Source organism: Kitasatospora mediocidica KCTC 9733, assembly GCF_000744225.1.
In the GTDB taxonomy this organism is placed as follows: Bacteria; Actinomycetota; Actinomycetes; order Streptomycetales; family Streptomycetaceae; genus Kitasatospora; species Kitasatospora mediocidica.
Genome location: NZ_JQLN01000005.1, coordinates 2,146,843 through 2,203,323, shown reverse-complemented (window position 1 = coordinate 2,203,323; position 56,481 = coordinate 2,146,843). Strand labels below are relative to the sequence as shown.

The 56,481-nt window shown below is 63.4% G+C and carries 58 protein-coding genes, 1 tRNA gene, 1 other RNA gene and 2 pseudogenes (1 of these 62 only partly in view); 27 read left to right on the top strand and 35 right to left on the bottom strand.

Features of this window, described 5'->3' with window-relative positions; translation table 11 throughout:
* The 3 genes from BS80_RS23805 to BS80_RS23795 form a co-directional block, all read right to left on the bottom strand.
* Positions 1-687, bottom strand: partial view of a DedA family protein gene (locus tag BS80_RS23805; protein WP_035800431.1) — the 5' portion only. Its footprint begins 66 nt before the window's first position; the window shows 687 of its 753 coding nt (coding positions 1-687); its start codon is at positions 685-687; its stop codon lies beyond the left edge, outside the window.
* A gap of 100 nt (positions 688-787) precedes the next feature.
* Entirely contained in the window at positions 788-3,181 is a 2,394-nt protein-coding gene (locus BS80_RS23800) for a tetratricopeptide repeat protein (RefSeq protein WP_035800428.1), read from the bottom strand.
* Positions 3,178-5,109 (bottom strand): ATP-binding protein, encoded by a 1,932-nt coding sequence (locus BS80_RS23795; RefSeq protein WP_051966976.1) that lies wholly within the window; start codon positions 5,107-5,109, stop codon positions 3,178-3,180. Before BS80_RS23795 ends, BS80_RS23800 begins: the two co-directional genes overlap by 4 nt.
* A 276-nt stretch (positions 5,110-5,385) precedes the next feature.
* Between BS80_RS23795 and BS80_RS23790 the strand changes: the two genes are divergently transcribed.
* Positions 5,386-5,703 (top strand): hypothetical protein, encoded by a 318-nt coding sequence (locus BS80_RS23790; protein WP_035800426.1) that lies wholly within the window; start codon positions 5,386-5,388, stop codon positions 5,701-5,703.
* Here the strand turns inward: BS80_RS23790 and BS80_RS23785 are convergent.
* Entirely contained in the window at positions 5,682-7,244 is a 1,563-nt protein-coding gene (locus BS80_RS23785; RefSeq protein ID WP_051966975.1) for an MFS transporter, read from the bottom strand. The two genes, BS80_RS23790 and BS80_RS23785, sit on opposite strands and share 22 nt — an antisense overlap.
* Before the next feature lie 121 nt (positions 7,245-7,365).
* On the opposite strand from BS80_RS23785, the gene BS80_RS23780 reads away from it, so the two are divergent.
* On the top strand, positions 7,366-8,379 hold the full coding sequence (locus BS80_RS23780) for an Lrp/AsnC family transcriptional regulator (RefSeq protein ID WP_232246587.1): 1,014 nt from the start codon (positions 7,366-7,368) through the stop codon (positions 8,377-8,379).
* 94 nt (positions 8,380-8,473) lie between these two features.
* Here the strand turns inward: BS80_RS23780 and BS80_RS23775 are convergent, their stop codons facing one another.
* On the bottom strand, positions 8,474-11,281 hold the full coding sequence (locus tag BS80_RS23775) for a right-handed parallel beta-helix repeat-containing protein (RefSeq protein ID WP_035800422.1): 2,808 nt from the start codon (positions 11,279-11,281) through the stop codon (positions 8,474-8,476).
* 78 nt (positions 11,282-11,359) lie between these two features.
* Entirely contained in the window at positions 11,360-12,559 is a 1,200-nt protein-coding gene (locus BS80_RS23770; protein WP_035800420.1) for a TetR/AcrR family transcriptional regulator, read from the bottom strand.
* Positions 12,560-12,803: 244 nt separating this feature from the next.
* On the opposite strand from BS80_RS23770, the gene BS80_RS23765 reads away from it, so the two are divergent.
* Both BS80_RS23765 and BS80_RS23760 read left to right on the top strand, forming a co-directional pair.
* Complete coding sequence (locus BS80_RS23765; protein WP_035800419.1) at positions 12,804-13,961, top strand: acyl-CoA dehydrogenase family protein; 1,158 nt, start codon at positions 12,804-12,806, stop codon at positions 13,959-13,961.
* Between the two features lie 144 nt (positions 13,962-14,105).
* Positions 14,106-15,809, top strand: a complete 1,704-nt coding sequence (locus BS80_RS23760; RefSeq protein WP_035800416.1) for a class I adenylate-forming enzyme family protein — start codon at positions 14,106-14,108, stop codon at positions 15,807-15,809.
* A 45-nt stretch (positions 15,810-15,854) separates the two neighbouring features.
* Here the strand turns inward: BS80_RS23760 and BS80_RS23755 are convergent, their stop codons facing one another.
* On the bottom strand, positions 15,855-16,118 hold the full coding sequence (locus tag BS80_RS23755; RefSeq protein WP_035800407.1) for a hypothetical protein: 264 nt from the start codon (positions 16,116-16,118) through the stop codon (positions 15,855-15,857).
* A gap of 60 nt (positions 16,119-16,178) precedes the next feature.
* Positions 16,179-16,763, bottom strand: a complete 585-nt coding sequence (locus BS80_RS23750; RefSeq protein ID WP_035800405.1) for a TetR/AcrR family transcriptional regulator — start codon at positions 16,761-16,763, stop codon at positions 16,179-16,181.
* A gap of 83 nt (positions 16,764-16,846) precedes the next feature.
* Here BS80_RS23750 and BS80_RS23745 point away from each other — a divergent pair.
* Positions 16,847-17,671 (top strand): annotated as a pseudogene (locus BS80_RS23745) (MFS transporter); the annotation flags it as partial.
* On the opposite strand, the gene BS80_RS39670 reads toward BS80_RS23745, so the two are convergent.
* The 12 genes from BS80_RS39670 to BS80_RS38665 all read right to left on the bottom strand — a co-directional run bounded on the left by BS80_RS39670 (position 17,667) and on the right by BS80_RS38665 (position 26,093).
* Positions 17,667-19,610, bottom strand: coding sequence for a recombinase family protein (locus tag BS80_RS39670; protein ID WP_083975124.1), 1,944 nt, complete (start codon positions 19,608-19,610; stop codon positions 17,667-17,669). The pseudogene BS80_RS23745 and the gene BS80_RS39670 sit on opposite strands and share 5 nt — an antisense overlap.
* A gap of 202 nt (positions 19,611-19,812) precedes the next feature.
* Positions 19,813-20,175, bottom strand: coding sequence for a DUF6197 family protein (locus BS80_RS23740; protein ID WP_035800403.1), 363 nt, complete (start codon positions 20,173-20,175; stop codon positions 19,813-19,815).
* A complete protein-coding gene (locus BS80_RS41080; protein WP_157536546.1) occupies positions 20,172-20,525 on the bottom strand; it encodes a hypothetical protein in 354 nt (117 codons plus the stop codon). The genes BS80_RS23740 and BS80_RS41080 overlap by 4 nt, the downstream gene beginning before the upstream one ends.
* A gap of 64 nt (positions 20,526-20,589) precedes the next feature.
* The gene (locus BS80_RS23730; RefSeq protein WP_035800400.1) at positions 20,590-21,243 is read right to left on the bottom strand and encodes a hypothetical protein; all 654 of its coding nucleotides are present in this window, start codon (positions 21,241-21,243) and stop codon (positions 20,590-20,592) included.
* Positions 21,215-21,643 carry a hypothetical protein gene (locus BS80_RS41075; RefSeq protein ID WP_157536545.1) on the bottom strand — a complete coding sequence of 143 codons (429 nt, stop codon included), beginning with the start codon at positions 21,641-21,643 and terminating at the stop codon, positions 21,215-21,217. The genes BS80_RS23730 and BS80_RS41075 overlap by 29 nt, the downstream gene beginning before the upstream one ends.
* Positions 21,643-21,837, bottom strand: coding sequence for a hypothetical protein (locus BS80_RS23725; RefSeq protein WP_035800399.1), 195 nt, complete (start codon positions 21,835-21,837; stop codon positions 21,643-21,645). Before BS80_RS23725 ends, BS80_RS41075 begins: the two co-directional genes overlap by 1 nt.
* Before the next feature lie 14 nt (positions 21,838-21,851).
* A complete protein-coding gene (locus tag BS80_RS41070; RefSeq protein ID WP_157536544.1) occupies positions 21,852-21,989 on the bottom strand; it encodes a hypothetical protein in 138 nt (45 codons plus the stop codon).
* Between the two features lie 162 nt (positions 21,990-22,151).
* Positions 22,152-24,980, bottom strand: a complete 2,829-nt coding sequence (gene dnaE / locus BS80_RS23720) for a DNA polymerase III subunit alpha (RefSeq protein ID WP_198045598.1) — start codon at positions 24,978-24,980, stop codon at positions 22,152-22,154.
* 4 nt (positions 24,981-24,984) lie between these two features.
* Complete coding sequence (locus BS80_RS41065) at positions 24,985-25,314, bottom strand: hypothetical protein (protein WP_157536543.1); 330 nt, start codon at positions 25,312-25,314, stop codon at positions 24,985-24,987.
* Between the two features lie 208 nt (positions 25,315-25,522).
* The gene (locus BS80_RS23715; RefSeq protein ID WP_035800397.1) at positions 25,523-25,720 is read right to left on the bottom strand and encodes a hypothetical protein; all 198 of its coding nucleotides are present in this window, start codon (positions 25,718-25,720) and stop codon (positions 25,523-25,525) included.
* Between the two features lies 1 nt (position 25,721).
* Complete coding sequence (locus BS80_RS23710; protein WP_157536542.1) at positions 25,722-26,012, bottom strand: hypothetical protein; 291 nt, start codon at positions 26,010-26,012, stop codon at positions 25,722-25,724.
* A 17-nt stretch (positions 26,013-26,029) separates the two neighbouring features.
* Positions 26,030-26,093: hammerhead ribozyme type II (locus tag BS80_RS38665), an RNA gene on the bottom strand.
* A gap of 930 nt (positions 26,094-27,023) precedes the next feature.
* On the opposite strand from BS80_RS38665, the gene BS80_RS23705 reads away from it, so the two are divergent.
* From BS80_RS23705 to BS80_RS23635, 21 genes are all read left to right on the top strand, one after another.
* Positions 27,024-27,097 (top strand) — tRNA-Ser (locus BS80_RS23705).
* 551 nt (positions 27,098-27,648) lie between these two features.
* Positions 27,649-27,858, top strand: a complete 210-nt coding sequence (locus tag BS80_RS41060) for a hypothetical protein (RefSeq protein ID WP_157536541.1) — start codon at positions 27,649-27,651, stop codon at positions 27,856-27,858.
* 190 nt (positions 27,859-28,048) lie between these two features.
* Positions 28,049-28,528: a phage terminase small subunit gene (locus BS80_RS44275; RefSeq protein WP_456298579.1), complete on the top strand. Its 480-nt coding sequence runs from the start codon at positions 28,049-28,051 to the stop codon at positions 28,526-28,528.
* A gap of 147 nt (positions 28,529-28,675) precedes the next feature.
* Entirely contained in the window at positions 28,676-30,280 is a 1,605-nt protein-coding gene (locus BS80_RS23690; protein ID WP_035800387.1) for a hypothetical protein, read from the top strand.
* 11 nt (positions 30,281-30,291) lie between these two features.
* Positions 30,292-31,755, top strand: coding sequence for a phage portal protein (locus BS80_RS38020; RefSeq protein ID WP_083975122.1), 1,464 nt, complete (start codon positions 30,292-30,294; stop codon positions 31,753-31,755).
* A 143-nt stretch (positions 31,756-31,898) separates the two neighbouring features.
* The gene (locus BS80_RS41055; RefSeq protein WP_157536540.1) at positions 31,899-32,570 is read left to right on the top strand and encodes a hypothetical protein; all 672 of its coding nucleotides are present in this window, start codon (positions 31,899-31,901) and stop codon (positions 32,568-32,570) included.
* Between the two features lie 20 nt (positions 32,571-32,590).
* Entirely contained in the window at positions 32,591-33,058 is a 468-nt protein-coding gene (locus BS80_RS41050) for a hypothetical protein (protein WP_157536539.1), read from the top strand.
* Positions 33,059-33,116: 58 nt separating this feature from the next.
* On the top strand, positions 33,117-34,136 hold the full coding sequence (locus tag BS80_RS23675; protein WP_035800381.1) for a phage major capsid protein: 1,020 nt from the start codon (positions 33,117-33,119) through the stop codon (positions 34,134-34,136).
* A 29-nt stretch (positions 34,137-34,165) separates the two neighbouring features.
* Positions 34,166-35,122 carry a glycosyltransferase family 4 protein gene (locus tag BS80_RS23670; RefSeq protein WP_063772039.1) on the top strand — a complete coding sequence of 319 codons (957 nt, stop codon included), beginning with the start codon at positions 34,166-34,168 and terminating at the stop codon, positions 35,120-35,122.
* 140 nt (positions 35,123-35,262) lie between these two features.
* Positions 35,263-35,742 (top strand): hypothetical protein, encoded by a 480-nt coding sequence (locus BS80_RS23665; RefSeq protein WP_157536538.1) that lies wholly within the window; start codon positions 35,263-35,265, stop codon positions 35,740-35,742.
* A gap of 344 nt (positions 35,743-36,086) precedes the next feature.
* Positions 36,087-36,395, top strand: a complete 309-nt coding sequence (locus BS80_RS41045; protein ID WP_157536537.1) for a DUF5403 family protein — start codon at positions 36,087-36,089, stop codon at positions 36,393-36,395.
* A complete protein-coding gene (locus BS80_RS41040) occupies positions 36,388-36,798 on the top strand; it encodes a phage tail termination protein (RefSeq protein WP_157536536.1) in 411 nt (136 codons plus the stop codon). The genes BS80_RS41045 and BS80_RS41040 overlap by 8 nt, the downstream gene beginning before the upstream one ends.
* 11 nt (positions 36,799-36,809) lie before the next feature.
* Positions 36,810-37,394: a phage tail tube protein gene (locus BS80_RS23660; RefSeq protein WP_063772038.1), complete on the top strand. Its 585-nt coding sequence runs from the start codon at positions 36,810-36,812 to the stop codon at positions 37,392-37,394.
* Between the two features lie 98 nt (positions 37,395-37,492).
* Positions 37,493-37,798, top strand: a complete 306-nt coding sequence (locus BS80_RS23655) for a hypothetical protein (RefSeq protein WP_035800375.1) — start codon at positions 37,493-37,495, stop codon at positions 37,796-37,798.
* A 383-nt stretch (positions 37,799-38,181) separates the two neighbouring features.
* Positions 38,182-42,654 carry a tape measure protein gene (locus BS80_RS23650; protein ID WP_198045597.1) on the top strand — a complete coding sequence of 1,491 codons (4,473 nt, stop codon included), beginning with the start codon at positions 38,182-38,184 and terminating at the stop codon, positions 42,652-42,654.
* Positions 42,651-43,469 (top strand): hypothetical protein, encoded by an 819-nt coding sequence (locus BS80_RS42005; RefSeq protein WP_198045596.1) that lies wholly within the window; start codon positions 42,651-42,653, stop codon positions 43,467-43,469. The genes BS80_RS23650 and BS80_RS42005 overlap by 4 nt, the downstream gene beginning before the upstream one ends.
* Entirely contained in the window at positions 43,469-44,659 is a 1,191-nt protein-coding gene (locus BS80_RS39655) for a DUF5047 domain-containing protein (RefSeq protein ID WP_198045595.1), read from the top strand. Before BS80_RS42005 ends, BS80_RS39655 begins: the two co-directional genes overlap by 1 nt.
* 712 nt (positions 44,660-45,371) lie before the next feature.
* Positions 45,372-46,022, top strand: a complete 651-nt coding sequence (locus BS80_RS41035) for a hypothetical protein (RefSeq protein WP_157536535.1) — start codon at positions 45,372-45,374, stop codon at positions 46,020-46,022.
* Between the two features lie 25 nt (positions 46,023-46,047).
* Positions 46,048-47,040 (top strand): glycoside hydrolase domain-containing protein, encoded by a 993-nt coding sequence (locus BS80_RS39650; protein ID WP_083975118.1) that lies wholly within the window; start codon positions 46,048-46,050, stop codon positions 47,038-47,040.
* A gap of 2 nt (positions 47,041-47,042) precedes the next feature.
* Positions 47,043-47,438, top strand: coding sequence for a hypothetical protein (locus tag BS80_RS23640; protein ID WP_035800369.1), 396 nt, complete (start codon positions 47,043-47,045; stop codon positions 47,436-47,438).
* Positions 47,439-47,441: 3 nt separating this feature from the next.
* Complete coding sequence (locus tag BS80_RS23635; protein WP_035800367.1) at positions 47,442-47,723, top strand: hypothetical protein; 282 nt, start codon at positions 47,442-47,444, stop codon at positions 47,721-47,723.
* Positions 47,724-48,336: 613 nt separating this feature from the next.
* Here the strand turns inward: BS80_RS23635 and BS80_RS39645 are convergent.
* Positions 48,337-48,534: a DUF397 domain-containing protein gene (locus BS80_RS39645; protein ID WP_083975116.1), complete on the bottom strand. Its 198-nt coding sequence runs from the start codon at positions 48,532-48,534 to the stop codon at positions 48,337-48,339.
* 10 nt (positions 48,535-48,544) lie between these two features.
* Positions 48,545-49,426, bottom strand: a complete 882-nt coding sequence (locus tag BS80_RS23630) for a helix-turn-helix domain-containing protein (protein ID WP_198045594.1) — start codon at positions 49,424-49,426, stop codon at positions 48,545-48,547.
* 193 nt (positions 49,427-49,619) lie between these two features.
* Here BS80_RS23630 and BS80_RS39640 point away from each other — a divergent pair, with 193 nt between their 5' ends.
* Positions 49,620-50,051: an ATP-binding protein gene (locus BS80_RS39640; RefSeq protein WP_083975112.1), complete on the top strand. Its 432-nt coding sequence runs from the start codon at positions 49,620-49,622 to the stop codon at positions 50,049-50,051.
* 313 nt (positions 50,052-50,364) lie between these two features.
* Here BS80_RS39640 and BS80_RS23625 read toward each other — a convergent pair whose 3' ends face one another.
* The 13 genes and pseudogenes from BS80_RS23625 to BS80_RS39625 all read right to left on the bottom strand — a co-directional run bounded on the left by BS80_RS23625 (position 50,365) and on the right by BS80_RS39625 (position 56,336).
* Positions 50,365-50,559 carry a hypothetical protein gene (locus BS80_RS23625; protein WP_035800364.1) on the bottom strand — a complete coding sequence of 65 codons (195 nt, stop codon included), beginning with the start codon at positions 50,557-50,559 and terminating at the stop codon, positions 50,365-50,367.
* Positions 50,549-51,121, bottom strand: coding sequence for a DUF4406 domain-containing protein (locus BS80_RS38015; RefSeq protein ID WP_157536533.1), 573 nt, complete (start codon positions 51,119-51,121; stop codon positions 50,549-50,551). The genes BS80_RS23625 and BS80_RS38015 overlap by 11 nt, the downstream gene beginning before the upstream one ends.
* On the bottom strand, positions 51,118-51,510 hold the full coding sequence (locus tag BS80_RS41030) for a hypothetical protein (protein ID WP_157536531.1): 393 nt from the start codon (positions 51,508-51,510) through the stop codon (positions 51,118-51,120). The genes BS80_RS38015 and BS80_RS41030 overlap by 4 nt, the downstream gene beginning before the upstream one ends.
* A gap of 354 nt (positions 51,511-51,864) precedes the next feature.
* On the bottom strand, positions 51,865-52,053 hold the full coding sequence (locus BS80_RS23610; protein ID WP_035800362.1) for a hypothetical protein: 189 nt from the start codon (positions 52,051-52,053) through the stop codon (positions 51,865-51,867).
* An 11-nt stretch (positions 52,054-52,064) separates the two neighbouring features.
* On the bottom strand, positions 52,065-52,673 hold the full coding sequence (locus tag BS80_RS23605; RefSeq protein WP_035800359.1) for a hypothetical protein: 609 nt from the start codon (positions 52,671-52,673) through the stop codon (positions 52,065-52,067).
* Positions 52,670-53,017: a hypothetical protein gene (locus tag BS80_RS23600; protein ID WP_035800358.1), complete on the bottom strand. Its 348-nt coding sequence runs from the start codon at positions 53,015-53,017 to the stop codon at positions 52,670-52,672. Before BS80_RS23600 ends, BS80_RS23605 begins: the two co-directional genes overlap by 4 nt.
* Positions 53,014-53,775 (bottom strand): hypothetical protein, encoded by a 762-nt coding sequence (locus BS80_RS23595; RefSeq protein ID WP_035800355.1) that lies wholly within the window; start codon positions 53,773-53,775, stop codon positions 53,014-53,016. Before BS80_RS23595 ends, BS80_RS23600 begins: the two co-directional genes overlap by 4 nt.
* The gene (locus BS80_RS23590; RefSeq protein ID WP_035800354.1) at positions 53,765-54,094 is read right to left on the bottom strand and encodes a hypothetical protein; all 330 of its coding nucleotides are present in this window, start codon (positions 54,092-54,094) and stop codon (positions 53,765-53,767) included. The genes BS80_RS23595 and BS80_RS23590 overlap by 11 nt, the downstream gene beginning before the upstream one ends.
* A 30-nt stretch (positions 54,095-54,124) precedes the next feature.
* Positions 54,125-54,739: a toprim domain-containing protein gene (locus tag BS80_RS43015; protein ID WP_051966968.1), complete on the bottom strand. Its 615-nt coding sequence runs from the start codon at positions 54,737-54,739 to the stop codon at positions 54,125-54,127.
* A gap of 37 nt (positions 54,740-54,776) precedes the next feature.
* Positions 54,777-54,944: pseudogene (locus BS80_RS44140) on the bottom strand (CHC2 zinc finger domain-containing protein); the annotation flags it as partial.
* 49 nt (positions 54,945-54,993) lie between these two features.
* Positions 54,994-55,452: a hypothetical protein gene (locus BS80_RS23575; RefSeq protein WP_035800352.1), complete on the bottom strand. Its 459-nt coding sequence runs from the start codon at positions 55,450-55,452 to the stop codon at positions 54,994-54,996.
* Between the two features lie 163 nt (positions 55,453-55,615).
* Positions 55,616-56,056, bottom strand: coding sequence for a DUF6197 family protein (locus BS80_RS23570; RefSeq protein WP_035800350.1), 441 nt, complete (start codon positions 56,054-56,056; stop codon positions 55,616-55,618).
* Entirely contained in the window at positions 56,049-56,336 is a 288-nt protein-coding gene (locus BS80_RS39625; RefSeq protein ID WP_083975106.1) for an endonuclease VII domain-containing protein, read from the bottom strand. Before BS80_RS39625 ends, BS80_RS23570 begins: the two co-directional genes overlap by 8 nt.
* Positions 56,337-56,481: the final 145 nt, after the last annotated feature.

Here is a 56,481-nt window from a genome sequence, read left to right as displayed (position 1 = left end):
CGGGTCGGCGACCGGTTCGGCGACCTGCCCGGGGCCCGGCCCGGCCGCTCCCCGCAGGGCCTTCGCCGCCGCCCTACGGCCGCGCAGCAGCTCGAATCCGACCGGCACCACCGAGACCAGCACGATGGCCACCAGGATCAGGTCGATGTGGTCCCGGACGAACGCCACCTGGCCGAGGAAGTACCCGAGCAACGTCACCCCGCCGCCCCAGAGCACGCCGCCGACCGCGTTGAAGATCACGAAGGTCCGGTAGTCCATCCTCCCGACCCCGGCGACGATCGGCACGAACGTCCGCACGATCGGCACGAAACGGGCCAGCACGATGGCCTTCGGCCCGTGCCGCTCGAAGAAGGCACTCGCCTTCTCGACGTTCTCCTGCCGGAAGAGCCGGGAGTTGCCGCGCCGCAGCAGGCTCGGCCCGACCCGCCGTCCGAAGAGGTAGCCGACCTGGTCCCCCGCGATCGCGGCGGCGACCACCAGCAGACAGACCAGCCAGAGCGGCTGGGTGAGGTACTGGCCGTGGGCCACCAGCAGGCCGGTGGTGAAGAGCAGCGAGTCGCCGGGCAGGAAGAACCCGATCAGCAGGCCCGACTCCGCGAACACCACGGCCAGGATGCCGATCAGCTGGAAACTGGAGATCAGCGACGTCGGATCGAGCCAGGACGGGCCGAGGGCGAGGGTGGTCACGGTGGGCGCACTCCGGGGTGGTCTCGGGCCTCGCGGCAGCACCTCGCACGCCAAGGCTTGACCATTCGATGGTAAAGCACTGGCAAAGTGAGCGAGGTGCTCAGAGCCCGTAGCGCTCGATGACCTCCTCGTGCGGGGCCGGGTCCGCCCCGGCCGCCTTGGCCAGGTCGAGCCAGGAGAGCGGGTGCGCCCAGCTGCCCGTCAGCTCGTGCAGCAGCGCGTCCGCCTCGGCGGCGGAGGCCGTCGGCGGCACCCCGAGCGCCGCGTAGATCCCGGGCAGCTCGCCGCCGTCCGCCTCGCCCGAACCGTCCGGGTCGGTGATCAGGTACTGGCTGCCGCTGTACGCCCAGACGCCGTAGCCGGCCTCGCCCAGCGCGGAGCGGAACTCGCCCCAGGCCTCCGGTCCGGGCCAGCCGCCGTCCAGCCAGTACGTCGTGTACCCGGCCGGGTCGAGCAGGGTGAGCAGCTCGAAGGTCGGCCGCCAGCGCTCCCGCTCCTCCTGCGAGGCGTCCTCGGCCGGCGGGCTCTCCAGCAGGGCGGGGCCGAAGACCACCACGTCCCGGTGGTTGAGCGGGACGTCCTCGCCCAGCACCGGCAGGATCCGCGCGGTGGCCGGGCCGGTGCGGACGGCCGGCAGGTCGGTGGTCGCGCCGTTGGTGCGCCGCGAGCGGACGGTGACGAGCTGCCACTCCTCCTCGACCGGGCCCTCCGACTGGTCGAACTCGATGCCCAGCCGGGCACCGGCGGCACGCACCGCGGGCCAGTCGCGGTTGGCGGTGGCGGCGGTCAGCAGATGCCAGAGGTCGGACTCCTGGACGGTCCGGTACAGCTCCTCGGGCGGGGTGCCCTCGACCGGCAGGGCGTACTCCAGCAGCGCCTCGAAGAACCGCTGGGCCGCGGCGTGGTCGCCGAGCTCGGTGGCGGCGGCCGCGGCCAGCCGGCGCGGATTGATCCGGTCGGGCTCCAGGACGAGCAGCGCCTCGCAGCTCTCGACGGCCTGGGCCCAGCGGCTCTCGGCGATCGCCCAGCGGGCCCGGACCCAGTGCGCGTCGCCCGGGCTGCGCTCGGCCAACAGGTCGGCCAGCCGGCGGATGCCGTCGTCGTCGCGGGCCTCGATCAGCACCGAGCCGAGCATGCCGGTCAGCTGCTGGTGGCCCGGGTCCTGCTCCAGGCGGGCCCAGAGCAGCTCGGCGGAGGCGTGCTCGTGGCCGAGCGAGGCGAGCAGCCCGGCCAGCCGCAGCAGCAGGTCGGTGGCCGGGGCCGGGTCGGCGGCGGCCTGCCCGCCGACCAGCGCCCAGGCGGCGGTCAGCAGGTCGGCGTCACCCTCCGGGTCCTGGTCGCCGGTTTCGGGGCGGGCGTCCAGCCAGTCCAGCAACTCGTCGGCCGGCACCGGCAGTTCGGGGGAACCCAGGGCCAGCGCATCGGCCCGCAGGGCGGCCAGGCGCTCGGCCACCCCGTCCGTCCGGCGCAGGCCGGACAGCTTGCGCTCACCGGTGGCGACCAGCGCGAGGGCCACCGTACCGGCCCCCCGGCGGACCGCCAACCGGCCGGCCACCAGGGCCAGTTCCAGGCACGGGCGGTGCGAACCGGCGGCGTCCAGGTAGGAGACCCAGCCGGCCAGCCGGACGCCCAGGCGGACGTCGTCGGGGTACTGGCCGGCCGCGACCAGGAGTTCCACCGCGTCGGCCCAGCGGTGCCGGACGTCCGCAAACGCGTCGGCCTCCTCGGCCGGCGGCAGCTGCTCAAGCGCCTGCTCCCAGCGGCCGAGCGCGGCCAGCGCCCGGGCCCGGTGGACGGCGAGTTTGCGGCGGTCGTCGTCGTCCAGGACGTTGCGGGCGGCGACGTAGGCCTGCTCGGCGGTGTCCAGCGTGCTCAGCACGTCCTCGTAGCGGCCGAGCCGGTAGAGGGCGGAGGCACGGGCGTGCCCGAAGGCCAGCGAGACGCGCTCGCCGGCCGCCTGGATCCGGCTCTGCGCGCGGTCCAGGTGGGCGAGTGCGGCCTCGGCGCGGCCGTCGTCCTCCAGCGTGTCGGCGTACTCGCGGGAGAGGCAGTCGAAGCAGGCCCGGGCCGGCTCCACGCGCTCCAGCGCCTCCTCCAGCACCGCGAGCCGCTCGGGGACGTAGCCCGGGCCGTCGATGTTGGCGTGGCAGATCGTGAAGTCCTGCACCGCGCAGACCGACTGCGGGCAGCCGGCGGTCTCCTCGCGGTGCGCGAACTCCAGCAGTGAGACCGCCTCGGCCATCGCCTCCTCGCCCTGGTGACGCTTGTTCAGCAGGTTCTGCAGCCGCCAGTGCCGCAGGAAGACCTCGGCCCAGGGCAGGCCGAGCGCGCGGGCCGAGGCCAGCGCCTCGGGGAACATCGCGTCGAGCTGGTCGTTGCGCCCGTCGACGGCGTGGCCGGCGATCTCGGCCAGTGCGGTGGCCAGCCGGTGCTGGCCGTCCTCGACCAGCCGGGCGTGCGTGTCGTGGACCCAGCCCCAGACGTCCGTGGTCATCGGGCGTCCTCCCCTCGTTCGTCGTTCCCGAGCAGTGTGCCGAGCTCCACTGACAGCGCCTCGGTCGGCGCGGTGAGTGCCGCGACCGCCGTGCCCACTCCGGCCAGCGCGGCCGTGAGGTCGCCGGCCGCGGATCCGGCCGCCGCGGCCATGATCACCTTGAGCGAGCGCAGCAGGCCCGCCGCCGTGGCGCTGCCGGTGTGGCCCGAGCGGTAGGCCGCCAGCAGGTCGCGAACGGCCGGCGAGGCGGTGTTGAGGTAGAGCCGGGCCTTGACCGTGCCGTCGGTACGGGCGGTGAAGGCGCGGGCCAGCCGCAGGGCGGCCGACGGGATCCGGGCGTCGGCCGCGTCGTCCTCGATCCTGGCCTTCAGCTCGGCCTCGCGGTCGGGCACCAGCACCAGCGGCAGGCCGGGCGGGTCGAACCTGGCCGGCACCAGCTGCTCGCCCGGGTCGGCCAGCGCGGCGGCCAGCCAGGCCGTCTCCTCGGCGGGCAGCGGGGTCTGCGGGTCGCGGAACAGCTCGCGGTTGCCGCTCTCGGCGCCCAGTTCGATGATCCGGCAGTCCCGCAACTGGGCGTAGCGGCGCAGGAAGGGCAGCACCGCGTAGCGGTCGCCGCGCGCGATCGGGACCTGCATGGCCCGGTAGAGCATCTCCTCGAACCCGCCGCCCGAGCCGAGCGCGACGTGCACGGCGCCGTTGCCCGCGGCGCGCAGCGCACCCGCCGTCAGGTCGCCCTGCGAGGTGGGAACCGGGACGTCGTCGGCGAGGAGGGTGAAGAGCCGGTCGTCGCAGAGCGCCGCGCCCAGCAGGTCCTGCCCGTGCCGGGCCAGGATCCGGCGCCAGGCGCTCGGGTACAACCTGGCCGTCTCGTACAGGCCGTTGACGATCGCGTCGGTCAACTCCTGTTGCAGCGCCCGGTAGTGCTCGTCGCGCTGGAGGTCCTCGCGGCTGGCGGTCGGGGTGAGCCGGGCGGACTCGACCACGCCGCCGATGAAACCGGCCCAACTGGGCAGCAGGTCACGGGCGTCGTCGGCCAGGAGCATGCCGCGCAGGTAGACGGCCAGGTCGCGGTTGTCGCTGCTGCCGTAGGTGCCGCCGTCCTGCACCCAGAGCAGGCCGACGCTGTCGGCGCCCTCGTCGGCCGGGTTGAGCGGGAAGGCGGTGAGCGGCTCGAAGCGGCGGCCGAAGGCGGCCGCGAAGTCCATCCGGGCCGCGTACAGACCGGTCGACGGGACGGGCTCGCGCCACGGCACCGGGATCGCGTTGACCGGCTTCTCGTCGTCGCCGACGTAGACCGGCACGCTCAGCAGGACGCAGTAGCGGCCCAGGACCTCGCGCAGCGCGTGCTCGTCGGCGAGCTGCGCGTGCTCGGCCTTCAGGGCCAACTCGACGACGGTGCCCGGGGTGCGGCGCGGCGCGACCGGCTCGACGCTGTACTGCTCGCCGCCGCGGCTGCGGTAGCGGTGGCCCTGCCCGGGCTCGCGGTGCGAGGTGGTGGTGACGGTGACCTCGTCGGCCACCGAGAAGGCGGAGAGGAAGCCGAGGCCGAAGGCCCCGATCAGCTCCTCGTTGCCGGTCACCTCGCGCAGCAGCCGGGTGTAGCCGGTGCCGACGGTGGCCAGGTAGGCGTGGATCTCCGGCTCGGTCAGGCCGGCCCCGGTGTCCTCGATCGACACCGTCCGGGCGCCGGCGCGCACCCGGATCTCGGGGGTGTGGGCGGCCGCGCCGTCCGGGTCCTCCAGCCGCCTGCGGGTGTGCGAGTCGTGCGCGTTCTGCACGAGTTCGCGCAGGGCGACCAGCGGGGTGGAGTAGAGGTGCGTGGCGAGGACGCTGACCAGGCCGCCGAGGTCGACCTCGGTGGTGCGCAGGTTCTGCGGCGCGCCCGGTGTGCCGCCCGGGGTGCGGTCTGGCTCGTGACCATCAGACATGAGGCCCCAGTCTGCCAGTACGACAAACCTGGGACCAGCGCTTTCCCCAGGCGCCCACCGACCGGGTCACGGGCTTCCCTGGGCGGGGTCGCGCAAACCTCGCCGGCGGGCGTTCTCACCCATTTGACACCATTGAGCGAATCGCCCTGGAATCCATGGAGTTCGGCCGATCCGCTGGGGGATGCTGCTGGTGCGACGTCAGACAACGGCGCGGCCGGGGCGGCCACCCCGGGAGCGCCACACTCGCAGCCTTTCGGCAGAACTAGGGAGACCATCGTGTCCCGTACCCGTGCACTCACCGCCCTCACCGCCCTCGGTGCCTTCCTCGTCATCGGCATCGGCAGCGCCCAGGCCGACAACGGCGCCGGATCCGACAACGGATCCAACAGCAGCGTCGTCAGCAACTGGGGCTCCGGCAATGTGGTCGGCAGCGTGACCGGCAACGGCAACGCCTCGCAGCAGACCGCCACCGGCTCCGGCGGCAGCAACCAGAACAACACCACCGCCGTCGCCGGCAACTCCGGCGGCGTGGGCGCCCTGCAGGGCAACCTCAACTTCCGCCACACGGTGCACTACCCGCTGATCGCCTCCTGAGCCGACGCCGGCTTCACCGAGGGGCGGGCCTGACCAGGTCCGCCCTTCGGCGCGCCCGCGGGGGTGGCGGACCGACGGACCAGCAGCAGCACGATCACCCCGCCCACCAGACCCATCGCACCGGCCACCAGGAAGGTCTGCCGCAGCCCGGCGGCGAACACCTCGTGCACCAGCTGCGACACCGCGGCCCGGTGCTCGGGAGCCGTGCGGGCGATCACGGCTGCCGCCCGGCCGCCGGTGAGCGCGTCCGCGGTGGTCTTCGGGTCCGTCAGCGCGCCGGCCGAGGCGCGCAGCTCGGCCAGCACCTTGTCCTGGAAGACCGCGCCCAGCACCGCGATGCCCAGCGCGTTGCCCAGCTGGCGCGCCGTGTTGACGGCACCGGCCGCCATCCCGCCGCGCTCGACCGGTACCGCGGCCATCGCGGCGGCGGCCAACGACGGCGTCGCCAGACCCACCCCGACACCGGTCAGCGCCAGGCCGGGCAGCAGGGCCGTCCAACTCGACCCCGCACCGACGGTGGACTGCAACAGCGCGCCCGCGCCGATCAGCAGCATGCCGATCCCGATGGTCAGCCGGGGCGAGGCCCCGTGCAGCAGCCGGCCGGCCGCCGCCGAGACCACGAAGGCCGCGATGCTCATCGGCAGGAAGGCCAGACCGGCGGTCACCGGCCCCATCCCGCGCACCGACTGCAGCCAGAGCGAGGCGTAGACCAGGTAGGAGAAGGCAGCGCCGGAGAGCAGCAGACCGCCGAGCATGATGCCGACGAAGGACGAGCTGCGGAAGAGCGCCAGGTCCAGCATCGGACGGCTGCTGCGCCGCTCCACCAGCACGAACGCCAGCAGGGCGAGCGCCCCGAGTGCGAACAGGCCCAGCGTGGTGGCGGAGGTCCAGCCGTTGTCGCCGACCCGGATCAGCGCGTAGGTGACCGCGCCGGCCGCCAGCGTGAAGGTGGCCATGCCGGGCAGGTCGACGCCCTTGGCGTGCGGGTTGCGCGACTCGGCGACGTACCGCACGGTCACGAACACGGCCAGCGCGCTGACCGGCAGGTTGACGTAGAAGATCCAGCGCCAGTCGAGGTGCTGGGTGAGCAGGCCGCCCAGCACCGGGCCGGCCGCCGCCGCCGCGCCGTTCACCGCGCCCCAGACGCCGAACGCGATCCCGCGGTCCCTGCCCTGGTAGGAGCTGCTCAGCAGGGCCATCGTGGTGGCGTACATGGCCGCGCCGCCGATGCCCTGCAGACCGCGGCAGGCGATCAGCACGGCCGGGCCGGTCGCCAGCCCGCAGGCCAGCGAGGCGACGGCGAACAGCACCAGTCCGGCCAGGTAGACCTTGCGCCGCCCGGCCAGGTCGGCCAGCGACCCGGCACCGAGCAGCAGGGCCGCCAGCGCGAGGGCGTAGATGTCCATCACCCACTGCAGGTCGGCGAAGGACGTGTGCAGGCTCCTGGCCATGTCCGGCAGGGCGACGGTCACGATGGTGACGTCCACCAGCAGCATGAACGCCCCCAGGCACACCGCGGTCAGCGGCAGCCATTTGCGCATCGGACTTCTCCTTCTCGTTCGTCATGGCTCTTTGTCGTCCCCTCGAAGATCGCACCGGACCGGTTGACTTCTCCATCCACACCACCACTGATGCCGGATTCCGACATACGATGGGAAGGAGATGACTGAAACCACGCAGAGTATGCAGAGCCCGCAGCTCGACGACCTCGACCACCAGCTGGTGCAGTCCCTGCTGATCGACGGCCGGGCCGCCTTCAGCAAGATCGCCGCCGTCCTCGACGTCTCGGACCAGACGGTGATCCGCCGCTACCGCCGGCTGCGCACCGCCGGGCTGATCCGGGTGGTCGGCCTGCCGGTCGGCCACCGGGTCGGACTGCTGGAGTCCTGGCTTCGCGTGCAGTGCACCCCGGACGCCGCCGTGGCCGTCGCGGACGCGCTGGCCCGCCGCCCGGACATCGCCTGGGTCACCCTCAACTCCGGTGGCACCGAGGTCAACTGCGTCACCCGGGCGCGCACCCGGGAGGACCGCGACGCCCTGCTGCTGCACAAGCTCCCGCGCACCCGGCGGGTCACCGCGGTGACCGCGCACACCGTGCTGCGGACCTTCGTCGGCGGCCCCTCGCGCTGGCTGGGCCTGAACCAGCTGACCCCGCTCCAGGTGGCCGCCCTGGAACGTCCCGTCCAGCCCGGCCACGGCCAGGTCCAGCTGGACGGGACCGACCTCGCGCTCTTCGCGGCGCTGGCCCGCGACGGCCGGCTCGGCTACCCGGAACTGGCCCGCGCCACCGGACTCTCGGAGTCCACCGCCCGCCGCCGGGTGGAGCACCTCCACGACGCCGGTGCGCTCTTCTTCGACGTCGAGATCGATCCGGCGCTGCTCGGCTTCCCCACCCAGGCCACCCTGTGGGCCACGGTCGCCCCCGCCGGCCTCGCCGCCGCGGGCGCCGCGCTGGCCGCCCACCCGGGCGTGCCGTTCGCCGCCGCCGTGACCGGCTCGGCCAACCTGGTGGCCGTCGTGCTGTGCCGCGACACCGACGAACTCTACGAGTTCCTCACCAACAAACTCGGTTCGCTGCCCGCGATCCAGCACGTCGAGCTCACGCCGGTGATCCGCACGGTCAAGCGGGCCGGCCTGCTGACCGACGGACACCGGCTGGTCGATCCGGTGGAGTAGGCCGGGCAGCGGACAGACCTGGGCCCCGTCCGGTCAGGTGCCGACCGGACGGGGCCCAGGGGTTCGCGGGGTGGTGGCCCAGTGGCCCAGTGGCCTAGTTGTCGGTGAAGTAGCCGAACAGGTCGGTGATCACGTGGGTGTGCCCGGCCAGGTTGTAGACGGAGTAGGCGCCGTTGGCGTCGAGCCCGGTGAAGACGTGGTTGGCGACCGTCACCCCCGGCACCAGGTTGAGGTTGCTGGTCCCCGGGGTGCCCGTGCCATCGGCCCGGACCGCCAGGTAGCTCGCCGTGTCGGGCTCGGTGGCGGTCACGTTGAGCACTACCGCCGTCGCGTTCGCCGGGACGCCGCCCGGGACGGCCGCGCCGACCTTGAGCCAGGCGCCCGGCCCGAGCTTGGTCCCGGCACCGGTGCGGGTATCCGCCAGCCGGATCGGGGCGACGGGGGTGAAGAGCCCCTTACCCTCCGGGCTGTAGTAGCCGAAGAGGTCGGCGATCACCTGGGTGTGGCCGGCGAAGTTGTAGACCGCCACCTTGCCGTCGGCGCCGATCGGCACGATGGCCTGGTTCGGCACGGTCTGGCCCCGGCTGAAGTTGACATTGCTCGTGCCCGGACGGGCCGTGCCGTCCGCGTAGGCGGAGAGGAAGCCGTCGCTGTCGGGCGCGGTGGCGGTCAGGTTGAGGACGGCCGCCGTCGCGTCGACCGGCACCCCGTTCACCCCGGCCACCTGCACGGTGGTGACGGCGCCCGGCCCGAGCGCCGCGCCGGAGCCCGTACGGGTGTCGAGCAGGCGGGTGGGGGCCGTGGTGGTGAACTTGTCGGCGGTGGCGGGCGCGTAGTAGCCGAAGAGGTCGACGACGACGTCCACCGAGCCGCTGTTGTTGCGGACCCAGACGTAGTCGCCCGGGCTGACGGCCACGGTGGCCAGGTTGGCGACCGTCTGCCCCGGGAGGAGGTTCAGCGTCGAGGTGCCGGAGTTGTCGGTTGGCGCCACGTCGATGTGCGTCGAATCGGTCGCGCCGGTCGCGGTGACGTTCAGCACCACCGCGGTGGCGGAGGCGGGCACCGGAAGCGCGACCAGGGTCGCGCTGCCCGCCCCGAGGCGGGCGGTGGCGGTGGTGCGGGTGTCCAGCAACCGGGTGGGCGCGACCGGGACGTAGCCCGCGGGCCGCAGCGCGACCTGGACGTCCTGCTGGACGGTCACCGTGTGGCCGCCCTCGTCGGAGGCGGTCAGGGTGGCCGTGTAGCCGCCGGCCCTCTGGTAGGTGTGGTCGACGCCGGCGCCGGTGCCCGTGGTGCCGTCACCGAAGGTCCACTGGTAGCTGTTGACGATCCAGGGACTCGTGGCGTTCGCCGCGAAGTGGTAGCCGAGCGGTGCCGCTCCGGGAGTCACGGCCACGGTCGCTGCCAGCGATCCCGGATCGGTCACCCGGACCGGGGAGGGCGTGCTCGCCACGCTCGCCGTCAGCGATCCGCCGACCCCGTCCGTGACGGTGACCGAGGGCCGGTAGCCACCGGTGGTCAGGTAGGTGTGGGTGACCTGAGGGTTGGTGCTGATGACCGGTGCACTGCCGTCACCGAAGTCGAAGGCGTAAGTCAGGCTGGTGTTCCAGCGGTTGACCGCCGACGCCTGCATCGACACCACCAGCGGAGCGGGGCCCTGGGTGGGAAGGTACGGGCCCTGCAACTCCAGCGACGCCGAGGTCAGACCCAGGAACTCGACGGCCCCGCGGTCGCGGAAGCTCCCGCCCGGGCCGTTGGCCACGGTCGGGTCGTCGGCGGCCTTGTTGCCGAGCAGGTCAGTGTCGAGGATGCCGGGCGCCTGCGGGTCGGCGGAGTCGATCGCCGCGGAACCGTCCTTGAGGAGGGCGACGCGCGTGCCGACGCGGCTGTCGAACTGCACGGCCTCGTCGAGGTCGTGAGCCCCCTGACCGGTGGCGCTCTGCAGCGCCGCCACCGAGCTGTAGCCCGTACCGGCCCAGCTGTACGAGGTCTGACCGGCGGCGGGGTGGACGATGTTGTAGTCCACCCTGCTCTGCGCGACGGAGTCGGCGGAGAGCGAGATCAGGTTCCCCGAAGCGCCGGCCGGGCAGTAGTTGTCCAGGCTGCCGACGATGACGTTGTTCTCCACCGACGATCCCGTCGACGCGCCGGTCAGGGACACGCCTCCGTTGCACTGGTAACGCATCGTGTTGTTGGTGACGGCCGTCCCGGGAGCATCGTCCGCGGTGACCGGGACACCGATAGCCGAGTCGATCTCGTTGGTGCTGATCACCGTGGACTGCGCCCCCGCCGAGACGGCCACGCCGTAGACAGTCTCCATCCGGTTCCGCGTGATCGACACGTGGTCGCTGTGCCCCGAGACCGCCACGGAGGTGGGCAGGGGGGACGGGGTGGGCGACGGCAGCTGGGCGGCGACCCAGTTGTTGTCGATGGTGATCCGACTGGAGTCGACCACCGTGACCGGCACCGCCGACCCGAAGTCGAATCCGCTGAACGTGACGTCGTGCACGCCGTTGATGCGCAGCGCGTGCCCGAGCGGTGCTCCGCCGGTCGTAGTGCCACCCGAGATCAGGGCCCCCGCATAGCCGCCCGGAGTTCCGCTGCCGGTGAAGGTGATCGGCTGCTCAGGCGTCCCCGAGCGGGTGAGGTCGACCTCCTCGGGGTAGCCGAACCTGCTCTCGGTCACCTGAACGGTCTGGCCGGGCTGGACGACCTTCGCGGCCGCCGAGATCGTGCAGTAGGGCTGCGCCTGCGTGCCGGTGCCCGCATCGCTGCACGCGGTGAGGGACGAGTTGTCGACGTACAGCGTGGTCACAGCGTCGGCGGCGGCCGGGAGCGCCGGCAGGCCGAGCAGGGTGATGGTGGTCGCGGCGGCGAGGCCGGCGACATGGCGAAGGCGCAAGACGGTGTTCCCCCGGATCGGCGTGCTGACAGCAGCGCAGTGTGACGGTGCAGGGTATGGCACCGCCACTCGTTTGATTCACTCAGCCCTCCAGCCCTCCAGCCCCAGTCCCAGCACCCTGCGCGCCAGGTGCGTCAGGCACGGGCCGAGGTCGGGCCGGCTAGCGTACGCCGGGTTGCGGACGGCGTCGTTGACCACCGCGAACATCGCGTGCACCCGGATCCGGGCCTCGGGGCTGTCGTAGGCGGGGCGGACCTGTTGGAGCAGGCCGACCCAGACGCGCAGGAAGTCGCGGCGGAAGTCCAGGGCGGCCTTGCGTTCGGGGGCGGCCAGCCGGTCGGTCTCGCTCACCATGGCGCCCAGGTAGTGGTGGTGGCGGCGGGCGAAGTCGATGTAGGCGTCGAGGCCGCACTCCAGCGCCTCGGCCGGGCCGGGAGCGGCGCCGAGTGCGGCGGAGACCTCGTGCCAGAGGCGTTCCCGGCAGCGGACCAGGGCGGCGGCCAACAGCTCGGCCTTGGTGGGGAAGTGGCGGTAGACGCTCGGTCCGGCGATCCCGACGGCGGCGCCCAGGCTGTCGACGGTGACGTTGTCGAAGCCGCGCTCGTGGAACAGCCGGACGGCCGCGGTCAGCAACTCCTCGCGCCGGCCCGCCGATCCGGCCTCGGCGCGTTCCACCGGACGCGCGGCGCCGGTGGTCGGATGGCCGTCGCAGGCGTCCGAGAAGAGCGCGAGCACCAGGTCGCGCACCAGCCGTTCGAAGCGACGCCGGGGCGGCGCGAAGGTGTGGTACGACAGGCTGGAGCATACCGAGAGCGCCGACCAGACCAGCAACTCGGCCTGCTCGTCAGCCAGTTCCGGCCGCGCGGCGCGCAGCAGCCCGACCGCCGTCCGGACGTCGGCGCGCAGCGTGCGGCGCAGCTCGGCCCGCTGGGCGGACGGCAGCAGCCGGGCGTCCCGCTGCCAGAGCGTCCCGAGTGCCCGTTGATCGACCGCGACACCCGCCAACGCACCGGCCAGCTCGTGCGGTTGACCCGCTCCCGCGACCGCGGCCGACAGCTCGTCGAGGCCGGAGCGGACGGCCTGGCGCAACAGTTCGGGCTTGCCCCGGTAGTGCCGGTAGAGCGCGGGCGCGGTGATCCCGACGGCCGCCGCCACCTCGGCCATCGCGACCTGGTGGTACCCGCTGCGGTGGAACTGCTCCGCGGCCACCGCGAGGATCTGCCCCCGGCGTCCCCGGGGGCGCCGGGCGGCTCCGCCTGCCGCCGCCTGCCCCGTCATCCGTGTACCTCCCCGGTTCCTCACCAGACCTGCCGGTTCTGCTAGCAATGATTCACATAAGCGGCCCGGAGGTCCACCGTTCCGGGCCCCGGACCTGGGGAGAACTCACCCGCCGCACACTCTGGACAGCGCGGCTACCGAGGATTAACTTGGCCAGCGATCACCCTGGACGCCTCGGCTCCGCCGACCCACCGGGCGCCGTCGGGGCCACCGACCGCGCCGTCCGCGAGAAGGGAGCGCCATCGTGCGCCGTAGCGTGTACAACGAGGACCACGAGGCGTTCCGGGCCACCATCCGGGAGTTCATCGCCAAGGAGGTCGTCCCGGTCTACGAGAGCTGGGAGGCCGACGGGCACCCGCCGCGCTCGTTCTACAACAAGCTCGGCGCGCTGGGCGTGTACGGCATCGAGGTCCCCGAGGAGTACGGCGGCGCGGGCGAGAGCGGCTTCAAGTACCAGGCCGTGGTGGTCGAGGAGGCCGCCCGGGCGGGTGTCACCTTCGGCTCGTCGGGCGTGCACACCGGACTGGTGCTGCCGTACATCCTGGAGTACGCCTCCGAGGAGCAGAAGCAGCGCTGGCTGCCGGGCTTCGTCTCGGGCGACATCATGACGGCGATCGCGATGACCGAGCCGGGCGCCGGCTCCGACCTCGCGGGCATCAGCACCACCGCCAAGCTCTCCGCCGACGGCACCCACTACGTGCTGAACGGCGCGAAGACCTTCATCACCGGCGGCGTGCTCGCGGACCTGGTGCTGGTCGTGGCCCGCACCTCGCCGTACGACCCGGCCGACCGCCGGGCCGGGCTGTCGATCCTCTGCGTGGACACCAAGTCCCCCGGCTACTCGGTGGGCCGCAAGCTGCAGAAGATCGGCCTGCGCACCTCCGACACCGCCGAACTGGCCTTCAGCGACGTCAAGGTGCCGGTGGCGGACCTGCTCGGCGAGGAGGGCAAGGGGTTCAGCTACCTGACCCACAACCTGGTGCAGGAGCGGCTGGCGATCGCCGTCGGCGCCTACGCGGCCGCGGCGGCGGCGGTGCGCTTCGCGCTGGGCTACGTCAAGGACCGCAAGGTCTTCGGCCAGACGGTCGCCGAGTTCCAGAACACCAAGTTCACACTGGCCGACTGCCAGTCCCAGGTGACGGCCCAACAGGCCATGGTGGACCAGGCGTTGGAGCTCTACCAGACCGGCGACCTGACGGTCGCCGACGCCGCCGAGCTCAAGCTCTTCTGCACCGAGTCGACCTCGGTGGTGGTCGACAAGTGCCTTCAGCTGCACGGTGGTTACGGGTACATCCTGGAGTACCCGATCGCCCGCCTCTACACCGACAACCGGGTCTTCCGGATCTACGGCGGCACCAGCGAGGTCATGAAGACCATCATCGCCAAGTCCATGGGCCTGTAGCCCCTTTCGAGCCTCGGCCGGAACAGTGGCCGAGCATCCGGGCGGCCACCCCCACGGTTCCACCGGCCGCCCGTCGGCGGTGGGCTGCTCCCCCAGGCAGCCCGCCGCCAACCCCGCTCGGATCCGCCGCACCCGAGGACGTTCATGGCCATTCCCGCACCGTCCAGCCGCTCGCTCGCCGTCGTCGCCCGGGTCCAGGCCGCGCTCAGCGCGCCGGGCACGCCGTTCGCGGTCACCGAGACGCCCCAGGGCCGGCGCTACGCCAACGGCCCGGCCGTGCTGCGCGACGTGCTGGAGGCCACCCGCGCCCACGGCGACCGGCCGTTCCTGGTGCTGGGCGAGAACGTCTACAGCTACGCCGAGCACTACGCCGCGGCGGCCGCGCTGGCCCACCGCTGCCTGGACCGGTACGGGCTGCGCCCGGGCGACCGGGTGGCGATCGCGATGCGCAACCTGCCCGAGTGGCAGGTCGCCTTCTGGGCCGCCCAGTTGGCCGGGCTGATCGCCGTCCCGCTGAACGCCTGGTGGTCGGGCGAGGAGCTCGGGTACGCGCTGGACGACTGCGCGCCGCGGCTGATCGTCGCCGACCTCGAACGGGTCGAGCGGATCGGTCCCTGGCTCGCGGCCCGCGGCGCGGACCGGCCGTGGCTGCTCACCGTGGGCGTCACCGCCGCCCCCGTACCGGGCACCGAACGCTTCGAGCGGCTGCCTGCGCCCGCCGACGGGATGCCGGCCCCCGAGGTGGTGATCTCCCCCGAGGACGACGCGACCATCATGTACACCTCGGGCACCACCGGCCGCCCCAAGGGCGTCGCCGCCACCCAGGCCGCCTGGTGCGCCGCCACCATGAGCCCGCGGTTCTTCGCCGCCACCGCCGTCCTGACGGCCGGTCGGCAACTCACCCAGGCCACCCCGCAGACCACGCTGCTGACCTTCCCGTTCTTCCACGTCGCGGCCTTCACCACGCTCTTCTCGCTGATGGCGAGCGGCAGCGCGGCCGTCCTGCTGCGCAAGTGGGATCCCGCCGTCGCACTGGAGCTGATCGCCCGTCACGAGGTCACCACCTACGTCGGCGTGCCCACCACCGCGCTCGGGCTGCTGGACGCCGCCGACGGCGCGCAGGCCGCGCTGCCCAGCCTCACGATGATCAGCACCGGCGGTGCGGCGGCGCCGCCGGAGCTGTCGCGGCGGATAGCGCGCCGGTTCGCCGGCCGGGTGGAGGCCCGCAACGGGTACGGACTGACCGAGACCTGCGGCGGCGTGATCGCCAACGTGGGGACCCGCTACCTGGAGTACCCCGGCAGTATCGGCCGCCCCTCCCCCGCTCTGGCCGTGCGGATCGCGGACCCGTCCGGCGCGGCGCTGCCCGAGGGCGAGGTCGGCGAGCTGCGGTTGCGCGGGCAGGCGGTCTTCCGCGGCTACTGGAACAACCCGCAGGCGACCGCCGAGGCCTTCGCCGACGGCTGGTTCCGCACCGGCGACCTGGCCTGCGTGCGGGACGGCGAGATCTACATCGTCGACCGGATCAAGGACCTGGTGATCCGCGGGGGCGAGAACGTGTACTGCGTGGAGGTCGAAGGCGTCCTGCACGACCACCCGGACGTGGCCGACGCGGCGGTGCTGGGCGTGCCGCACCCGGCGCTCGGCGAGGAGGTCGCCGCCGTGGTGCTGCTGCGCCCGGGAGCGAGCGCCGACGCGCAGGCGCTGCGCGCGCACGTGGCGGGCCACCTGGCGGCGTTCAAGGTGCCGGCGCACGTGGTGTTCCGCACCGGTCCCCTGCCGCGCAACGCGACCGGGAAGCTCCTCAAGCGCGACCTGCGGACGGAGATCGCGGCCGAGCTGGCCTGAGCGCCCGCCGCGCCCACGCGGAGCGGGACGGGCGCCCGTGCGGCACTAGTTGATCGACGCGCCGCTGCGCCAGGCCTCGAGGCCGGCCTGCGACGCCGCCCTGGCCTGCTGCATCGCGCGGGCGGCCCGCTCGCTGGGCGGCGTCTCCAGCTGCCGGACCCAGCCGCGTCCAGCAGTGGCCAGCGCGACGCCGACCATGACCGTGCCCATGAGGCCCGCCACCGCGCCGATGCCGCCGAGCAGCAGGCCGGCACCGATCAGCTTCCGGTTGGGCTGGAATCCGCCGAAGGACTTCTGAGTCATCATCATGTCCCCACCATCGGCGTGCCGCCCGGCGCCCGCATCCCGGGCTACTCCGAACCGGAGGGCTCAGGCGCCGTCCAGCACACTCGCCGAGACGATCTGCAGCCCGCGAAACAGCTCGCGCCCGCTCGGCACCTGGTCCGGCGCGACCAGCCACTGGGCCGCCACCCCGGCCACCAGCGCCTGGTAGAAGGTGCCCCGGCTCAGCTCGGTCGCACTGTCGGGCACCTCGGGTTTGCCCTGGAAGAGCGCGGAGAGGCCGAGCCGGGCGTCCTTCTGGGCGCCGGCCAAGGCCTCCTTGAGCTCCGGCGCGTGCTCCAGGTAGGCCATCATCTCGAACTGCGCGACCCAGAGCCCGCGGTGCTCGACGAAGCTCTCCAGCACCCGGTCCCAGCCCGCGACGAAGCGCTCCTCCGGGGTGGCGTGGACGTACGCGGCGTCCGACAGCGCCGCACCGAGCGCCTCACCCCACTCGCCGATCGCGTCCAGCAGCGCCGTGTTCATCAGCGCGTCCTTGGAGCCGAAGTGATAGCCGATCGCGGCGAGGCTGACGCCCGAGGCGGTCGCGATGTCCCGCGCGGTGGTCCGCCCGTAGCCCTTCTCGTACAGACAGCGCTTGGCCCCGGCGAGCAGGGCTTCTCGGTTTCCCATGAGCCGATGCTAGGGCAGATCCGCACGAATGTCTTGCACACTCGTCCTAGACAAGTGTCTCAAACGTCCGTACCGTTTCTCCCATGACCGCAACCACCGGCCTCGCCGGCCGCCGCGCCTGGACGGGACTCGCCGTCCTCCTGCTTCCGACCCTGGTCCTCGCCATGGACATGGGGGTGCTCTTCTTCGCCGTGCCGTTCATCAGCACCGATCTGCGGCCGAGCGGCACCCAGCAGCTGTGGATCATGGACATCTACTCGTTCCTGCTGGCCGGGCTGCTCATCCCGATGGGCGCGCTGGGCGACCGGATCGGCCGCCGCCGGCTGCTGCTTCTCGGCGCGGCCGGTTTCGCCGGGGCGTCGCTGCTGACCGCCTACGCCGACGGCGCCGCGCAGCTGATCGCGGGCCGGGCCCTGCTCGGGATCGCCGGGTCCACCCTGATGCCCTCGACGCTCGCGCTGATCCGGAACATGTTCCCGGACCCGAAACAGCGTCAGGTCGCCGTCGGCGCCTGGACCGGCGCGATGACCGGCGGCGCGACCCTCGGCCCGGTGGTCGGCGGCCTGCTGCTGACGCACTTCTGGTGGGGTTCGGCGTTCCTGGCCTCGGTCCCGGTGATGGCCCTGCTGCTGCTCGTCGGCCCGCTGCTGCTGCCCGAGCACCGCGCGCCGCAGCCCGGCGGATTCGACCTGCTCGGCGCCGGCCTCTCGATCGCCACCGTGCTGCCCGTGGTCTACGGCGTCAAGACGCTGGCGGTCGACGGCTGGAGCCCGGCCTCCGCCGTGGTGCTGGCCGCCGGCCTCGGGTGCGGACTGCTCTTCGTCCGGCGCCAGCGGACGGCCGCCCACCCGCTGATCGACCTGGAGCTGTTCCGGATCCGCAGCTTCTCCGGGGCTCTCACGGTCAACACGATGATTCGCCAACCACCCCCAATCGTAGGTCTGCATAGCCTGTAATCGAGACAGGTGGCATCGTGAGTGACCATGCAGGTTGGCGTTCAGTCTCAGCCAAGGCGGTGTCTAGGCGCTCCCAGGTTCCGTCTGCCAGCCAACGAGGCCATATGTCCGCCACTGTGCTCCACGAAACTCCGTTGCGCGCTGAAGCCGCCTTCCACGAGTCGCCCGATGTGGCCTTGTCCAAAATGGTCCGAACAACCAGCAATCGAACATCCCCCCGTGGTCCCGGCCGCGGCATCAGCGGTTCAACCAGGGCCCATTGATCATCAGAAATCTTGGGAACGCCAATTTCGCGATCCCGATACCAAGCCCTTGCGGGACACGGCCGGCCGGAACGAAGCTGGGGAACGACACCCTCAACCGCAATTTTGATATCTAGCAACCCGAGAAGCGTAGACTGCCCCTCCTTGGACATCTGCGGAAGCTGTAGCCTCGAATTTTGGGCCAGCTCCTGAAGACTCGCGGCTCGCTGGACTGCGAGATCACGTTCTTCGAGCCATACCGCAGCCTCCGAACGCATCTGCTGGAGCTGCGATAGCTCAGCATTTAGAGCAGCCGTAGCACCAACAATGGCCTCGGGAGACTGCTGAGAGCGTGCTGCGGCCAGGATCACGGCAGTGATTGACGCGTTCATGGAGCCGATCTGTCGATCCAGATCTGCAATCCTCTCGGCATGTGCGTCATCGTTCGATCCGACGAGGCCAAGCCAATCCCCGGCGATCTCCTCCAATCTGGCTTCATTTGAGAACGTATTGCAGATGCGATCCCAGATATACGATTCGGCCAGCTCTGCATCAATTTCGCTGTCATTACATTTAGGTGCACCCGGATAGGCTTCATTCCGACCAGTGCACCGATAGCCACGCCTGCTGCCGGCAGCATCGAGCCTGCCGGAATAATGTTTGCCACACTGGCCAATCAGGCGTCCAGTAAGCGTGTAGGTGGACGCTTTAGCCTGAGAGCGTTGCACCCGACCCGCAATCTTGTTCAGGAACGCAACATCGGAATCCGAGAGGAACTGCGGCGCAGGAATTCTGACGGATGGTCCGTGCAGTGGCTTGCCATCCCGATCAAGAACCGTCACCTTATTCGACGGATCACGGAAGGTGACATACCCCTTAAGCATAGGCTCAGAAAGCATCCTGCCCCGAAGATTCTCACCATTCCAAGGAACACCGGAACGAGCAAAATAGCCCTCGCTATTTGCAGCCATGGCGCACTGTCGCCAAGGCTTGCCTGCGCGCAAGAGAGGAATCACGAAGTTGGCAATCTCTCCTTCATCGGCGTCAGGGCCCAGGCGACTAAGGCCCTTCCTTCCCTTGTCAAGGATAAGCCAACCAAAGGGTGGCTGGCCACCGGTCCAACCGCCGTCTTCAGCCTTTTCCTGCTGACCATCCTGGGTGCGAGATCGAATCGTCTCCCACTCCGTCTCGGCATAATCTGCCTCCCGGCGCATCTGGGCCCGGCCTTCTGGAGTTGAGTTATCAATCTTCTTGTTCACCAGGGCAACGAAAATACCCATATCTTCGAGAGCCCAAACCCACCGCCAAAAGGCACGCCCCTTTCGGCCGATGCGGTCTCCCTTGTGCACGGCGAGAATATCAAATTCCCGCCGTCGGGCCATCTCCATGGCCTTGCGACCGTCGGGACGATCCTCAATCTCCAGGGTTCCGCTAACCCCTTCATCGGACAGGATATCGATAAGATCCCAGTCGCCCTTTGCATCGCTATAGGCTCGGATCTTCCGATCCTGAATGGGAATCCCATATCCGTTTCGCTGCTCAGCGGTGCTAACCCGGGCATATCCCAGAACGCGGAATCGAGGCTGAGTACCGACAACGCCACCCGTGAAGGTGGCCAAGGGCGCGTCAGGCGTGGCAAGATGACCCATGCGGAAGACTCCTTCGTAGTCAGCCGCGCGCCTGCCAGGGTTGCACCCCTGGCAGGCACTTCTGTTGGAGGCTCAAGCCTACCGCGCGGCGCGGGCGTTGTGGTACTCCGTCAGGACCGAAACTGGCCAAAGAGCAGGCGTAGCAGCTCACGCCACTCAGACTCAGTGAAGCGTCGTGGCGTCCACTCGATCGGGCGGTCTGTCATGCCGACTCCCGCCGGAGTCGCTCCGCAGTCTCACGAAGCACGCCGGCCATCTGCTCAGCCGTTGTCTCCGGTCGGTCGTTCATGGTCTGGACGGCATTGACGTTCGCAACACTCATGGCCGTCTTGCTCAGCTCCTCCCAGCCACGAGAGAAGGCACCGCTATGGGCCCAATAGGTCTCACTGTCGAGGGCTGTGACCGCGTCGTCGTCGATCAGGCATTCGACCCCAAGGGCGAGAGCAAAGGCGCCAAGGGTGCAGTAACACCCACCTTGCTTGAATCGTCCCTTGCCGAAGTTACCGGGAATCTCGATGAAGTCAGCCGCCTTGTCCAGCGCGGCTGGAATGTCGATGTCAGTCATACTGCAATCTCCAGTTCTGAGGATATGCACGATTCGATCCGAACAAGCTTCGCTTGACGGAGATCCGCGAGAACCTGAACCCGCCCCATCTGGACAGAGCTCTTCGGGATCTCATAGACGTGAATCCGATAGTCACGCTCTTCGAGCTTTTCGAGCCAGCCGCCAAACCACGTTCCAAGCGCCTCGATTGAGTCGAATGCACAAAACTCGAAGGAGTTCGGATAGGGAAGCCCATCGCTTCTCGGAGTCGGATGGTCATCGTCACAATGGACACTGCCCATCTGATCCTGCCAGAATTCTTCATCCCAATCGCCGCTACAGTACGGTCCGGCCGGAAATCCCTCGATCACGTGTGAGGTGTGTGCCACCCGAAAGACAAGCATTGACCCTCCCTGTCATGCGTTAAGCTTGAGGTTAAGAAAAATCCCAGCCCCCTTCGGGGCCGATCAAATCTGAAGCGACAGCTTCATCCCGGCTCACAGGCATGATCGCTCCGCGGAACGTCGATCCGATCTTGACGAGAATCGGTTCATCCGGACCCGCGATATAGAGATCGCAGATCGTCTCGCCGGAGCACTTCACCTTGGCGAACTTCGCCATGATCGAAGGGTCGATCATCAGAAACTCAGGAATGACCGGAGACACGCGCTCAAGGCGCGTCAGCGTCTCGTCTACTCGCTCCCAGAGGTCGACCGGCTGACGCCGGTCTGAGGCATCTAGGAACGGCATCCATGCGCCGTTGTCGTCGAGGACTGACATGCCATCCTGATGACGGATCTCGATCCGGACTTCGTCCTTCTTCTTCGCCCGTGCGATCTTGTCGAACGTGACGAGGTTTTCCCGAGAGAGGTCGATCGTCTCGAAGGTTCCTCGCGGGAAATCATCAAGCTCCGCAAAGTCTTTCCCCGCTGCATAGAGATCGGTCGCTGTGATCTCCAGGACGGGCGTTCCGCGATCCCTGCCAATGGTGAGTCGGCAGGCACCGACCGCACTTCGAGCCGGCATGAATGCCAGAGCATTGTGAGTCAGCCGCGCCAGTTCAGGCGCTGCAATCGAGAACTGAGTCATCAGGCCAATCCTCCTCCCAGCCGATTGAGCTGTCATTGGTCCACGGGATCTCTGTCAGATCGAGATCAACCGCAGCGGCGATCCTGTGATGACCGTGCCGAACCGCACGACCGTAGATCAGTACGGGGAAGCCGATTCCGTGGTGCCGGATCGAGTCGACAAGATCCGCATAATCCGGATCGTTACGCTTGATCTCAAGGACTTCACGCACCGTAGAAATTACCTCGTACGACGCATCGCAGCAGTACGTCATTTGAGGATCGAAGGCCGTCACGCGGCCGTCCACGCTGGGCAGGTCATGAAGTCGACTGAGCCGACCACACTGCTGACATCGGCCATAGCAACCGGCGTCACCAGAGCGGAAGTCCAGTACCTCAGAGAGCGCTATCATGCCGATCATCAGTAACTCGCCTTCATCTCGCGAGCCACGCGGATGTTCTGATACGCCGCGGCGATCTGCCGCGCGTGGTGCATCGCCTTCTTCGGACCGTCCATGAAGAACGTCATCTCCAGCATAAACACGGCCCGGCTGAACTCGATCTCGTTCTTGAACTTGCGAATGACCTTGATGACGTCTGCGAGAGAGATTTCCACGGTCCTACTCCTGATCAGACGGTGCGGATGATGGCCTTGATGTTGCGCGCCTGGCGGCGCTGAAGAGTGCGGTCCTTCTCGGACCATCGGACGTCCGCCTTCATGCCGTCCCGGCTGAACTTGCGGACGATCTTCTTGGACTTCTCGGACATCTGATTTCTCCTGTCAAGCGTTAAGCTTCGAGCCCCAAGGGTGGCCGCCCATGGGGTCGAGTCATGGACGGCCGAAGGCCCTTCTATCCGGAACCGAAGTCTTCAGTTCCGGTGACTGATCTCAGAGTGCGCCGGTCTGCACACCATGTCAAGCGTTAAGCTTCAGGTCAGCAAAACGAGCCCAGAACCCCAAAGGGTGTACTGCCCGTATGACTCGCGTTTGGCCAGGTCAGAGACCGAATCGGCCGTCTCCGAGTACCGCCTCAGTACCGCCTGTCTTGTCCCAAATGCGTCAAGTGCGCCCGCAGCGCACAGGGCTTCAATGACGCGCTTGTTCATGACACGCACGCCTACGCGCGCCAGGAGATCGGGAAGGGACTGATAGGGGCCGTGAGCGGCCCTCTCCAGGGCGATGGCGTCGCCAGCGACCCCAACGCCCTTCACAGCTCCTAGGCCGTGCAGGATCACGCCGTATGCCGGCGTGTAGTCAGATCCGGAGACGTTGACGTCCGGAGGACGCACCTCGATCCCCATCCGACGACAGTCGGCAAGGTATGCCTGAGTCGAGTCCTGGTCTGGCGATTTGCCCGCTTCCGCGGTCAGAACGGCAGCCATGTACTCAGCTGGATAGTGAGCCTTGAGATAGGCAGTCCAGTAGGAGATCAGGGCGTAGGACGACGCGTGAGCCTTGTTGAAGGCGTAGTCAGCGAATGGCACAAGGACGTCCCATAGGGTAGAGATCGCCTCTTCGGAGTATCCGTTCAACCGCATGCCGGCCGAGAACGGCTCGAACTCGGCATCGAGGACAGCTTTGTTCTTCTTTCCCATTGCCTTCCGCAAAAGGTCAGCCTTGCCGACTGAGTAGCCGGCCACGGCCTGAGCCGCCTTAGTCACTTGCTCCTGATAGACGATAACTCCATAGGTCTCGTCAAGGATAGGCGCTAGCGCTTGAGACAGCTCAGGATGGATCGGCTCAACCCTCTCCCTGCCGGTCTTGCGGTCGGCATAGGAGTAGTGCGCCTTAACCCCCATAGGCCCCGGACGATACAGCGCAAGTACGGCCGATATGTCGCCGAAGGCGTCGGGCTGCATTCGCTGCAAAAGCTTGCGCATGGGATGGCTTTCAAGCTGGAATACTCCAAGCGTATCCCCTCGGGCAAGGAGTCCAAAAGTTCGCTGATCATCCAATGGAAGTCGCAGCAAGTCGATGTCTCGTCCGTGATTTCGCTTCACCTCCCTAAGGCAGTCATCGATGATGGACAGGTTTGCCAGGCCAAGGAAATCCATCTTGAGAAGCCCCAAGGCTTCACAGGTCGGATAGTCGAACTGAGTGATAACAGAGCCGTCTGCGCGGCTCCACAATGGGATGTGATCGATCAGGGGCTCGGCCGAAATGATGACGCCGGCCGCATGAACGCCAGCCTGACGGATCAGTCCTTCTACTCCCCGGGCAGCGTCCAACACGGAACGAACGTCCACCTGAGACTGATACAGGGATCGGACCTTACCGGCATCCCGGTATCGGTCGTGGCCGCTATCGAAGATGCAGTCCAGAGATGCATCCTTGCCCATGATCGGAGCCGGAAACGCCTTAGTGACAGCGTCACCAATCTCATACCCGTATCCGAGAACGCGAGCACTGTCCTTGATTGCGGCCTTCGCCTTGATGTAACCAAAGGTTGCGATCTGAGCAACGTGCGAAGCTCCCCACTTACGAGAAACATATTCGATCACCTCCCCTCTTCGTCGGTCGTCAAAGTCGATATCGATGTCGGGCATCGAGACACGCTCAGGATTCAGGAACCGCTCAAACATCAAGTCATGCTCGATTGGATCGATATCTGTGATCCCAAGGGCATAGCAGCATAGAGAGCCGGCCGCGCTTCCGCGGCCCGGTCCTACCCGGATCCCTTGAGACTTCGCCCATCCGATGAGATCCGCGACGACAAGGAAGTACGAGACGAATCCCATCTCCGTGATGACGCTCATCTCGTACTCGACACGGGCCATGTGCTGCCGCGGGATGCCTCGCGCATAGCGCCTCTGGAGCCCCCTATAGACCTCAGTGCGGAGCCACAGCTCCTCGGTCCACCCATCCGCCACAGGGAACCGCGGCAGCAGATCCTGAGACTCAAAGGACGTATTGCAGCGCTCCGCGATCCTCAGCGTGTTGTCACAGGCCTCTGGCAGATCAGTCCAGAGTCGACGCATCTCCTCTGGACTACGAAGCCAGTAGCCCTCTCCGTTGAAGCGGAATCGGTTCTCCTGATCGACCGTGGCCTGAGTACCAATGCAGAGCAGGAGATCGTGAGCCCGAGAGTCATCGGGCTTGACGAAATGACTGTCATTCGTCGCGAGGAGCGGGAGCGACAGATCACGAGACAGGCGAAGTAGATCGTCTCTGACTCGGGACTCGATCTCGATGCCGTGGTCCATCATCTCAAGGAAGTAGTTCTCAGTCCCGAGGATATCTCGGTAGTCGCTGGCCGCCTGTCGGGCGGCATCGTAGTTGCCGATTCGAAGCCAAGTCTGCACTTCGCCACCAGGACATCCGGTCGTACCGATGATGCCGGCCGAATACTCGGCCAGAAGCTCTCTGTCGATCCGTGGTTTGTAGTAAATGCCTTCACTGAATGATCGGGTCGAGAGCCCGAAGAGATTATGCATGCCGGCGTTGCTCTCTGCCAGCAGTGTCATGTGAGTGTAAGCACCACGTCCCGAAACGTCATCCTCTCCACCATCATTCCAGCGGACTGGAGATCGCTCCTGGCGCCTGCCAGGAGCCACATAGGCTTCAAGGCCAATGATCGGCTTGACTCCGGCCTTGAGGCCCGCCTGATGGAAGGCGTAGGCGCCGTGCAAGTTGCCGTGATCCGTCATAGCAAGGGCAGGCATGCCCATCTCAGCCGCGGATTGAAAAAGCGGCCCTAGTCGGGCCGCTCCATCAAGCATGCTGTATTGCGTGTGGTTGTGCAGATGGACGAAGGTCACACGTCTACTCCTTCAAGTGCACTCCTGATCGTGTGTTGAACCGCGCGATCCATGCACGGGCGCGCTTCTCGTCCTTGACGGACGAAACTAGCTCCACGCCATCGGGCGTGACGATCGTGATGTTGATCTGGCCAGCCTTCTGCCAGCCGCGCTGAAGCGCAGATCTTGCCAAGGTGCCCCGTGGGGCACTGATAGAGACTGAGGCATGAGAGCCAGTCAGCCGGCCGCGGAAGCGGCCCACAGACACCGTGTCAGCCCTCAGGCGGACACGTATGCCTAGCTTCTGGCCGTCGCTCCTGAGTAGCTGATCACTGACGAAGTCTCCGAAGGACATGGCTCTCCCCTTGTGTCGAGTGGGGAGAGCCTAGACCTCAGGACTGACGACTGGCAGCCTTATGGATTCGATGACTCCCGACCTTGCCCACAGGAAGAGTCAGGATCATAGTGCTCAGCGCTCTTGTGACCCCAAGACTTACCACAGATCAGTAGGCGTCCGGTGTGGGACCTACTGTGAGCGTGGCACTTTGCGTGAATACTCCGCTTCACTCGTCCTCCCATCGATGCGCTTCTGCGCAGTCAGGATGAGCGAAGATCAGGATCCCGAAGAGCCGACCGACCGGCCTCATGCCGGCCGCCGAGTAGCCGTTGCAGTAGACGCACTCCCGTCCGTCCATCTGCTCTTCCGACAGTTCAGAGACGGCCGGAAGATTGAACGGGAAGAGATGAATCGTCTTCGCCATCTCAGCTCTCCGTCTCGATGATTTCGCACTTCTTGCGCCAATAGGCGCGAGCCATCTCACTACGGGCGTGCATGGCCATGTAAAGCCAGTTCTCCGGCACCTTGATGGGATCAGACTTCTGGCAGGCTTGGACTTGATTGCCGGCCGCAGCAGCGGCCACCAGAGCCGCGGCGTACCGCGGGAACTCCCCGACTCCGGAGATCTTCAGGTTGCAGTCACAGCCGTAGTGGACGACTCCACGCGGCACAGCGCCGCGGATGATCTGAGCGCGAAATTGGAGAGCCTGCGACATGATGACTCCAGTCATCGAGGGGTCTGCCTCATCAGCATCAGGAGACCATTCCTGATGGACGGCCCAAAGGCCGTTTCGGCTTACTTTTTCTTGATCGGGAACATGTGAGGCTGCTTCGGGTTTCCGTCGCACTTCTCGCCGTGGATCAAGCACCGACGTTCCCAATCAACGTCTTCGGGCATGTTCACTCCCAAATGAGTTCCGGCCGTTCGTCTTGATGAGAAGCCTAGTCAAAGTTATTGACTGACGGATCGAGAGTTGTCGCAGCGAGCCAGAGCCCAGCATGAACCGGTCTTTTTGTGCAGTCCATAAGTGCCAGCAACTCCTGAGCAGCCTCTGCCCGTATGGCAGAGCGCAAGGCCGCCATAGCGTCGTCGGTGGAAAGTCTTGCTTGTCGATCGCGTTCTGTCATGCGTTAAGCTTGGCAGCTCTGCGATTGCCTGTCAAGCGTTAAGCGTGAGACGCCATCAGTGCAGGTCAGGGCACGTGACCAAACCGTTACGCGGACCGATGTCCGCTCAGGGACGGATGGACACCCATAACCAGGGTGAGAGCATCGCTCAGGCGCCTCGCGCGCCCGTCATTAGTAATTATCAGTATTGATAATGCCGAAGACCTTCAAAGGTCTTCGGCTGAATTGATATCAGATATCAAGCGATTCCCCTCAAGGGGAATCGCTACTAGATAACTACTTCAATCGCGCGAGAGCGCTTCACGGTTTTCCGGTCACTGGTTGAGTCCTTGGATGTGCTCCCGTCCTGATTCCTGGTGACCGGAATTTCAATCTTCACGAAGTTCATCGGTAGCGGAGAAAAGTTCTGTGCCGGCTTCGTTTTTCATCCGTCCTAGACGGATCGAATTAATCACCCGCCCTTGTGGGGCGGTTATGGGATATCGAGATAGGTCATGGATGGGTACGTGTTTCGCTCCACCTGGAATCCATGCTTCCGACAAGCAAGCTGAGTCGCCACTTTCCAGAGTGCCACGATAGTAGCTTCTCGATGTCACAAGTGGCCTATAGCTCAGTATGGCCAGAGCGACGGAAAGATTCCGGTTAGTCGTAGGTTCGAATCCTACTAGGCCACCTAATGCAAGCCTTCCACATAGGGGGTTCATATATGGGCTCTCAATGGCAAGGCAGTAATCGACGCAGTCAGCTACCTAGCAACTGGTCATCCATTCGGCAAGCTGTGCTTGCCAGGGATGGACATCAGTGCACATGGATGATGCAAGAGACGAATGCTCGCTGCCCAAAGCGAGCTACTGACGTCGACCACATCATCAATGGCGGCTCTCACGAGCCCGCCAATCTACGAGCGCTTTGCGCGTGGCATCACTCCCGGAAGTCTTCTGCGGAGGGCAATACCGCGCGGAAGCGCGAATCCATGTGGCGCAAGGCGCCTCGCCATCCCGGATTGATCTGATCGGCTTCCGGCCGACCATCCGGCCGGCTTTGGATCCGACTCCCAACCCTTCCTCGGATTCGAATGCCGGATCATCTGATGGCCTTCGACTATGGGGGGGTAGACCCCTATGGCCTGGGATTTTCATCGGGACGAACCTGCGGCTAGAAGGATGTACGGGACTGGCCGAAATGATGATCTAGGCCGTTCACGGCCGGAAGGAGCGTTTCGACGTGAAGCCACAGGAACGCATCTCAGCTGTTCAGACGGCCTACGGCCCGTCGGAGGTTCCCGTTGTGTCCTTCGATCGGCACGCGCCCGTATGGCGAGGATACGAGGAGTTTCTAACTGCGTTTGGCGCCTATCTCGGCCAGATCCTCGATCCTCGATACGGATTCGTCCCCGATACCTTCAAGTCCTCAGCAGCGCTTCGCGATGCCTGACAGACAGATCCGGACCCTGGAAGAGCTTTGCTCGGCCCTCGATCAGGCCGCTTCCGCGGCTGAGGTTCGACACATCGCGTCGGCCTGGAGCCGACGGGCATCGAGGACTCATCAATCGTGGGGCGATGAGCTGATCTACGACGCGCATCGCGCGTTCGACAAGGAATGACCCCGAAGGGAGGTAGTCAACATGCCCGGCAGAGGGCCGGCTCCCAAGCCGGCAGACAAGCGCAGACGTCGCAACGCGACGGGATCGACTACTTCCCTCGTCTCGGATGGAGTCCTCAGGGGCTCCCCGCTACCGCGGTCCGGTTACTCGGTCCGAATCGACGGTGCGGCCGTCGGCCTCTCCTGGCCTGACCAAACGAAGGCATGGTGGCTGCACTGGCGCCAAAGCGCCATGGCTCAGCAGTTCACTTCAGCTGACTGGGATTTCCTCTTGGAGACTGCCGTCCTTCATGCCGAGTTCTGGAATGGCGATCGTTCGGTCGCCTCAGAGCTTCGTCTTCGAGTCGCTAAGTTCGGCGCGACTCCAGAGGACAGGCTTCGCCTGAAGATTGAGATCGATCCCGAGGAGTCGGCCGTTGAGACTGAGTCTCCGGCTATCTCTCCTGACGTCTCTCGACTTGCAGACTACCGAGGCCGCTACGCGGCCGGGGGTGAGCAATGAAGCCGAAGCAGTCTCAAGCCTGGGTAGACAAGTGGTCGGAAGTTGCTCCTCAGCCCCCTGCGATGCGTTGTTGCCCAGCCTGCGGCGCCCTGGTTCCTAGCTCTCAGGTCAACCTTCATCAGGGCTGGCACGACCAGTCCCAGCGTAGTGAATGAGAAGCTAAGGCCGCTTCCCCCTGATCAGACCCTTGGATATCGAGTTCTCGACTGGTGTCGAGATAATCTCGTCCAACCAGACGGAGACCACCAGGGCGACCCCTTCATCTTCACCGATGAGCAAGCGGCCTTCATCACTCACTTCTATGCCGTCGATGGCGCCGGGAAGTTCACCTATCGCCGCGGAGTGATCTCCCGCCCGAAGGGCTGGGGAAAGAGCCCCATGCTTGCGGCTATCTGCTGCGCGGAGCTTCTAGGACCCGTTGTCTACGAAGGCCGTGACGCCTTCTCCGGTGAGCCGATAGGACGGCCTCAGGCGTCCCCGCTAGTCCAACTAGCGGCAGTCTCCGAGGACCAGACGGGCAACACTTACGATCTCGTCCAGGAGATGCTTAAGGGCCCCGCCCTTGAGAACTATCCGAGCCTTGATATCGGCCTGACTCGCACCTTCAGTGCGACGGGGAAGCTCATCCCAGTCACGGCTAGCAGCACGTCACGCGAGGGGCAGCGAACGACTTTCGCTGTCCTAGACGAGACTCACCTTTGGAACGCTGTCAACGGCGGTCATCGACTCTCAGATGTCCTTCGCCGAAATCTGGCGAAGATGAATGGTCGATCCATCGAGACGACCAATGCCTTCGTTCCTGGCGAAGATTCGGTGGCCGAGAAGTCAGCCGAGTTCGCTCAGAAGATCCGAGAGAGGAAGGTTCGCGATAGCGGCCTTCTCTACGATCACGTAGAGCCGCCCTTCGAAGTCGACAAGACGGACGAGAAGTCCATCCTTGCCGCTCTGCGGCACGTCTACGGCGATGCCGTATGGATCAACTTCGAGCGGATCATTTCAGAGATCTGGGATCCGGCTACGGATCCGCAAGACTCTGACCGGTTCTACTTCAACATGATCACCCATGCAACCGACTCATGGCTGTCTCAGCCTGAATGGCTTGCATGTCAAGATCTCGATCGGCCGGCTGAGCCCGGAGACGTCGTGACTCTCGGGTTCGACGGATCCCGCAAGCGAACCCGCGGCGTTACCGACGCAACGGCACTTATCGGTTGCCGCGTGAGTGATGGACACCTCTTCCAGATTGCCGTGTGGGAACAGCCCGAAGGGCCTGACGGAGAAGGCTGGGAAGTCCCGATCATCGAGGTTCTTGCCGCCGTGGACGATGCCTTCGATCGGTATTCTGTGGTCGGCTTCTATGCCGACCCTGCAAAATGGGAAGGTCACGTCAATACGTGGGAGGCGAAGTACGGTCCACGCCTCCAGGTCAAGGCCTCGGCCAATCACCTTGTTGAGTGGTGGATGACAGGTGGTCGCGCCTCACTGACTGTCCGCGCCCTGGAGATCATCCATAACGCGATCATCGATCGCGAAATGACTCATGACGGATCCTTCGCGCTAACGCGCCACATGCTCAATGCGCGTCGCCGAGTAGGCCGCGCTGGAGTGACGATCGCCAAAGAACATCCGTCTTCGCCAAAGAAGATCGACGCCGCTATCGCTGCAACTCTTGCCTTCAAGGCACGCGCCGATGCTATCGCAGCCGGCGTGACCGAGGTCAAAAAGAAGTCCAGGAAGCTCTACCGATTCTAAGGGGGTCATGAGTGCTCAACGACGCCAACACTCCGAATTCCCCCGGTTGGTGGCTCCTGCGCCTCGGAAACACACTCGCAGCCGATCTCGGGCGCCTGGAGACGCTGTCTCAGTATGACGAGGGAAAGCATCCCTTGCCAACGGGCAACAGGAAGATGCGGGAGACCTATCATCGGCTTCAGAGGATGTCCCGAAGCAACTACACGGGCCTCATCGCAGAGGCCGTAAGAGAGCGTCTTAGGGTTACTGGTTTTCGTACCGGCACGGCCGGTACACAGGAGACCGACAAAGACGCATGGCGAATCTGGCAGGCGAACAGTCTCGATGCCGATTGCGGCATCGTTCATCACAAGGCTGGAGCCCTCGGGCGTTCCTACGTGATTGTCGGTCCAAATCCAGATGACGCAACGACTCCCCTGATCACTCCGGAGGATCCGTTCAGCGTCATTCACGAGTCGGACCCGGTCCGACCGCGGAGGCTGTTGGCCGGCATGAAGACTTGGGTCGACTCGATCGAGGGCCGTCAGCTAGCGATTGTCTATACGCCACGGGTGATCTACTACTTTCGAGCCGTCAAGGCCGGACAGACCAACGCCGAATGGCAGGCAACGGCGTGGGAGATTGATCCGGATAGACCCGCGGCACGGAACCCACTCGGTGAAGTCCCCATCGTCCCGTTTATCAATCGGCGCTTTCGCTCCCCGATGGGCATGGGTGAGTTCGAGGACGTTACCGATATCCAGGACAGGATCAATACGACCGTCCTCGATCGTCTCGTCACTCAGGCTATGCAAGCCTACCGGCAGAGATGGGTGAAGGGCGTTGAGGTCGAAGACGAGAACGGGAATCCTGAGCGTCCTTTCGATCCTGGCGCCGATCTCCTCTGGATAGTTCCGGATGAGGCTGCCGAGTTTGGCGATTTTCAGGCAACCGATCTCAAGCCGATTCTTTCGGCTTGCTCCGCGGACATCCGAGACATTGCGGCCATCAGCCGCACGCCCCCTCACTATCTACTCGCGGACATCGCCAATGTTTCAGGTGACGCGCTTGCCGCGGCTGAGTCTGGACTGACCTCGAAGGTCAAGGACAGGGCCGTTGAATTTGGTGAGTGCTGGGAGAGGGTCATTCGGATGGCCGGCGCCTATGTCGGCTCCTCGATCGGTCAGGACAGCGTGATTGTCTGGGCCGATCCCGAAAGACACACGCTCGCAGAGCTTGCAGACGCTGCCGTGAAGTGGGAAGCCTCCGGCGTCCCGTTCAGAGAGCGCATGGCGCTTCTCGGTTTCACGCCTTCTGAGATTGACCGCATGGAGACAGAGCGGATGAAGGATGCCCTTCTGGCGTCCCTCAACAGCCCTCTCGGCGTTGATCCCGGCTCGGCCCCGGGCGCCAGCACGATGGCGCTCACTGCTCCTGGCGCTCCCTCCCCGGCTCTGCCGGGACAGACACCGCCGGTTCAGCCGGCCGGTAAGTGACTACTGCTCTTGCTGTCAGAGCCAGTGCCGCAGTAGCGGCAGTCAGGACCAGGACCACGCAGACGGCTCAGGCCGTCTGGCTCGGACTCCCCGACTACTCAGACGACGGACTAGCCGCATGGCTCGACCAGATCGTCCCACTCATGGCAGCAAGTCAGCAGACCATAGCCACGCTGACGGATCTTTATATCGCTCAGATCCTCTCTGAGATGGCCGGACGTCGAGTCCAGCCACTTGGCATCCCTGCCGAAAAGGTGACGGGTGCTGCACTCCGAAATGGGGTTACTCCAGAGATCGAGTATGAGCGACCTTTCAAAGAGATCTGGTATCAGCTCTCGCAGGACGTCGAATTCTCTCAGGCCGTAGGCCTCGGAGAACAACGGGCCCTGTCGATGATCGCAACCGATCTCCAGTTGGCTCGAACGCACTCCTCGCGAATCGCGCTCTCTGAATCAGGTCCGCAGCTTGGAGTCGTCGGCTATCGCCGGATTGTCTCTTCCGCTCGGTCCTGCCAGCTCTGCCAGATCGCCGCCACACAGCGATACCACATTGCAGAGCTGATGCCGATTCACAACAACTGCACTTGTGGCGTCTCCCCGATTACGGCCGAAAAGGATCCGGGGCAGCGCATTGACAAGGCATTCCTTCACGAAGAGGCGCAAGCCTCAGACGTCTCCGGGAAGTTCTCGCCGTACTACGGGAATCACATCCTCGAAGTGCGAGAGCACGGAGAACTAGGGCCGGTCTTGACGGTCCGAGGGCAGTCCTTCCGAGGGCCTGCCGACATTCCATCGGCAGCCGAAACGGATGCCTGACCCGAAACGGGAGACTGACAATGACTGAGGTTACTCCTGGCGCCGACGGCACTCCTGCCACGGCTCCTGCCGCTGCTTCCACTCCGACTATCGAGTCTCTTCAGGCCGATGTGGACAAGTGGAAGGCGCTTAGCCGGCAGAACGAGTCCACCGCAAAGGCGAACAAGGCCGCTGCTGACGAACTCGCTTCAATCAAGGCTTCTCAGCTCTCAGACCAGCAGAGGGCAGAAGCTGCCGCTCAGGCGGCTCAGGAAAGCGCTCAGAATGCTCAGGCAGAGCTTGCCCGCTACAAGGTGGCGGCTGCAAAGGGTGTGCCCGTAGAGCTTCTGACCGCCTCTGACGAGGCGGCATTGACTGTTCAGGCCGATGCTCTTCTGAAGTTCGTCGGAGACAAGTCCCCTGTTCCTGATCTCGGTCAGGGAAACCGCGGTGCTGCCGCGGCTCAGGATCCGAATTCGTGGATTCGCGCGAACATGCTGCGCAACTAATGCCTAGCCCGATTTCTCCCAGCCCGGAGATCGGGCTTTTTTCATGGGAGGAATTTCCTTGACTACTAACCCGTTCTCCGGTGGCCAGTATGGTTCCGGTGTCTACCGCAACGCCGGTACTCCGGCCGGCGGCGAAGCCCTCGTCCCCACCCCGGTGTCCGCAGAGATTATCCAGGAACTGCCGACTGCTTCGGCCGTTCTGTCTCGCGCCCGGATGACCCGCATGAGCGCGCTTACTCAGCGTCAGCCGGTTCTGAGTGTTCTTCCTCAGGCCTACTTCCTGAACTCCGGCGGAACGCCGGGCGGGGCGGACTTCGCACTCAAGAGCACCACTCAGCAGCAGTGGAAGAACGTCCAGCTCGTTGCCGAAGAGCTTGCGGTTATCGTTCCGATCCCGCTTGCTTACCTTGATGACGCTCAGGTGGATATCTGGGGCGAGGTTAAGCCTCGAATTGTTGAGGCTCTGGGCATCGCGATCGATGCCGCCTGTCTTTTTGGCGCGAATCGTCCGACCACGTGGAGCACAGACATTTACACGGCCGCAGTCGCGGCCGGAAATGTCGCCACTCCGGCTACCGCCACGGGCGCTAATGGACCGGATCTCGGAGTTGCAATCACTCAGCAGGGCGCCAGTTTGGTTAAGCAGGGTTACGGAATCGATGGCTTTGTCACCGCTCCCGGATTCGGCTGGACTCTGGCCGGCTACCGCTCTCCTCAGGGTCTCCCGATTTACCAGCCGAACACGGATGGCACCCCGGGCGGAAACCTTTACGGGTTCTCGACCAGCGAGGCAAAGAACGGCGCTTTTGACGCCACTAAGGCTTCGCTCATCGCCGGTCAGTGGAACAACGCGATCATCGGCCTTCGTCAGGACATCACTGTCACGATGCACACCGATGGTGTTATCCAGGACAACACCGGCGCCATCGTCTTGAACCTCATGCAGGAAGACTCGGCTGCAATGCGGGTCGTTATGCGTCTCGGCTTCGCAACCGCGAACCCGGTTACTCCGCTTGGCGCGAAGCGCGGTAGCTACTACCCCTTCTCGGTCATGTCCTCGGTTCCCGCCCTGACCTGATAGGGGGTCCATCAGTGCGCATTCTAGCTATGGTCCATTGGTACGTTCCGCACCACAATGGCGGTGCGGAAGTCATGATGCACACCATGCTTAGGGCACTGGTGGAGAAAGGCCATGAGGTCGATGTCCTTGAGTCACGACCGCCCCTGAACGAATCCTACCGGCACGCCGGCTATGAGATCGATGGAATCCGAGTCCATCCCTATCGGGACAAGGACGATCCGATGGATCTCATGCCGGGCGTCGGAGTGGTAGTAACTCACCTGGAGAACACGGCGCGAGCCGTGATCCTCTCCCGTTGGATGAAGATCCCCTGCTTTGTTATCAATCACAACGACTTCGACAACACGCGGTCATGGTCCGGAGAGACCGACGTCTATCAGGTCTACAACAGCGAATGGCTCCGCGAGGAGCTTCAGGCCTATCAGCCCGTGCCGGATTCTCTCGTAGTCCGTCCTCCGATCTACTCGGACGAGTACCGGACGAAGCCCGGCACGAAGGTCACGCTGATCAATCTGAATGAGGACAAGGGCGCGAAGGTTCTCTACGAGCTTGCACGACGAATGCCAGAGACAGAATTTCTCGGCGTTGTCGGTGCTCACGGAGACCAGATCATTGAAGATCTGCCCAATGTCGAGATCGTAAAGCACACCGACCCGCACTCAATGCGAGAGATCTACGGCAGGACGCGAGTCCTGCTTATGCCCTCGATCTATGAGTCTTGGGGACGGGTTGCTGTTGAGGCTATGGCCTCCGGCATCCCGGTAATCGCAAATCCCACGAACGGCCTCTCCGAGGCTCTGGGAGAAGCCGGGACCTTTGTTCCGCGCGATGACCTGAACGGCTGGGAGGGCGCCCTTCGGCGCCTGTCTGATGGCCGTTCCTGGCGCGCTGCATCTAAGCGAGCCGAGAAGCGTTCCAAGGAACTCGACTCCATCCGGGATCAGGATCTAGCGGCATGGTGTCAGGCGGTGGAAAACGCATGAGTCTGACGCCTCTGGCTACCGTTTTGGACGTTGAGGCCCGCATGCCGCGGGCGATGACTACGGCCGAGCAGACGAGAGCGGTAACGCTCCTTATCGACGCTTCGAGCCGAGTGCGTTCGCACACTCGACAGTCCTTCACCATGGCTCAGTCAGTAGAGATCTTGTCCCCCACGGACAATCAGCTCATCCTCTCTCAGAGGCCGGTAGCGTCGATCGATTCGATTTCTCGTGTCAACGCGGACGGCAAGAGCCTCATCCCGTATTCGGTGTGGACGTGGGACGGTCTAGCTACCGTCACGCTGAGCCCGCCATCGTCAATTGTCAATGCGCCCGAGATCTGGGCTGACAACGACTGGTTTTGGCGCAACATTTCGTATCAGATCACGTACACGCATGGCTATTCGGTTATCCCGGATGACGTCGTTGGTGTCACGGCAGGCATGGTGCTTCGAGTCATCATGGCGCCCGGTTCTCCGGGCGTGATCTCAGAGACGATCGGGGGCTATTCCTATCGGATGGCCGATAACTTCCCAACAGCTCAGGTCGAACTGACCGCTGCCGACATAGCGATCCTCCGGCCTTACCGCGGCCGGCGTAACAGAACGATCGAGATGCGATGAGCCTAGACCAGATCCTCAATATCCCGATGGTCATTCAGCGCGCTGGCTCGACTAAGGATCGATACGGGAACAGCAACATAGATTGGTCTCATCCGGTCTCTACCCCTGTCGTCGGTTGGCTTGACACCAACCAGCGGAAAATGCAGGAAGACGGAAAGGACCGGGATCAGACAGAGTCTGATGGGAACGCCTTCCTGCCCCCCGGCACGGACATCCTAGGCACTGATCGACTGGTCATCAATGGATCGACCTATCAGGTCTTTGGCATTCCGGCGCCCGTGTACCGCCCCGGATGGGGTCTCCACCATATCGAGTGCCGAATCAAGAGATTCGAGGGGTGACAGGTGGCTGAATTCGTCTACAACGGCGATGAGTGGCTTCAGGACCTCTGGCGAAGCCCTGCGGTCTCCGATCAAGTAGAAGCCATCGGACAAGAAATCCTTGCCGCCGCTAAGGCTAACGCTGCGGCCTTTCGCAATACTGGCGCCTTCGAGGACTCCATCAAGGGAGAGCTGATGAAGTCGCGCAAGGGTCGCCCCTTCTATCGGGTCTCGTCCAATGATCCGGCGGCCCTCTCGATTGAGTTCGGGACGGCCAAAAGGCCGGCCTACAGGGCTCTCGGTAAGGCGATAGAGGTCTATCGCAATGGCTGACGTCCTTCCGGATATCGAGGAAGTCCTTACTCAGTGGCTCGCTACTCAGTCTGCCCTGAACGGTGTCCTGATCGGGACGAGAGTCCCCGACAGCTATGACGGCAGTCAGCGAGTCGTGCGAGTCGTCCGGCTCGGCGGTTCCGCCGACTATCTCATGCGTTTCGACCATCCTCGAATTGATGTCGACTGCTTCGGCCCCGACAAGGGGGCCGCATGGGATCTCACTGCGATTGTCCGTCGACTTCTCTACGTCGATCTGCTCAACGGAGCTGATGTCTCGCCATGGGGTGCATCAATTTCGCAGTGCAGAGAGGACGTCGGGCCGCAATGGCTCGATGAACAAGATTACCCAAACGCTGGCCGGTACCTCATTCAGATCACGGCCATAGTCCATCCCGCTTAGGAGGGTTTCTTATGGCCATTGGTGGTCAGACTACTAATCAGATTCGGGTAGCGGGACAGGGTCACCTGTACGTGGCCCCGGTTGGCACCGCTGCCCCGACTGACGTTGTTGCCTCTTGGGCAAGCGCCAGTGCTTCCTGGCAGGATCTCGGCTTCACGGACGAATCCGGAGTGGTGATCGGCAAGAAGGACTCGTGGGATTCCATCAATACATGGCAAACCACCGTTGCGGCTCGCATGGTTCCGAAGTCTCGGGCCTTCACGGCCAAGTTCACGCTTCAGCAGATCAATGCCATTACGCTGCCCCTGTGGGCGGGCGGTGGCGTGGTCGCCACGAATGGCGCCTCTGGCTACCTCTACACCATCAGCGAGACTCTGACTTCTTACGAGCGGGCTCTTGGGATCGAGTGGACGGACAACAACGGCGCGATCACGACTCGAATCATCATTCCCCGCGGTCAGGTCTCGGATACTACCGACGTCTCTCTGACTCGGGACAAGGCTGCGAACCTGGGCATCACTTATGACGCGCTCGGAATCGATGGCGTCACTCCACTTGCCTACTGGTACTCCAACGACCCAAACCTGACTCCCTGACTCATGCCCTGAAGCTTAACGCATGACAGGCTATCCAATCGTCCGTCAGCCCGTTGGAAGAGCGGGCTGACGGATCTCTTCCCGAGAGGACATACTCCATGGTTTTTGATGTCAATGCAGCCCGCGCTCAGCGCCTTGAAGCGCACGGCGACGCTTTCCACTTCACGCTTGATGGCGAGGAGTTTTCCCTCCCGACCGAACTCGATGTCGACGTGCTGGACACGATTAAGACGCTCGACGAGTCTGATCTCAAGGGCGTACTCGGCGCAATTGTCGGCGATGCCGGCGCCGCTGAACGCCTCTTCGCTCACAAGCTGAGCGTTCAGGACGTCAAGGCGATTATGACCGCCTGGCGAGAAGAGACCGGCGCTGGCGTGGGGGAAGACTCGACCTCTGCGAGCTGATATCTGAGCACGCAGAGGCTCTAGAAGCCGATCTTCTCCGAGTCTATGGAGTTGATATTCACGCCTATCACAGGGGCGAGATTTCTACCCGTCGGATGATGAACCTGATTCGACGGCTCCCGGCAGATTCGGAGCTTTCCAAAGAGGTCAATGGAGTCGAGACCGCATCGTGGTCTCGGACTGATCATCTCCTCGCCCTGGTGGCCGATCAGCTGGCCATTGCAAATTGGATGTTCGCTAGTGCGAACTCCGAGGAAGGGCACGAACAGGAGCAACCAAAGCCGATTCCTCGCCCTGGAGTCGATACACAGGCCGGATCGGTCCGGGCAGCATCGCTGGCCGATCAGGCCTCTTTCTTCTCTTCGTAGCGAGGTGATTCAACGATGGCCGGTAACGGCACCGCTCGATCTGCCGGCGTGGCCTATGTCGACCTGGCCGTTGGCGATACCAAAGGCCTAGTCTCGGCCATCTCTGCCATGGTCAAGACTGCGGCTGATCAAGCTCAGCAGGAGCTGGCAAGAGCGTTTGATGTCTCAGGCAACACCGGAAGCTTTCAGACCATCGTGGACGCCGCGGCAGGCGCCTCATCAGAGGCGGCAAGCTCCATATCAAGGGCCCTGACCGAAGGCGCCGACAGCGCCGCTAGCGGAATTTCTGACAGCATCACTTCGGCTGTCGCTGCCGCCACAGCGGCGGCGACCAGCGATCTAACCTCTTCGATGGGGGACGCTGGTCGCATGGCCGGCGAACAGCTGGCGCTGGACTTCTCGGAGGCTACTAGAGACGTTCAGCTTACGCTTTTTGATGAAGAGCATATCGCGCAAGCGACTGAAGAGGCGCGGGTAGCGGCTGAGGAGCTTGCGCGCGAGTTCAACATAGAGCTAGCTCGCGAGATGGACCAGTCAAGCGCGTCTCTCGGAAACGTCTTCTCTGGACTTCACTTTCAGGGCCTGAGCGATGATGTCCAGAGTTTCAGTAACGCCATATCCGGCGGCTTCCATTTTGCGATGTCTGGCATCGAAGAGGGTGTTGCGGAGGCCGGAGGCTCCGTTGCGAGCTTCTTTCGCACCGCACTTCCGGAGAGCTATCGAGAAGGCTTCCGCGGCCTCGGAGACGCTGAAAACGAGGCCGAAAAAGCTTTCTCCGAGTTCGGCAAGGGACTGGCCTATTCCGTCGGGACATGGTCTCTCGGGTCTGCCATCGGGATGGCCATCACTAACGGCGTCTCGTCCGCGCTGAGCGCGGTCAAGGGCGCGGTCATTGACTTCAATTCTGAGATGCAATCCGCGCAAATCTCGTTCGGAACGCTTCTCGGATCTGACCAGCAGGCTACCGGCATGCTGTCCCAACTGAAGTCTTTCGCGCTTGGGACGCCCTTCCAGTTCGAGAATCTTGTTGAGGACTCTCAACACCTTCTCGCCCTGGGCATCAATGCGAAGGACATCATCCCAGATCTGACCGGACTCGGAGATGCAGTCTCCGCGCTCGGCGGGGACGGATCGACCCTTGATTCCGTTACGCAGGTTTTCGGCGAGATGCAGTCCAAGGGCCAGATCATGGAGACCCAAATCAGGGAACTCCAGATCCGCGGCATTCCTGCTCTTCAGATCCTGTCGAATGAGTATGGCGTCTCCACAACCCAGATGGCCGCCATGATTAAGAGCGGCAAGGTGATGGCGGATGATGCCCTTCCAAAGCTGATCGCAGGCATGGAGAAGGGCACCAAAACTACCGTCGCCATGGGTGGCGAGATGGCGAAGCAAAGCCTGACCTTCAAGGGCTCGATGAGCAACCTGAAGGATGGCTTGACGCAATTTACGGCCGCTGCCGGAAAGCCCATTTTCGACCTGGCCAACAGCATCACGTCCAAACTCGCTGGAGCTGCCTCAGGGCAGAGGCTTCAGGGGCTAGTAGCGCCAGCTGCCGCACACGTGGCCGGCGCTCTCAAGGATGTGGAAACCTTTGTCGGCAAGCTCATTACTGACCTGAAGCCGGCCGAGCCGATCATTCGCGATATCGCGAATGACTTCGGCAAGTTCTCCGTCTCTCGTACGATCTTCAAGGAACTCGGTCCAGCGATTCTCATCGTGGCCCAGGCCATAGGAGCCATCGGCCACAACGAGACTGCCGCACGGATCATCGCTAGCCTTGTCCAGGGATTCTTTGCCCTGAAGGCCGCACAGTCAGCCTGGAATATCGTCATGGCCATCACCAATGGCCTGATGGACATGAGCCTCTTCGGCCAGATCGCCCTTGGCATAACTCTGTTGGTCATCGGCTTCGTTGCGCTCTACCAGCATTCGAAGACCTTCCGTGACATCCTGGCAGACATCGGCAGTGTTGCTCAGGACGTCTGGAGTGGGCTCGTAGCCGGCTTCGACTATGTCGCCGGAGTGCTGAAAAGAGCATTCGATAGCGGCCCTGCCAAGGGCTTCATGTCCTGGCTCTCGACTCAGGTCAAGATCCTTCGGATCGTGATCGCTGGTGAGATTGGGCTTATCGGATCCATCTTCATGTGGCTCTGGCGAAATGTGTTTGAGCCAGTGGGTTCCGGAATAGCCGTTGCAATTGGATTTATCGGCAGCGTCGTGATGACGCTCTGGCGAGATGCGATCTCTCCGGCCATCGACGGAATAGTTGCAGCGGTCACATTCGTCGGCGCTATTTTCGTCTGGCTCTGGAAAAATGTCATCGCGCCAGTAGTTGAGGGCATCTCGTTCGCCCTGCGCCTGTTGTTCGTCATCGTCTTCACTATTCTGGTGACGCCGTTCGTTATTGCCTTTCACGTGCTTGAGCCTCTGCTCAAGGTCCTAGGCCAGATCTTCCTTATCACATTTGGCGCAATCGGAAAGGCCGTTGGCTGGCTCTGGCACAACGCCCTAGAGCCAGCATTCGAGTGGATCGGCGGCCTCTTTACCGGAGGCCTCCCCAAGGCGATCGAGGATTTTTACCACTCTCACGTCGAGCCCACTTTCCACCTGTTCGGCGATATCGCCATTTGGCTTTGGAAGAATGTCCTTGCGCCGGTCGGCGCTGGGATTGCCATAGTCTTCGGCGCTATCGGCGCCGGAGCGGTCTGGCTTTGGAAGAACGCAATTTCGCCTGCCCTCAGCGGCATCGAGGACGCCGCAGTATGGCTCTGGCAGAATGTGCTTGTTCCGGTCGGCATCGGCATCATCGTCGTAGCCTCAGCTATTGGGGCGGCATTCACATGGCTCTGGAGGAATGCCATCTCGCCAGCCCTCGATGATATCGAGGCTGGAGCGCTGTGGCTCTGGCACAACGCCCTAGAGCCAGCCTTCCACGGGATCGCAGACGTCGCAACGTGGCTCTACTTCAATGTTCTCAAGCCCGTCTTTGATGCGATCGGCACGGCCGCCAAGTGGCTGTATTCGAATGTCTTGAAGCCTGCCTTCGACGACTTCGTCCTTGGGCTTCAGGTCATTGGCACTTGGGCCAGCTGGCTCTATGACAATGCGATCAAGCCCGCCTTTGACAAAGTCGGATCAGTGATCTCGGGAACGCTGAAGGATGTCAAGTCCGGATTCGATACTGCGGTCACCGGGATTACCTCAGTCTGGAATGGGCTGATCGACACCCTGAAGGGCCCCGTCAATTTCCTCGTAAATACCGTTTACACCAACGGCATCGAGGAAGTATGGAACTTCATCGCCTCGAAGGTGGGAATCCCTAATCTGCCGGATGCGCCACACTTCGCAGACGGTGGCGTAGTCAACGGGCCTCGGTCCGCTGGCGACTGGATTCCCCTCTACGGCACCGCCGGAGAGGGCATCCTGACCGTAGATGAGATGGCCGCTCTCGGTGGCCCTGCCGGCTTCAATCAGCTCCGAGCGATGCTCGGTGGCGGAGGCCAAGGATCCGATGGTCACTTCAAGGACGGTGGGATAGTCGGGTCTATCTGGAACGGCATCAAGGGTGTCGGATCGACAATTGGTCAGGGTGTTTCAAGTCTGGAGTCCTACGCTTCTCGCGTAGTCTCTGGCGGCCTGAAGGCCGTAGCCTCGGACATGCTGAAGCCGGTCCTAGCCGGGGTCTCTGGGATGCTTCCCGGAAATACCGTCATGAAGAGCCTGCTAACCGGCATTCCATCCGCACTGATCAACGGAATTCTCGGCTTCTTCGGAGGCCAGGACAAGAAGGCCACCGCGGCGGCTACCGCCGGCATGTCCGGTGACGTTGCGGGATGGATCACTCAGGCCGAAGGGCTGACGGGTGTCGATTCGAGTTGGACGGCTGCCCTCTCTCAGATCATCAGGTCCGAGTCTGGCGGGAATCCTCGGGCCATCAATCTGACCGACTCGAATGCTCAAGCGGGAGATCCCTCCCGCGGCCTGATGCAGACCATCATGAGTACCTTCGAGGCTTATCGACTGCCGTCGCTACCCGATGACATCTACAATCCCGTCGCAAACATCGTTGCGGGCATCAGATACATCATCTCCAGGTACGGGAGCGTGAACAACGTTCCCGGCATCAAGAGCCTGGCGCATGGCGGAAGCTACGTTGGGTATGCCACGGGGACTTCGTCCGCTGTGCCCGGTTGGGCATGGGTCGGCGAGAACGGACCCGAACTGATGAAGATGTCCGGCGGGGAATCCATCATGTCTCATGGCGAAAGCCTGAAGGCCGCACAGCGGCTCTCTGTTCCGTCCTCCGGCTACTCGGCTCTTCGCCACTCCGTGGCGCTGTCTCATGGTCCTTCTGGCGCCGCTCAGGCTCCTCCCATCGTGAATGTGTACATCGACGGAGAGAAGTTTGAAGGCCGAATCGATGTCAAGATCGATCGGAACAATGCTCAATTGGCTCAACTCCTGAATGGGGGTATCAGCGGGTGACTCTAGCCATCTCTGGCACCCCCAATCAGGCCTTGGCCTATGTCTCGCTGACCGCCACCGGATTGACGGGATACGACACGGTGGCAGTCCAGCGGACCAATCCTGACGGATCTCAGGTCATCATCAGGAACTGCAACTACGTTGCTACCGGTGGATCGTCCTCGTGGGCTGGGTTCGATCTCGAATGTCCGCTTGGCGTCGCGGTGACCTATACGGTCATCGCTCAGATTCACAATGGCGATGGCTCCATCACGACGGCTACCGCCGGCTCTTCTCCCATCACCATCCCGACTCAGAACGGTACGGGCTGGCTAAAGAATCTGAGTCAGGCAGCGCTCAATACCCAGATCACAATGACTGCGCTATCGGACGTTAAACGTCCGGGACGCCAACAGCAGTATCCGGTGATTGGCCGTCAGAATCCGGTCGTTATTTCGGACGTCCGCGGCGGACGGATGGGCAGCTTCAGTCTGATGACTACTGCCGCCACGGACTACTTGGCGGTTCAGACCCTTTTGGCCTCTGGCTCGACTCTCTTTCTCCAGGCAACTCCTGCCGACATGATGGCGGACATGTACTTCGTTGCTGGAGACGTTACAGAGCATCGTCCGGCAGACACGAGCACCGATCCCACTCGGATATGGTCGATCGACTTCATAGAAGTCGATTCGCCGACTGGCGCCCTGACATCGATTCCAGGAAACAGCTACACGGCCGTGGTTTCGTTTGGCACCTATCAGGCGCTCGTGAATCACAGAGCAACCTACTTGGCAACGCTCAATACGCCTTACGGCAGCGGATCGGGGGGCATCTGATGCAATCAGTCTCGTCCCGATTCCTGACCGCCATACGCGGTCCCTACAACCGAATCGTCACCGCGGATCTCTGGTACAACCAGGCGCTCGTGGTCAGTGGCCTTCCGATTGTCGATGGCTCTATAACGGTCGACCGGACTCAGAAGATTCGCAGAAGCGGATCGATCACCATTGGTGATCCGACCTTCTTTCCCACCTTCGCCAACTCCCCTCTCGCGCCCTATGGCGCTGAGCTGAACATCAAGTGGGGTATCGCCTTTCCGGACGGATCAACCGAGACGGTGAGTCTCGGTTGGTTCCGGATCGAGGACGTGACACAGGAGACGGCTCCATCGCAGTCCAATGGTGGACTTCCCGTCCTCAGTCTCTTCGATCGGGCTCAGGCCATCACGGACGCTTCATTCCCCGACCCGATTGATCGAGGCGGATGGGACGCGATGAATCTTCTGACGCACCTCGTTCAGGACGTCATCCCGTACGTGTCTGTGACGTATGCCAGCAGTCTGACGAGTGGCACCGTGCCCGGAGGCACGGTCTTCGATTCGGCTCGCATGGATGCGATTGAGAGCGCTGCTGGCTATCTCAACGCAGAAGCTTACTTCGACGTCAACGGAAATGTTCAGGTAGTGCCGGTTCCGGCACTGACTCAGGCCACTCCGACCAGTGCAGCCGTTTGGACTGCTGATGCGAGTACTGCCGCCGCGGTTGCGGCCGGCGCCTCTCCTTCCGGAGTCCTCGTCAGCGCTAAGCGCACCGTCAGCCGTTCCGGCGTCTACAACTACGTGGCTTGCTACGGAGCCACCACGGGCTCTGCCAGCCCGCCTACGGGCTATGCGTGCGATACGGACCCGCGGTCCCCAACCTACTACGGGCCGTCGGCAAGCGGGAATCCAGTCGGCCCCTTCGGAGCGAGCGTCTATCGCTACCAGAACAATCTGATGACCACATCAGCGATGTGTGCCGCTGCCGCGGCAACTCAGCTCTCAAACTTTCTCGGACTGGCTCGAAGCCTGTCGTTCGAGGTCTGCCCCAATCCGGCTCTCGAAGCTGGAGACATCATTCAGGTCATCTACCCGGACGGCAAGACAGAGCTTCATCTACTGGACTCTTTCACGATCCCCCTCGGTCCCTCATCGACTTTTACGGGGTCGACTCGCACTCTGACCTATCAGCTATCGGGAGGAACTTAAGATGCCGGGCAACGGCCTTCGTAAGCTCGCGAGAGCTGTAGCTCAGTCTCCTCAGTCCAGTCAGTCTCTGGCCGGCTTCGGTGAAGTGATGAAGTGCTACTCGGGCGTCTTTATCGGCAGCGAGGCTGCCGACTCGAATCTCTGTCGAATCACTATCGGCAACCAGACTTTCCGATACGTCCCGCGACTCGGGACGTGGACATCATCCCCCACATCTGGCACGACCATTCTGGTCGGATCGATCGGCGGGAATCTCCTGGTCCTAGGCACTCAGCTAGGCGATACAAGTAAGGCTAAGGTTCCGTGACGACTCCTCCCCCTTCCTGGACGCCCCTCTCCGAGTTCGACAATTTCAACCCGGTTCTTCCCACCTTCACGGATCCTAACTTTCCGTGGCCCGACTACATCGCAGCCGGCGTGGAGCCGGCCGTTAGCGGGATTCCTGCGGACAACCCTCTCGTCCCGACCATGCGCCTTGGGCGCGTGATCGGTCAGGGTACTGAGATCGGGACATGGATGGTCCGCACCTATGACGGATGGCTCCTGGACAACCTTTTGCCTCACGCCAGCTATTCGGCTGGCGACTACATGTACCTGATGGTCTGCGGTACGTGGTGCATGGACATGGGACAGCGGTCCTACCTTCCGGTGGTTCCGCCGATTCCTGACTATTCGGCTTCGCCGATTCCGCCAACTAGCTAAGGGGGCCTGATTGTCTGCCAACACGCCGAAGGCTGGCCTGACCTATCCTTCGCTAGCCGATGTTCCGAATGTCCCATCGAATATGCAAACGCTGGCCGGCCAACTGGACAACGTCGTCATTCCGAAGTATGCATCTTCGGCGGCTCAGAGTACGGCTAATCCGAGCCCGACAAAGGGCGATCTCTGCTATCGAACTGACCTCTCCGGATTCCAGTACTACGACGGATCAGCCTGGGAGACCATCGTCCCCGGGGCCTGGCAGACCTATTCGCCTTCGTGGGGTTCCTCGGGCACTGCCCCTTCAATCGGAAACGGCACGATCACGGGCCGGTACATGATTTTTGGGAAGACTGTCACCTTCAACATCGTGATGGTGTTCGGCAGTACCACGAACTTTGGTACCGGAACATACTCCTTCGGCCTTCCGTTGACTACCATCACTCGCCTCAATGCCCAGTGGCCCGGGGCTGCATTCGCGGTCAACGTGGGGACTGCGGTCTATCCAGGAACGGTCTATCTCACCAGCAACGCAACTGCGGCCGGCGTCTACAGCCCAACGGGTACGGGCGGCTCCTCAAATGCGCAGTGGGGCAATACGGTCCCTTTCACATTTACGGCCACATCGAACTTGTCCCTTCAGGGGACGTACGAGATCCCGTAACCCCTCTCACGATGGGAGATAACACATGCCCCTAACTGGGGTTGATATTGCCTGGGCTCAGCCCTCGATATCTGATATCAAGTCAACCGGGGCGACTTTCGTTGCCCGTTACTTCAGTCCTGACAGCACGAAGAATCTGACTGCCGCAGAGGTCCGAGACTATCCGGCCAACGGCCTTTCGGTCGTTGTGGTCTTCGAGTCCAGTTCTAATCGGATGCTAGGTGGCAGTGCGGCCGGCGTAGCCGACGCTCAGGCCGCAGAGCTTCAGCGAAGGGCAGTTGGCCTGCCTGACGATGCCGTGATCTATTTCGCCTGTGACTTCGATGTCCAGGGATCCCAGTTCAATGCCGTGAACTCCTACATGCGAGGAGTCAACAGCGTCATCGGCCTAGGTCGATCGGGATTCTACGGTGGCTACTTCGCCGTCGAGAATGTAGCCGCCTCTCCGGCTACCGCGTCCTACTTCTGGCAGGCGGATGCCTGGTCTAACGGCCAATGGAGTTCTCACGCCAATATCCGCCAGGATGGCGGAACTGCCCTAAGTGGCGGTGCAGATGTCGATCACTCTGAGACTGCCGACTTTGGCCAGTATCCGCGGCCTACTCAATACGTTTCAACGGCGCCTTCGGCGCCTCACTCGAATGGAGATGAAGACGACGTGGCGATTACCACCGGTTCGGTTCCTCAGGGATTCGCATCCGATATCAAGGGTAACGAGATCGACCGATCGAGGAGTCTGTCCATCTCGCTGCCGCCGCAGAATGGTGGCGCGGCCGGCTGGGGTGGCGTCTGGCTCTCCTTTGCTGCGGACTTCGCTACCGTCCGCCTCCGCGTTGCCGTGCTGAATTCAGCAGGCATCTATCGAATCAACTTTTTCGACGTCGGTGGGCAGGGTAAGCCTGGCCGAATCAGTGTTCCGATTTTCGACGGAGACCAGAGTCTGTCCGTCGGTCGTGTTCAGGGCTTCGGTGACGGTACCGAGCCTGTTGGCTATCTCGTAGAAGCAGTGAGGAAGTAAGTATGAATTCTCTCGTCTCGTTCCCGGAGTTGCTGGCCCTTGTCACCTCTGGCGTCACCCTGCACAACGGGCTTCAGCTCCTGGTGGCGAAGCTCACCAGCGTTGCCAACGCCGTAGCGTCTGGCGACGTGAAGAGCCTTGTGCATGACGCCAAGGGCGTACAGGACTTCGTTCAGATCCATGATCCGGCCCTGGCCAAGGCTGTTGTCGGCGAGGCAGACCGCCTTAAGGCTGATGCCGTTGCTGAGGTCACTCGCCTTCGGCGCGCCGCGGCAGAAGAGCTTCGTCAGCTCGCGGCTGACGTGGAGAAGGTTGCCGGAGCAACTGCGGCTCCGGCTCTCGTCGTTCCGACTGTGCCGACTGTTCCGGCCGAGCCGGACGCCCCTGCCGGGGCGTAATCCATGGGAGACAATGACGGCATCGTCACTCTCCGGGACATGTACAACGTAGTCCTGGCGACAAGCGCAGACGTTCAGCGCGTGGTCATCCTGGTTGCTGGCCAGACTGCAAAGGTCGATGACCATGAGACTCGGATCAGACTCATCGAGTCGGAGCGCCAGGACTACGTGACCGAAGAGGACTTGAGGCAGCGATCCGTGCGAGCGTTGACGCTTGCTGGCATCCTTGCCGGCGTGGTCTCGACCGCCGTAGCGGTCGCTGATTTCCTTCTCGTCCATCACTGACCGGCGCATGACGAAGCCCCCTGCCTCATGGCAGGGGGCCTTTTGTCGTTCCGGCCGCGCGCAGTCAGCTGGCTTTGCGCGTGGTTTGAGGCATTCGGTTCTGTTCTTCTGCTCGCTTTTCGGCTGCTGCTGTGACGCGCGCCGCGCGTTCGCGCCGCGCCGCCTTCCTGGCCTTGTCCTCACCTGGTGGCTCTAGCACGTGATAGCACTGGCCACAGACGTACCCGCCGTTGGGGCCGTCTTTGACTGGTGAACCGCAGGAGGCGCAGAAGCGCGAGTGAGCGACTGTTGCGGACATGCGGGCTACCTCTCGGCGGGCAGGAGAACCGGGAACGGTAGCAGAATATCCGGGTTGGCCCGAACGGCGCCGCAGCTACCACATGCGAACTGGCCCTTCCCGTTGCTGTACATCATCGCGCCGCACACGGGACAGTTCATGACGTTGCCTCCTACGCTGGGGACACGGAGCCCACCCCGACCGGGGTCGAGACGGCTACATCAGCCGAGCCAGCCGGGGTGGGCCGTGAACGACGGTAGCGCGCAACCCACATGGGTTGCAACTATGTAACCCGAACGTGGCCCTGAGAGGCTGGCGTCCCCCGTGAAGCCCAGCTCAGATCAGATCATCGAACTCGCCAGCCTTGACGCCTGCGATGAAGGCCGAGAGCTTGGCGCGATCCGAGGTGACGATCACGCTCGGGTCATCACTCTCACGGAGAACGATAGCGCCGCCGGCGCCTCGTGCAAGCTCGATGCAGTTTCCGTCATTTGCCTGAGAAAAGCTGGACTTGCGCCACGCGTACTCGGTCATTTGTTCCCTCTCACAACTGATACATAATGTGGTGCACCATCCCCCACGAGTCCCGCTTGGCGTGACCCTGGGGGTTAGTGCTCATCTTAACCGGCCTCAATGAAATGTCGGCCAGGTGATCAAAGGTGGCCCTGTAGTTACCGATTTCATCCGCGGTGGACAGATATTCTGACCGTTTGGGGTGATCGATTCCTACTGTGGCCAATTGCGGCGCTGAAGGCGCGGCAATGAAGAACAGACTTGCGTACGGACTCGCATCTTCTATCGCGAACGGCGCGACTTGAATTGTGATGTTTGGCTGCCCAGCCAACTCAAGCAGTCGCACAAGCTGTCCGCGCATCCCTTCGATACCAGCGAATCTCATATGCAATGCCGCTTCGTGAATGATGAAATGACACTCGGGACCGCCCTCTTCCGATAGAATTCTCTGCCGCTCGTGGCGGAATGCCATGGCTGCGGCAGGATCTCCCACTCGGCCGTAACGGTACTCATAAATGGCCCGCGTGTACTCAGGCGTCTGCAAGAGGCCCGGGATATAGAAGGTCTCGTAACTGAGGATGCTTCGAGCGGACGACTCCAACTCGGCAAGGTCAAGGGCATGCTGCGGCATGGTGGCTCGGAAGGCCGACCACCATCCCTTGCCGCTCTGCGAGCCAAGATCGATCAAGGCCCCAATCAGGGTCTCATCTGTGCATCCGTAGTGCTTCAAAAGATCTCTCGCCCGATCGGGCGAGAGGCTGGTCCTGCCGGCCTCAATGTGGGACAGCTGTGGCTGCCCCATGTCTACGACCACCGCAGCTTCGCGCACGCTGAGGCCCGCGGCCTCTCGCATGGCTCGCAGCTCTGCGCCGTATCGGCGCTGTCGCTCAGTGATCACGGTCCTGAGTGCCAAGTCAGTCTCCCCTCTGGTAGGCAGTCTGGCCGTTGACCAGCCATCGGCGCCAGCCGCCCCCGCTAGATCATCTTGCTGTGGCCGCACCCCGTTTACCAACGGGGTTGCATACATGGCACCTTGAGCACTACCGTTTGTAGTCCGGCGCCTACACATCTCGCGCCGCCCCCCACGTGCGTGCGGAGGTGCTGTCATGCCCACCCTCGTCAAGTCGCCGGCTCCCAGTAGTGATCTGTGGTTGCCTCGAAGTCCCAAATCAGCGCTCTTCGCGCGACGTCACCTAGAGCAGTTTCTGAACACCATCGCCGATGGACATCGACTCATCGAGACTGGCGAACTCCTGGTCAGCGAGCTGGTCACCAACGCAGTAGTCCACGGGACTCGCGAAGGACGCCTTGTCTGGCTCAGCCTGCGGTTCCGTGCTGACGGACGTCTACGAGTCGAGGTGCACGACTCCAGCTCCAGGCTCCCTGTCCAGCAGCAGGCGGAGCACCGCGACTCACACGGCCGCGGGCTGTTCCTCGTCAACTCGCTCGCTGACGACTGGGGTTCACATCCTCGGCCGTGTGGGATCGGAAAGATCGTCTGGTGTGTCATCAGCCCTGAGGGAAGTCGAGAAGCATGAGAGCCAAGTCAAGCGTTGCGGCACCTTCGGCCGACGCTCGCGTCAGGATGCCGGGCTTCCATCGAGAGTCCGAGACGTGGGGTATCTACTGGGTTCGGGTTGAAGGCCGGCGCATCGCGGAGCGCCGTGAGTCTGACTGGTTGACCGATGGAAGCGGTCAACGTCTGTCCTTCGAGAGCTTCAATCAAGCGTACGATCATCGGGACTTGATTCAGCGGCTACAATGAGACTTGCTCTCGTCCTTCTCCAATGCCCGGACGAGAGCAAAAGAAAACCCCCAGCCATCAGGCTGGGGGTTTTCGTCGTTTCTAGGTCAGTCGGGAACCGCCTTGAAGGAGAAGTCCACAAGGACGTCATCCACGAAGTCTTCGAGCGTCAGGCCGCCCTCAGCCAACGACTCCTGATCTTCCTCCGCCATCTCCTTGGGTACGTCCGACTCGTAGTCCTTCGGATCAGCCTCATACTCGACAATCAGAGTAGCCCGGATCCGAACCTTGTCATTCGCCATACTGAATGATCCTCTCGTAGCAAATGAGATACCCGATGCCGTCGATGATCGAGTCTCGATGTCCTGGAGTTCCGATCAGTCGGGACAGCTTCAGCTGAACCATCGCGATCGCCACATCGAGGGGTGAGACGTCCTTCCCGAAGGTGGCGGACCATTCCTTGGCCGTGCGCCTGAAGTCGTCACTAGGGTGGCCGTAAGCCGCCTGGCGCTCACCGTTCCTGACGATCCGAGCCGCGGTCATCTCGGCCGGCTCCGTCTGATCGGCGCCGGCGTGGTAGATGATCTCCAGTCCGAGCGCCTGAGCGATCTGGTACTCCAAGCGGGCTCCTGCGGAGTCCTGCCATCCGGGAAGCATGAAGACCATTGATGCCTTGAGGATCATCTTGATATCTGCCCTCATATATTCGGCGATCTCTCGCCCCTGATCCCCGTCAAAGTTCTCGGCCGGATTGAGGACGACGAATCCACATTGACGAAGCTCGCTCGAAGTCTTATTGAAGAGATCGTAGTTGAAGTTCGGCAGGCCCCTCATGGGGCCTGAGAGATAGACGGCGTCAGTCACTTCGGTACCGCCGTAATGTTGGCGATGATGTTGAGCGTTACAGGCTTGATGCTGGTTTCAACACGCTCGTAGTCGCCTTCGGCGTTCTTCACGTAGGCGTAGTCAGTCCGGTAGAAATCTCTGCTACCGCGGCCGTTGGGCTGGACCTTGACTCGCGTCTCGGTCCGTGCCGGACGTGTCTCGTGTTCTCGGGTGGCAAAGTTGAAGATCTGTACGGACGGGGCTTCCTCCCCTTCCGCGAGCCTGTTGTAACGTCCTTTGTCGGAATACGTCCGCCAGATGTCAACTACAGTTGCTTCCGAGATCTCGCAAGATCGCCCGGACATCCGGGCATAGAGAATGGTGTCTCCGACGCCGTATTCGTTTCCTCGCCAGTCAGTTAGCCTCATCAACAGTCTCCCATCGATCGAAGTAGTCGTCCCGAGCGTCATAGGCATTCGCACTGTCGACGGCCGTGACAATCGACTTGAGTCGCTTCAGACTGGTCTTATTCGGCTTGACGTCGTTCCCCTCTCCTGGATATGCCAGGTGACAACGACCTTCGGCCATATCGCCGAAGGTGTCAGCAATCAGCTTCAGTTCGGATCGGGTGAACTCGAAGACGTAGGACGGCTCTCGGGTCTTCGTCTTGGCATGCTTAGCGATGATGACGCTCCCATCTCTTCGCGATTCGTAAGAGGTTCGCCGAAACGCCCGGGGCAACGCCCCGGGCGGACCATCGTTCAATCAGGCGCTGATAGCTATCAGCGCCTGGAGACCCGCACGCCAGTACTTCCAAGGACGACGCCAGCAACAACAACCACCCCGAACCACTTCCAGAAGCCGAGGACCGTCGGGAAGGCGAGATGCAGGATCTCGGCGATACCGGCATCGATTCCGAAGCCAACCGCCAAAATCGCGATGATGACTCCGAAACATCCAAGGACCTTCACGAGTTCCCCCTTCATGCTGCGGCCGGCATGCGGCCAGAGATTCGACTGCCCGGACCGTTGTGGTCCGCGGGAGTCCGGTTGATGTGCTCGTTCAGGCGCTGAGTCAGGGTGTCGATGGCTCGATCAACCGCCTTACGGGCGGCGTCATTCGCGTATTCGGCCTCGTCCCGGAAGCGAAGCGTCAGCCTGGCGGCATCCATCGGGTTGAGCGAGGCGATAGCCGCATCGAGATCCCAGAGGGCCACACATACGCTCTCCCAGACCACCAGAGAGGTTCGATCGTCGGGACCCGTCGGGACTGACGTCTCTCGGAGTGAGAGATCCCAGTAGGCATGAGTGAGAAGTCCTCGGACTTCAGCTGGCGTGTAGAGATACCGGGCACTTCGCACCGTGAAGTCGTATCGCTCCTTCGAGGCCCAGGAGCCCGCTACACGGCCCATGAAGGCCGTGACAAGAGCGATGTTCTCCGGGAAGTCCTTGAGTAGCTCCGAGTGCTCCAGAAGAGCCGTCAAAGCTTCCTGAGCCATGTCTTCGGCCTCGATGCCGGGCCACTTCCGAGCCATGTTCCGTCCCACTCGCTGAGCGAGATCATGGATGGCATTCCAGTCGATATCCGTCACTCGCTCACCTTGCCCTCAATGTTGGACTCCCAAATGACATCGGCTTCGCCAGCTTCGTTGACGACGAGATACGGACGATCGCCTTCGTAGTCACGCTTCGAGGAGGCGGCTTCGATCGTGTATACGTGGCCACCGGCCCTGATGACCTTGTCGCCTACGGCGTACTTCGGTTCGACGATGCGGATCTTGCCATCGAAGCTAGCGAGAGAGGTGACCCCGACGATGTACGAGGTCTGGAATCCGATCCATTCACTGCCGTCGAGCGCCTTGAACGGCTCGGACAGGATCTCGGTAACATCGTTGCTGTCGCTCTTGTACTTCCGACCAGTCCATGCGTCAGTCATCGGTATTCCTTCCCCTCGACCGTGAAACGGCCATTCTCGATGTAGATCACTTCAGGTCGGACGTGCCGTCCGGTGACGTGCAGCAGGCCGAAAGCCTGCTGCCAATTCGCGGCACCCAGGCCGAGATACGAAGCCCTCTTCATGTCCATCACGTTGCCGACTTCCATTGCCCAGAGTCGGCGAGTCCTGCCGTTGTAGCCGGTATCCCACGGCTCCAAAGCGGCACGGTGCGTGTGGCCGCAGACCACGCTTTTCCCGGTCTTCTTGACGAGACCCATCGCGGTACCAGCCGGCCGCGGATTGATGCTTACGCCCTTGTGGCCGTGAGTCGATATCCATCCGGGAGCAACGTCATGGAAGGTCGGAAGAGTCTCGATCGAGAACTCATCATGCTTCAGCATGAATTCGTACGAGATGCCCTCGAAGCCGTGGAGCCACGGCGAGTAGCGCTTGACCGCGTCCAAGACGCGTAGGTCGTGATTGCCTAGGTGACGCTTCCACGGGCCATCGAAGACGGCCCTCACGCGCGACTGAATCTCATGGGCCTTCTGGAGATCCCTCGTCAGTGAGGTGTCGTACTCGGCTGCCGTTCCCTTGCTCCAGCGGCTCGGAGGACTGAAGTCCATCCAATCGCCGATGTCTACGATCATTGAGGGCTGATAGTCCTTGACGAAGGAGATCAGGCCGGCAACCGCCTTGTTGTCTTGCTCCGGGATCTGGGTATCGGGCCAGATCATAATCGTCTGATCAGCTGCCATTTGCACCGCCCTTCGCTCGCTCCTCGATCGCTTCCGTGAAGTCGAGATGACCGATATCGAAGGCCAGCTCAACGCAGTTGAGGGCCCCCGGATTGCGTCGGACGCTGAGACGTCCGTATGAGGCGTAGAGATACTTGTCGTTGTTCATGGCCTTCACGAGATCGTCAATCACCTTCTCGATCCGCTCAGGCGTCGCGACGCCGTTAGCCAGCGGCCATCCCATCAGAGCGAAAATGGTCGCTACTTGCTCCAAGCTGAGGTCTAGATTCCACTCAGCGTCTTCGGAGTCGAAACCCTTCAGGGTCGGGTATTGACTCAATGCGTGCTCCCATCTGTCATGCGTTAAGCTTCAGGGCGTAGAAACGCCCATCTTCAGCCTCAGGGCCTCTGGGCCGTTCTCCAGGACGAACGAGTTCACGTCATGCCCCTCGGGCATGAGGATCGTTCTGGCCGTTGGAACCGAACGGCTGATCTTCTCTGCCATCTCTTGGGAAGATCCATCGTCGTCGTGGTCTGCGAGGATGTACACGGTCTCGTAGCCCTTGAAGCAACGCCCCCAAAAGGACTGCCAGGCTTTCGCTCCGGGGATTCCCACGGCCGGTATGCCGGCCTGCTGAGTCGTGATGGTGTCCATCTCGCCTTCGCAGATCGCGATGAAGGGCGAATCGATGTCCAGGGCCGGAGTGTTGAACATCCTCCGGCTGAAGCCGGCCGGCCACAAGTACTTATCGTTGTGGATTCCCTTGCAGTCCTCATGAGCGATACAGCGGAACGAAGCTCCGCAGACACCGCCAAGAGTCAGGTATGGCACGACAAGGCGGCCTAGGTACTGCTCATGCCCCGGAAAGGGGCTTTCTACGACTCCTAGCTTGAAGGATTGAGCGCTGCCCTCTGACAGGCCGCGCTTCGTCAGATAGGAAACCGCGGCGGCGTTGGACGGTAGAGCCGCCGCGTATGTCTCCACCGCTGAACCGTAGAGCTCCTTCTGCGAATTCGACGGCACTACGGAAATCGCATTTCTCCTCTCGCATGATGATGGACCAGGAATCGCCGGAGGCGTCACAGACGAAGCACTGAAAATAGTTGGCTTCGAGATTGACGGACGCTGATGCGTTTCGTTCGCCATGGAAAGGACATCGGACTTTGACCCATCCGAACCGATCCGGCACCACCCAATCCGGATAGTAGTGCCGGATCACATCGCCGATTGGGGGCTTACTACTCGGAGACTCGCTCAACGGAATGGACCCATCGGGTATCTGCGTAGGTGTCGACGTACACCATGTACGTCAGATCCGGATCGTCAGCGTCAATCCGTCGAAGCACCCCTACATCTCCGCGGCATCGGGAGGAAGTCACGCGGACTCGATCTCCGACCTTCAATGGACTCTCGTCCGCCGGCTTCTCCGACTTCGGGTAGTCCTTGAAGTAGATCGCATCGAAACGCCCTGACTGGATTGCCAGTTCAGATCGGATAGCGCCGGCTCCCGAGAGAGCTATTTTCATCGCGTCGATGTGTCGTCGGGGACTGTTTGTCGGGGAACCCCCGATCTTCTCGAAGAGGAACCGCAGGGTCTCGGCTTCCTCCCTCGAAAGCGTCATGGTGATGACGTCCTCATGGACGTCTACCTCGACCATCTTCTTGACTTCGCGGAACGACTTCTCTGCGGTAGCCATCAGTTCTCCTCGTCCTCACCGGGGATCTCGACCGAGATCGATCCATCGGAAATCGTGATCGGGTAGTCATTGCCAGAGTGCCCGGAGGCCCCATTCACGGACTCAGCGAGCCATCCGAGGTCGGCAGTCGTCAGCTTCTCTCCGGAGAGTCGGATAGTGATACTCACTTGGCTTCCGCCTTCTCGACTTCATCGGCCGTCTCGCGAAGGAGCTTCGCGACGTCTTCGGCCGAAGGCTTCCCATCGGAATCTTGATCGTTCCATTTCGCGATAGTCCAGAACGCAGAGACCCCCGGCGAAACCTCTTCGCCGTCCAACACCTCGACTCGGCGACGCCGACCGGAGCTGACGATCCGATCGGCTATCGGTCGCGCCAATTGGGCGAAGCTGTCCGACTCAACGAAATCATCCACACCGCCCAAGACGGTATTGACGTACGTTCCGTGGTCGGTAAGAAGGCCAGCAGCCTCGAAGGTGGCGCCCATCGTGCAGTACCCCAGGCACTTCCCCTGGCGTACTGCCTTCATCTCCCCGCTAGCCTTTCCGTCCCTCAGGACGAGATCAGCGGCTTCACGGTAGATCTCCGGCAGTGTCTTCTCAGGCATCTTCCTTGCTCCCTTGGTAGTACCGAAGTCCGATGAAGTGTTGCGCCGGAGGCGCATCAAGATAGGCAGCCGCAGAGCGGAGTACATCCGGCTTGTCTCGTGCTGCCGTCAGCAGCCGCTCATTGCACATCCGACAGAGAAGACCGCGGACAAGATCTGTCTTGTGATCGTGATCGACCGAGAGGCGATATCTCCGCTTCCCGCGGCAGATGGCGCAAGCGCCTCCCTGAGCCTTGAGAAGACTCTCGTACTCGCCGGGACCTAGTCCGTAGGTCTGCATCACCCTGCTAGCGTGCCTGGCGGTACTCTGACGGGCCTTACGGCACGTAGAGCACGTATTGCCTCTGACAGAGGTGAAGAAGCGCTCAGCGCGGTTCTTGAGACACTTCCTGCACTCGCGGAAGCCCTTCCGCGGTGGCGTCACT

What these genes read in the sequence shown, in the direction of transcription:
- BS80_RS23800 (WP_035800428.1), bottom strand. Translation starts at nt 3,181, where the DNA reads ATGACCACGGACGTCTGGGGCTGGGTCCACGACACGCACGCCCGGCTG.
- BS80_RS23795 (WP_051966976.1), bottom strand. Translation starts at nt 5,109, where the DNA reads ATGTCTGATGGTCACGAGCCAGACCGCACCCCGGGCGGCACACCGGGC.
- BS80_RS23785 (WP_051966975.1), bottom strand. Translation starts at nt 7,244, where the DNA reads ATGCGCAAATGGCTGCCGCTGACCGCGGTGTGCCTGGGGGCGTTCATG.
- BS80_RS23780 (WP_232246587.1), top strand. Translation starts at nt 7,366, where the DNA reads ATGACTGAAACCACGCAGAGTATGCAGAGCCCGCAGCTCGACGACCTC.
- BS80_RS23770 (WP_035800420.1), bottom strand. Translation starts at nt 12,559, where the DNA reads ATGACGGGGCAGGCGGCGGCAGGCGGAGCCGCCCGGCGCCCCCGGGGA.
- BS80_RS23760 (WP_035800416.1), top strand. Translation starts at nt 14,106, where the DNA reads ATGGCCATTCCCGCACCGTCCAGCCGCTCGCTCGCCGTCGTCGCCCGG.
- BS80_RS23755 (WP_035800407.1), bottom strand. Translation starts at nt 16,118, where the DNA reads ATGATGATGACTCAGAAGTCCTTCGGCGGATTCCAGCCCAACCGGAAG.
- BS80_RS23750 (WP_035800405.1), bottom strand. Translation starts at nt 16,763, where the DNA reads ATGGGAAACCGAGAAGCCCTGCTCGCCGGGGCCAAGCGCTGTCTGTAC.
- BS80_RS39670 (WP_083975124.1), bottom strand. Translation starts at nt 19,610, where the DNA reads ATGGGTCATCTTGCCACGCCTGACGCGCCCTTGGCCACCTTCACGGGT.
- BS80_RS23740 (WP_035800403.1), bottom strand. Translation starts at nt 20,175, where the DNA reads ATGACTGACATCGACATTCCAGCCGCGCTGGACAAGGCGGCTGACTTC.
- BS80_RS23730 (WP_035800400.1), bottom strand. Translation starts at nt 21,243, where the DNA reads ATGACTCAGTTCTCGATTGCAGCGCCTGAACTGGCGCGGCTGACTCAC.
- BS80_RS41075 (WP_157536545.1), bottom strand. Translation starts at nt 21,643, where the DNA reads ATGATCGGCATGATAGCGCTCTCTGAGGTACTGGACTTCCGCTCTGGT.
- BS80_RS41070 (WP_157536544.1), bottom strand. Translation starts at nt 21,989, where the DNA reads ATGTCCGAGAAGTCCAAGAAGATCGTCCGCAAGTTCAGCCGGGACGGC.
- BS80_RS41065 (WP_157536543.1), bottom strand. Translation starts at nt 25,314, where the DNA reads ATGTCCTTCGGAGACTTCGTCAGTGATCAGCTACTCAGGAGCGACGGC.
- BS80_RS23715 (WP_035800397.1), bottom strand. Translation starts at nt 25,720, where the DNA reads ATGGCGAAGACGATTCATCTCTTCCCGTTCAATCTTCCGGCCGTCTCT.
- BS80_RS23710 (WP_157536542.1), bottom strand. Translation starts at nt 26,012, where the DNA reads ATGTCGCAGGCTCTCCAATTTCGCGCTCAGATCATCCGCGGCGCTGTG.
- BS80_RS44275 (WP_456298579.1), top strand. Translation starts at nt 28,049, where the DNA reads ATGCCCGGCAGAGGGCCGGCTCCCAAGCCGGCAGACAAGCGCAGACGT.
- BS80_RS41055 (WP_157536540.1), top strand. Translation starts at nt 31,899, where the DNA reads ATGGCAGCAAGTCAGCAGACCATAGCCACGCTGACGGATCTTTATATC.
- BS80_RS41050 (WP_157536539.1), top strand. Translation starts at nt 32,591, where the DNA reads ATGACTGAGGTTACTCCTGGCGCCGACGGCACTCCTGCCACGGCTCCT.
- BS80_RS23670 (WP_063772039.1), top strand. Translation starts at nt 34,166, where the DNA reads ATGGTCCATTGGTACGTTCCGCACCACAATGGCGGTGCGGAAGTCATG.
- BS80_RS23665 (WP_157536538.1), top strand. Translation starts at nt 35,263, where the DNA reads ATGGCTCAGTCAGTAGAGATCTTGTCCCCCACGGACAATCAGCTCATC.
- BS80_RS41040 (WP_157536536.1), top strand. Translation starts at nt 36,388, where the DNA reads ATGGCTGACGTCCTTCCGGATATCGAGGAAGTCCTTACTCAGTGGCTC.
- BS80_RS23660 (WP_063772038.1), top strand. Translation starts at nt 36,810, where the DNA reads ATGGCCATTGGTGGTCAGACTACTAATCAGATTCGGGTAGCGGGACAG.
- BS80_RS23655 (WP_035800375.1), top strand. Translation starts at nt 37,493, where the DNA reads ATGGTTTTTGATGTCAATGCAGCCCGCGCTCAGCGCCTTGAAGCGCAC.
- BS80_RS23650 (WP_198045597.1), top strand. Translation starts at nt 38,182, where the DNA reads ATGGCCGGTAACGGCACCGCTCGATCTGCCGGCGTGGCCTATGTCGAC.
- BS80_RS39655 (WP_198045595.1), top strand. Translation starts at nt 43,469, where the DNA reads ATGCAATCAGTCTCGTCCCGATTCCTGACCGCCATACGCGGTCCCTAC.
- BS80_RS39650 (WP_083975118.1), top strand. Translation starts at nt 46,048, where the DNA reads ATGCCCCTAACTGGGGTTGATATTGCCTGGGCTCAGCCCTCGATATCT.
- BS80_RS23640 (WP_035800369.1), top strand. Translation starts at nt 47,043, where the DNA reads ATGAATTCTCTCGTCTCGTTCCCGGAGTTGCTGGCCCTTGTCACCTCT.
- BS80_RS23635 (WP_035800367.1), top strand. Translation starts at nt 47,442, where the DNA reads ATGGGAGACAATGACGGCATCGTCACTCTCCGGGACATGTACAACGTA.
- BS80_RS39645 (WP_083975116.1), bottom strand. Translation starts at nt 48,534, where the DNA reads ATGACCGAGTACGCGTGGCGCAAGTCCAGCTTTTCTCAGGCAAATGAC.
- BS80_RS39640 (WP_083975112.1), top strand. Translation starts at nt 49,620, where the DNA reads ATGCCCACCCTCGTCAAGTCGCCGGCTCCCAGTAGTGATCTGTGGTTG.
- BS80_RS23625 (WP_035800364.1), bottom strand. Translation starts at nt 50,559, where the DNA reads ATGGCGAATGACAAGGTTCGGATCCGGGCTACTCTGATTGTCGAGTAT.
- BS80_RS41030 (WP_157536531.1), bottom strand. Translation starts at nt 51,510, where the DNA reads ATGAGGCTAACTGACTGGCGAGGAAACGAATACGGCGTCGGAGACACC.
- BS80_RS23600 (WP_035800358.1), bottom strand. Translation starts at nt 53,017, where the DNA reads ATGACTGACGCATGGACTGGTCGGAAGTACAAGAGCGACAGCAACGAT.
- BS80_RS23595 (WP_035800355.1), bottom strand. Translation starts at nt 53,775, where the DNA reads ATGGCAGCTGATCAGACGATTATGATCTGGCCCGATACCCAGATCCCG.
- BS80_RS23575 (WP_035800352.1), bottom strand. Translation starts at nt 55,452, where the DNA reads ATGGCTACCGCAGAGAAGTCGTTCCGCGAAGTCAAGAAGATGGTCGAG.
- BS80_RS23570 (WP_035800350.1), bottom strand. Translation starts at nt 56,056, where the DNA reads ATGCCTGAGAAGACACTGCCGGAGATCTACCGTGAAGCCGCTGATCTC.
- BS80_RS39625 (WP_083975106.1), bottom strand. Translation starts at nt 56,336, where the DNA reads ATGCAGACCTACGGACTAGGTCCCGGCGAGTACGAGAGTCTTCTCAAG.